General features: G+C 72.1%; 39 protein-coding genes, 1 tRNA gene and 2 pseudogenes (2 of these 42 only partly in view). 29 read left to right on the forward strand and 13 right to left on the reverse strand.

Annotated features, from left to right (window positions below; genetic code table 11):
* A protein-coding gene (locus ACIRP7_RS23980; RefSeq protein ID WP_403663012.1) for a Glu/Leu/Phe/Val dehydrogenase dimerization domain-containing protein crosses the window boundary here: on the reverse strand, nt 1-237 show its 5' portion. 942 nt of this gene lie to the left of the window's left edge; 237 of the gene's 1,179 nt are visible here — the first part of the coding sequence; the start codon lies at nt 235-237; its stop codon lies beyond the left edge, outside the window.
* Nucleotides 238-413: 176 nt separating this feature from the next.
* Between ACIRP7_RS23980 and ACIRP7_RS23985 the strand changes: the two genes are divergently transcribed.
* From ACIRP7_RS23985 to ACIRP7_RS24015, 7 genes are all read left to right on the forward strand, one after another.
* Nucleotides 414-1,601, forward strand: coding sequence for an MBL fold metallo-hydrolase (locus ACIRP7_RS23985; protein ID WP_403663014.1), 1,188 nt, complete (start codon nt 414-416; stop codon nt 1,599-1,601).
* 979 nt (nt 1,602-2,580) lie between these two features.
* Nucleotides 2,581-5,295, forward strand: a complete 2,715-nt coding sequence (locus ACIRP7_RS23990; protein ID WP_403663017.1) for an ATP-binding protein — start codon at nt 2,581-2,583, stop codon at nt 5,293-5,295.
* A 68-nt stretch (nt 5,296-5,363) separates the two neighbouring features.
* Nucleotides 5,364-5,798 (forward strand): roadblock/LC7 domain-containing protein, encoded by a 435-nt coding sequence (locus ACIRP7_RS23995; protein WP_403663019.1) that lies wholly within the window; start codon nt 5,364-5,366, stop codon nt 5,796-5,798.
* A gap of 2 nt (nt 5,799-5,800) precedes the next feature.
* Complete coding sequence (locus ACIRP7_RS24000) at nt 5,801-6,172, forward strand: DUF742 domain-containing protein (protein WP_037716095.1); 372 nt, start codon at nt 5,801-5,803, stop codon at nt 6,170-6,172.
* A complete protein-coding gene (locus ACIRP7_RS24005; protein WP_007386183.1) occupies nt 6,150-6,749 on the forward strand; it encodes an ATP/GTP-binding protein in 600 nt (199 codons plus the stop codon). The genes ACIRP7_RS24000 and ACIRP7_RS24005 overlap by 23 nt, the downstream gene beginning before the upstream one ends.
* A gap of 58 nt (nt 6,750-6,807) precedes the next feature.
* Complete coding sequence (locus tag ACIRP7_RS24010) at nt 6,808-7,386, forward strand: GAF domain-containing protein (RefSeq protein WP_403663022.1); 579 nt, start codon at nt 6,808-6,810, stop codon at nt 7,384-7,386.
* Nucleotides 7,387-7,443: 57 nt separating this feature from the next.
* Nucleotides 7,444-8,043 (forward strand): TetR/AcrR family transcriptional regulator, encoded by a 600-nt coding sequence (locus ACIRP7_RS24015; RefSeq protein ID WP_403663025.1) that lies wholly within the window; start codon nt 7,444-7,446, stop codon nt 8,041-8,043.
* Here ACIRP7_RS24015 and ACIRP7_RS24020 read toward each other — a convergent pair.
* Entirely contained in the window at nt 8,040-8,633 is a 594-nt protein-coding gene (locus ACIRP7_RS24020) for a GPP34 family phosphoprotein (protein ID WP_403663028.1), read from the reverse strand. The two genes, ACIRP7_RS24015 and ACIRP7_RS24020, sit on opposite strands and share 4 nt — an antisense overlap.
* Before the next feature lie 13 nt (nt 8,634-8,646).
* A pseudogene (locus tag ACIRP7_RS24025) lies at nt 8,647-9,585 on the reverse strand (YbfB/YjiJ family MFS transporter); the annotation flags it as partial.
* 2 nt (nt 9,586-9,587) lie between these two features.
* On the opposite strand from ACIRP7_RS24025, the pseudogene ACIRP7_RS24030 reads away from it, so the two are divergent.
* The 10 genes and pseudogenes from ACIRP7_RS24030 to ACIRP7_RS24075 form a co-directional block, all read left to right on the forward strand.
* Nucleotides 9,588-10,076 (forward strand): annotated as a pseudogene (locus ACIRP7_RS24030) (LysR family transcriptional regulator); the annotation flags it as partial.
* Between the two features lie 126 nt (nt 10,077-10,202).
* On the forward strand, nt 10,203-10,916 hold the full coding sequence (locus tag ACIRP7_RS24035) for an SDR family NAD(P)-dependent oxidoreductase (protein WP_403663031.1): 714 nt from the start codon (nt 10,203-10,205) through the stop codon (nt 10,914-10,916).
* A gap of 32 nt (nt 10,917-10,948) precedes the next feature.
* Nucleotides 10,949-11,338 carry a YybH family protein gene (locus ACIRP7_RS24040; RefSeq protein WP_403663034.1) on the forward strand — a complete coding sequence of 130 codons (390 nt, stop codon included), beginning with the start codon at nt 10,949-10,951 and terminating at the stop codon, nt 11,336-11,338.
* Between the two features lie 103 nt (nt 11,339-11,441).
* Nucleotides 11,442-12,470, forward strand: a complete 1,029-nt coding sequence (gene tdh / locus ACIRP7_RS24045; RefSeq protein ID WP_403663037.1) for an L-threonine 3-dehydrogenase — start codon at nt 11,442-11,444, stop codon at nt 12,468-12,470.
* 32 nt (nt 12,471-12,502) lie between these two features.
* On the forward strand, nt 12,503-13,711 hold the full coding sequence (locus ACIRP7_RS24050; RefSeq protein ID WP_403663040.1) for a glycine C-acetyltransferase: 1,209 nt from the start codon (nt 12,503-12,505) through the stop codon (nt 13,709-13,711).
* Nucleotides 13,712-13,738: 27 nt separating this feature from the next.
* On the forward strand, nt 13,739-14,641 hold the full coding sequence (locus tag ACIRP7_RS24055; RefSeq protein ID WP_403663043.1) for a LysR family transcriptional regulator: 903 nt from the start codon (nt 13,739-13,741) through the stop codon (nt 14,639-14,641).
* 20 nt (nt 14,642-14,661) lie between these two features.
* Nucleotides 14,662-15,267: a helix-turn-helix domain-containing protein gene (locus ACIRP7_RS24060; RefSeq protein ID WP_403663046.1), complete on the forward strand. Its 606-nt coding sequence runs from the start codon at nt 14,662-14,664 to the stop codon at nt 15,265-15,267.
* Nucleotides 15,264-15,797 carry a GNAT family N-acetyltransferase gene (locus ACIRP7_RS24065; RefSeq protein WP_403663049.1) on the forward strand — a complete coding sequence of 178 codons (534 nt, stop codon included), beginning with the start codon at nt 15,264-15,266 and terminating at the stop codon, nt 15,795-15,797. Before ACIRP7_RS24060 ends, ACIRP7_RS24065 begins: the two co-directional genes overlap by 4 nt.
* Nucleotides 15,798-15,827: 30 nt before the next feature.
* A complete protein-coding gene (locus ACIRP7_RS24070) occupies nt 15,828-16,193 on the forward strand; it encodes an MmcQ/YjbR family DNA-binding protein (RefSeq protein ID WP_403663052.1) in 366 nt (121 codons plus the stop codon).
* 91 nt (nt 16,194-16,284) lie between these two features.
* A tRNA-Pro gene (locus ACIRP7_RS24075) sits at nt 16,285-16,358 on the forward strand.
* A 178-nt stretch (nt 16,359-16,536) separates the two neighbouring features.
* Here the strand turns inward: ACIRP7_RS24075 and ACIRP7_RS24080 are convergent.
* Nucleotides 16,537-17,712 carry a hydroxymethylglutaryl-CoA synthase gene (locus tag ACIRP7_RS24080; protein WP_403663055.1) on the reverse strand — a complete coding sequence of 392 codons (1,176 nt, stop codon included), beginning with the start codon at nt 17,710-17,712 and terminating at the stop codon, nt 16,537-16,539.
* A 185-nt stretch (nt 17,713-17,897) separates the two neighbouring features.
* Complete coding sequence (locus ACIRP7_RS24085; protein WP_403663058.1) at nt 17,898-18,671, reverse strand: thioesterase II family protein; 774 nt, start codon at nt 18,669-18,671, stop codon at nt 17,898-17,900.
* A gap of 267 nt (nt 18,672-18,938) precedes the next feature.
* Here ACIRP7_RS24085 and ACIRP7_RS24090 point away from each other — a divergent pair, with 267 nt between their 5' ends.
* Nucleotides 18,939-34,925 carry a type I polyketide synthase gene (locus ACIRP7_RS24090; RefSeq protein ID WP_403663061.1) on the forward strand — a complete coding sequence of 5,329 codons (15,987 nt, stop codon included), beginning with the start codon at nt 18,939-18,941 and terminating at the stop codon, nt 34,923-34,925.
* A gap of 53 nt (nt 34,926-34,978) precedes the next feature.
* Nucleotides 34,979-36,028, forward strand: coding sequence for a 3-dehydroquinate synthase family protein (locus ACIRP7_RS24095; protein WP_403663064.1), 1,050 nt, complete (start codon nt 34,979-34,981; stop codon nt 36,026-36,028).
* 72 nt (nt 36,029-36,100) lie between these two features.
* On the opposite strand, the gene ACIRP7_RS24100 is transcribed toward ACIRP7_RS24095, so the two are convergent.
* The gene (locus ACIRP7_RS24100; RefSeq protein ID WP_403663067.1) at nt 36,101-36,721 is read right to left on the reverse strand and encodes an NADPH-dependent FMN reductase; all 621 of its coding nucleotides are present in this window, start codon (nt 36,719-36,721) and stop codon (nt 36,101-36,103) included.
* A gap of 206 nt (nt 36,722-36,927) precedes the next feature.
* Here ACIRP7_RS24100 and ACIRP7_RS24105 point away from each other — a divergent pair, with 206 nt between their 5' ends.
* On the forward strand, nt 36,928-37,929 hold the full coding sequence (locus tag ACIRP7_RS24105; protein ID WP_403663070.1) for an acetamidase/formamidase family protein: 1,002 nt from the start codon (nt 36,928-36,930) through the stop codon (nt 37,927-37,929).
* Between the two features lie 52 nt (nt 37,930-37,981).
* Here the strand turns inward: ACIRP7_RS24105 and ACIRP7_RS24110 are convergent, their stop codons facing one another.
* Nucleotides 37,982-39,004, reverse strand: a complete 1,023-nt coding sequence (locus ACIRP7_RS24110) for an NADPH:quinone reductase (protein WP_403663073.1) — start codon at nt 39,002-39,004, stop codon at nt 37,982-37,984.
* 187 nt (nt 39,005-39,191) lie between these two features.
* On the opposite strand from ACIRP7_RS24110, the gene ACIRP7_RS24115 reads away from it, so the two are divergent.
* Complete coding sequence (locus ACIRP7_RS24115) at nt 39,192-40,388, forward strand: cytochrome P450 (RefSeq protein ID WP_403663075.1); 1,197 nt, start codon at nt 39,192-39,194, stop codon at nt 40,386-40,388.
* 154 nt (nt 40,389-40,542) lie between these two features.
* Here the strand turns inward: ACIRP7_RS24115 and ACIRP7_RS24120 are convergent, their stop codons facing one another.
* Complete coding sequence (locus tag ACIRP7_RS24120; RefSeq protein WP_403663078.1) at nt 40,543-42,150, reverse strand: bifunctional 3-(3-hydroxy-phenyl)propionate/3-hydroxycinnamic acid hydroxylase; 1,608 nt, start codon at nt 42,148-42,150, stop codon at nt 40,543-40,545.
* A gap of 788 nt (nt 42,151-42,938) precedes the next feature.
* Between ACIRP7_RS24120 and ACIRP7_RS24125 the strand changes: the two genes are divergently transcribed.
* Complete coding sequence (locus ACIRP7_RS24125) at nt 42,939-44,045, forward strand: LuxR C-terminal-related transcriptional regulator (RefSeq protein ID WP_403663081.1); 1,107 nt, start codon at nt 42,939-42,941, stop codon at nt 44,043-44,045.
* 35 nt (nt 44,046-44,080) lie between these two features.
* Here ACIRP7_RS24125 and ACIRP7_RS24130 read toward each other — a convergent pair whose 3' ends face one another.
* The 4 genes from ACIRP7_RS24130 to ACIRP7_RS24145 are packed head-to-tail and all read right to left on the reverse strand — an operon-like array spanning nt 44,081 to nt 47,956.
* Complete coding sequence (locus tag ACIRP7_RS24130; protein WP_403663083.1) at nt 44,081-45,052, reverse strand: ROK family protein; 972 nt, start codon at nt 45,050-45,052, stop codon at nt 44,081-44,083.
* Nucleotides 45,049-45,714 (reverse strand): HAD-IA family hydrolase, encoded by a 666-nt coding sequence (locus ACIRP7_RS24135; protein WP_403663086.1) that lies wholly within the window; start codon nt 45,712-45,714, stop codon nt 45,049-45,051. The genes ACIRP7_RS24130 and ACIRP7_RS24135 overlap by 4 nt, the downstream gene beginning before the upstream one ends.
* A complete protein-coding gene (locus ACIRP7_RS24140; RefSeq protein WP_403663089.1) occupies nt 45,711-46,799 on the reverse strand; it encodes a Gfo/Idh/MocA family protein in 1,089 nt (362 codons plus the stop codon). The genes ACIRP7_RS24135 and ACIRP7_RS24140 overlap by 4 nt, the downstream gene beginning before the upstream one ends.
* A complete protein-coding gene (locus ACIRP7_RS24145) occupies nt 46,796-47,956 on the reverse strand; it encodes a DegT/DnrJ/EryC1/StrS family aminotransferase (protein ID WP_403663092.1) in 1,161 nt (386 codons plus the stop codon). Before ACIRP7_RS24145 ends, ACIRP7_RS24140 begins: the two co-directional genes overlap by 4 nt.
* Nucleotides 47,957-48,372: 416 nt before the next feature.
* On the opposite strand from ACIRP7_RS24145, the gene ACIRP7_RS24150 reads away from it, so the two are divergent.
* Together ACIRP7_RS24150 and ACIRP7_RS24155 are read left to right on the forward strand one after the other, a co-directional pair.
* The gene (locus ACIRP7_RS24150; RefSeq protein WP_403663094.1) at nt 48,373-49,602 is read left to right on the forward strand and encodes a cytochrome P450; all 1,230 of its coding nucleotides are present in this window, start codon (nt 48,373-48,375) and stop codon (nt 49,600-49,602) included.
* Between the two features lie 6 nt (nt 49,603-49,608).
* Entirely contained in the window at nt 49,609-50,844 is a 1,236-nt protein-coding gene (locus ACIRP7_RS24155) for a CaiB/BaiF CoA transferase family protein (RefSeq protein WP_403663097.1), read from the forward strand.
* A gap of 111 nt (nt 50,845-50,955) precedes the next feature.
* On the opposite strand, the gene ACIRP7_RS24160 is transcribed toward ACIRP7_RS24155, so the two are convergent.
* Nucleotides 50,956-52,305 (reverse strand): LuxR C-terminal-related transcriptional regulator, encoded by a 1,350-nt coding sequence (locus ACIRP7_RS24160; RefSeq protein WP_403663100.1) that lies wholly within the window; start codon nt 52,303-52,305, stop codon nt 50,956-50,958.
* A 381-nt stretch (nt 52,306-52,686) separates the two neighbouring features.
* Between ACIRP7_RS24160 and ACIRP7_RS24165 the strand changes: the two genes are divergently transcribed.
* From ACIRP7_RS24165 to ACIRP7_RS24185, 5 genes are all read left to right on the forward strand, one after another.
* Nucleotides 52,687-53,139: a type II 3-dehydroquinate dehydratase gene (locus ACIRP7_RS24165; protein WP_403663103.1), complete on the forward strand. Its 453-nt coding sequence runs from the start codon at nt 52,687-52,689 to the stop codon at nt 53,137-53,139.
* 168 nt (nt 53,140-53,307) lie between these two features.
* Nucleotides 53,308-54,573 (forward strand): 3-deoxy-7-phosphoheptulonate synthase, encoded by a 1,266-nt coding sequence (locus ACIRP7_RS24170; RefSeq protein WP_403663106.1) that lies wholly within the window; start codon nt 53,308-53,310, stop codon nt 54,571-54,573.
* Nucleotides 54,558-55,580: an LLM class flavin-dependent oxidoreductase gene (locus ACIRP7_RS24175; protein WP_403663109.1), complete on the forward strand. Its 1,023-nt coding sequence runs from the start codon at nt 54,558-54,560 to the stop codon at nt 55,578-55,580. The genes ACIRP7_RS24170 and ACIRP7_RS24175 overlap by 16 nt, the downstream gene beginning before the upstream one ends.
* Nucleotides 55,581-55,684: 104 nt before the next feature.
* A complete protein-coding gene (locus ACIRP7_RS24180; RefSeq protein ID WP_403663112.1) occupies nt 55,685-56,362 on the forward strand; it encodes an SDR family NAD(P)-dependent oxidoreductase in 678 nt (225 codons plus the stop codon).
* A 205-nt stretch (nt 56,363-56,567) separates the two neighbouring features.
* On the forward strand, nt 56,568-57,671 hold the 5' portion of the coding sequence (locus ACIRP7_RS24185; protein ID WP_403663115.1) for a class I adenylate-forming enzyme family protein. It continues 462 nt past the right edge of the window; 1,104 of the gene's 1,566 nt are visible here — the first part of the coding sequence; it begins with the start codon at nt 56,568-56,570; its stop codon lies beyond the right edge, outside the window.

The following is a 57,671-nucleotide window of genomic DNA, read 5'->3' on the forward strand; positions in this document are numbered from 1 at the left end:
GCAGTCGATGCCGCCCTTCGCCCCGCCCAACGGGACGTACCGGGCCGCGGGGTCGTAGTGCAGGGCCTCCTTCATGGTCATGCCGCGGGCGAGCCCGGTGACCTCGTCCAGCGTGCAGCCCGGGCGCATCCGCAGGCCGCCGCTGGCGACACCCCGCACCAGCCGGTCGACGACCAGGAAGCCCTGGCGGCCGGTGACGTGGTCGGTCCAGGTGAGCGACAGCAAGGGGGTGGTCACGCGGGCTCCGGGGTGGGCGAACGGCTACTGAACGGGCAGTCAGTATTGGCATCCGGGTACGCCCTGTCAACGTGATCCGCTTCCGCGGCGTCCTTGTCCATGTGACCGGGCAGACCCCGGCGCTGTCAGAGGGGCGGACCATAATGGGTGCCTCAGCGACTCCACATGGAGGTACCGTGACCGGCTTCCGTCCCCTGAGCTCCGGGCTCCGCGCGCTGCAGCCCGCGGCCTTCGGCGCGGACCCGAGCGGTGAGCGCATGGCGCGCATCCGCAGATCCCCCCACTTCGTGAACGGTGTCTTCCAGAACCCCGGCGGTACGGCCCGGACCCGTCCCGACGGTTCGGCGATCGACCTCGCCAAGGTCTTCTTCGACAGCGAGGGCCGCCGGCAGCGGGCTCCCGAAGGCCGGATCCCGGTACACGCCACGACGCTCGCCGACCTCTCCAAGCCCCCGGCCACCGGGCTGCGGCTCACCTGGATGGGGCACTCCAGCGTGCTCGCCGAGATCGACGGGCGGCGGGTGCTGTTCGACCCCGTGTGGGGTGAGCGCTGCTCCCCGCTCCCCTTCGCCGGGCCCAAGCGGCTCCACCCCGTGCCGCTGCCGCTGGCCGCGCTCGGGCCGGTCGACGTGGTCGTCATCTCCCACGACCACTACGACCACCTGGACATGCCCACGATCAAGCAACTGGCCGGTACGGACACCGTCTTCGCCGTGCCGCTCGGGGTGGGGGCCCACCTCGAGCACTGGGGAGTGTCCGCGGACCGGCTGCGTGAGCTGGACTGGCACGAGTCGACCCAGGTCGCCGGACTGACGCTGACGGCCACCCCGGCCCGGCACTTCTGTGGACGGGGACTGCGCAACACCCAGCACACGCTGTGGGCGTCCTGGGTCGTCTCCAGTGGGGAGCACCGGGTCTACCACAGCGGTGACACCGGGTACTTCGACGGATTCAAGGACATCGGCGCGGCCTTCGGGCCCTTCGACGCCACGATGATCCAGCTCGGCGCCTACTCGGAGTTCTGGCCGGACATCCACATGACACCCGACGAGGCGGTGCGGTCCCATGTGGATCTGCAGGGCGGGGACGCGGCGGAAGGGGTGCTGCTGCCGATCCACTGGGGCACGTTCAACCTCGCGACGCATCCCTGGGCGGAGCCGGCGGAGCGGACCATGCTGCTGTCCCACAAGGCCGGGGTCGCCATGGCCACGCCTCGGCCGGGGGAGCCGTTCGAGCCGGGGGCGGTACCGGTGGCCGACCCTTGGTGGCGGCGGGTGGCAAGGGCGCCGGCCGGGGGGTGGGCCGAGCTGCCTGCGGCTTTGGGGAAGCGGGAGCCGGAGCGGGAGCCGGTGGCTGAGCGGTGATGTGAGGTTGGGGCGGGGCGGAAGCCGGTGCGGGTCTTGTCTGCCCGCGTGGGTGGGTGCCGCTGACCCTGGTGTCGCAACGGTGGTCCGGGCAGGTGTCCCCGACTTCGCGGCGCGGCGCGGTGCGATGAACATCTCTGGCGGTGCACGCAGTACGGCCCGGACCTCGGCGCCGAGGTCCTGTGTCGGGGTGGCAGGGTGCCGGCCTGCCTCGGCGGACCCGGCGAGAACGCGGTAACTGGAGTCGCGCGTGCTTGCGGCCGGCACGGGTCGGGTCAGCCGGCCCCGAAGTCGGAGTGAGCGGACTGAGCACCCCGTCCGCCTGTCACTCCGGGGTAGTCGGCGCCGAACACCCTCGGCAGGACCAACGCCCAGCGCGGGGAGTGCCCGCGCCGTGGCTCGGGGAATGAAGCGGCCCGGTGGTGCGGCAGACCGACACAGTCAGTGACGGTCCGGAAGGTTTGGGCCAAGGGTCCGGGAGGGTGTCGGTGGGGTCGTCGTGCCCGAGGAACGGGCCGGGGTGACGACCGAGGCGCGCCTACGGCTGGAGTCCTCGCCGGTCATGTGTGAACGGTTCTGACCAGGGCTGATCGGTATTCACTCGTTCGAGAGTGCCCGGCCGATCTGCTTGTCGGTCTGCCGTGCGAAACCTCATACCAGAGCGGGATGCTCCCCGGGGCAGTTTGTCAAGTGCCGCTCGCACATGATGCTTTGGCGACTACTGTGAGTGTCCACCGGGCAGCGAGGGGTTGCAGTCTTCGGTTCTCTCGACCGGTACGCCATGACGCATGCCCACGGCGCTCAGCCGAGGTGCGGGGAGGAGGGAGGCGACGCGCCGGTGACCGACGACCATGCCGCGCAAGCCGCCCGGCGACCCGTCCCGACGCCCGCGGGGGCACGCGCCGCAGGCCGCCGATCCGGGCCGGCCGGCCCGGATCCCTCCGGCCAACAGGACCGACGGACCAGTACAAGGACACCGATGTCTCACCTCCGTGCACCTGCCGCACGCGCAGACCGCCGCGAGAGCGGGCGGCACGGGCGGCCGGTCACCCGCCCCACCCCCTCGCTGCCTGAGACGCACATACGGCCACAACTGCTGCGGCTTGCCGTGCTCCCGCCGATCGCGGTCGCCCTCAGCGGCTGCGCGGCCGTCCTGTTCACCGTCCGTTCCACCGGGGCGCATCCCAACCTCATCCTGTGGGCTGTCCTGGCCGGCACGGTCTCGGTGGCCCTCGCGGGTATCCTCATCGCCGCCGTCGCGGCCGACCGCGCCGCAAAGACGGTGGGCGACCGCGTCGGCGCGTTGCGCCGCAGCAGCGCGCGCCGCGAAGCCGACCTGCGGGCCCTGGTCGAGGGGCTGCGGCGCGGCGAGATTCCGCCGGGCCTCAGCCCGCGCAACGGTCCGCCCGACGACGCCGACGACCTCGAACTGCTCGCCGCCGACCTGGACCGCGCCCACGACGGCGCGGTCACCGCCGTCGTCCAGGCCGCCCAGCTCTCCAGCCAGGCCGGCAGCGAACAGAAGCTGGAGGTCTTCGTCAACCTCGCGCGGCGGCTTCAGTCGCTGGTGCACCGCGAGATCTCGATCCTCGACGAGCTGGAGAACGAGATCGAGGACCCCGACCTGCTCAAGGGGCTCTTCCACGTCGATCACCTGGCCACCCGGATCCGCCGGCACGCCGAGAACCTCGCCGTCCTCGGCGGTGCCGTCTCGCGTCGGCAGTGGAGCAACCCCGTCTCCATGACCGAGGTGCTGCGCTCCGCCATCGCCGAGGTCGAGCAGTACTCGCGGGTGAAACTCGTGCCGCCGATCGACGGCACACTGCGCGGGCATGTTGTCGCCGACGTCATTCATCTGCTGGCCGAACTGGTCGAGAACGCAACGGTGTTCTCGGCGCCGCACACCCAAGTGCTGCTGCGCGCCAACCTCGTGACCTCTGGGCTCGCCGTCGAGGTGGAGGACCGCGGGCTCGGCATGCCGGTCGCCGAACAGCACCGGATGAACGCCCTGTTGGCGGACCCGGACCAGGTCAATGTCGCAAGCCTGCTGGCGGACGGGCGCATCGGGCTGTTCGTCGTCTCGCAGCTCGCGAAGCGGCACGGGATCCATGTCCGGCTCCAGACCAATATCTACGGCGGCGTCCAGGCCGTCCTCGTCGTGCCGCAGGCGTTGCTGGGTTCGGCGCCGGGGGCGATCGGTGCGCAGCAGCCGGAAGCGGCGGGGACGGGCGGGGGTGCGGGGGCGGTCGTATCGCGGCTGGGTCCGGGTCATCCGCGCGCCGGGCACGAGCCACGGCACCGGGGAGCGCCCGCGGAGCCGCGTCCCGGTCTCAACGGTGGTGCGACACCGACGGCGGAGAGCGGCGTGGCGGTTCCGCAGGGCGTCGGGCCTGCGGGGAACGGCCGTGGGCCCGGACTGAACGGGAGTGGTCGCGCGCCAGGTGGCGGCGGAGGCGTACCGGTCGGCGAAGGGGCTGCGCCGGATCGCGGCGGGGCCGTGTCGAGCGGTGGGGTGCGTGGGCCTGGCGGCAGCGATCCCCTGCCGAGTGGCAGCGGGCCGTTCTTGAACGGCTCAGGGACACCGGGCAGCGGGGGAAGCGTCCCGCATGAGGGCGGGCGCTTGTCGGGCGGCGGTGGACAGGTGCCCGGCGGCGACGCCCTGACGGGCGGCGCCGGAGCGTTTCTGGACGGTGCCTCGGGGGTTCCGGTCGGCGGTGGGCAAACGTCCGGTGCCGACGCCCTGGCGAGTGGGGGCGGAGCCTTCTCGGACGGTGCCTCGCGAGTCCCGGGTGACGGTGGGCAAGTGCCTGTTGGCGACTCCCTGGTGCGTGGCAGTGGGTCCTCTCTGAGTGGTGGCTCGGCTGTACCCAGTGGTGGCGGGGGTGTTCCGGGCGACGGCGGGCAAGGGCATCGCGCGGGCGGGGCCGTGTCCGGCGGGGGCGGGTCCCCGGCCCGTGGCAACGGAGCGGTGGCCGATCGGCAACCCGGTCGTGGGAGCGGGCCGGAGGGAGCGCGCTCCGGGCGTCCCGGGCCGCTGCCCGTGCGTGGGGCCCGCGGTGCGCGGCCCACCCCCGCCGAGGCCGTGCCCGGGATCAGGCCCGACGACCGGCGGCTGGTCGCGGAGCACATCGCCGCGCCGCCCACCCCGCGTACCGGGACCGTGCGCGGCACCATGGGCAAGCCCCAACTGCCCCGCCGCCGCGCCCAGGAGCACATCGCACCCCAACTGCGCGGCGGACCGGCACCACGGCAGGACGCCGAGTACATCGCCGGCCACGACCCGGGGCTGATGGCTGCCTTCCAACGTGGGATCAACCTCGCCGAGGCCCAGCAACACGTGGAGCCGGAGCGCGGTGAACCGACCACGCCCTTGCCCTTGACGTCGCCGCGTATGGAGGCGGGCCACATGGACTCGGCACACACCATGGGCCGCCCCAGTGCGGTGTCCGCCGCGCCCATGTCCCGCCCCGCTCCGTCACCCGACCCTTCCGCCTCCTTCAACTTCGACAGCACCAGCGACAGCACGATCGACAGCGACATCGACTTGGATGCGAGCCACACGGACGCCACACACACGACCGACGCCGCCCCCCTCGAGGTAACCCCCATGGAGCGGCCCCACATAGCCGAGGCGCACGGCCTCGATCCCGACCCCACCACCCACCGGCACGACGGGAGCGCACCCGCCGGATGACCACCCCCGCGTTCACCCCACCCCCCAGCGCTCCCGCAGACCTTCGTACCTCAAGGAGTCGATCCACCATGGCGAGCGAAGCGCCGACCGGCCATGTATCCGATCTCGACTGGCTGATGAGCGGCCTCGTGCAGCGCGTGCCGCACACCAGCAGCGCGGTCCTGCTGTCCTGCGACGGGCTCGTGAAGTCGGTCCACGGCCTCGACGTGGACAGCGCCGACCACATGGCGGCCCTGGCCTCCGGCCTCTACTCCCTCGGCCGCAGCGCGGGCGTCCGCTTCGGTGACGGCGGAGACGTCCGCCAGGTCGTCGTCGAACTCGACTCGACGCTGCTGTTCGTGACCACCGCCGGCTCCGGCACCTGTCTCGCCGTCCTGGCGGGACGCGAGGCCGACGCCGCCGTGCTCGGCTACGAGATGGCGATGCTCGTCAAGAGCGTGCGCCCCTACCTGGTGACCGCGCCCCGGCGGCACGCCGTCGAATCCCCGGCGATGAGGCCTTGAGCGTGGCGGCGGCCGGCGACGGGCCCTGGCTCGACGACGCGGCCGGGCGGCTGGTGCGGCCCTTCACGGTCAGCAACGGCCGCACCCGGCCGTCCATCGCGTTCGATCTCCTTTCGCATGTGATGGCCACCGGTGCCACCCCCATCGGCTACCTCGGCCCCGAGCACGCGCAGGCGCTCGACCTGTGCCGCGCGCCCGTCTCGGTCGCCGAGGTCGCCGCCCATCTCAAGCTGCCGGCGGTGGTCACCAAGGTGCTGCTGTCCGACCTCGTCGACTGCGGGGCGCTGACCACCAAGCCCCCCGAGTTCACCCACAACCCGACTGACCGGGCTCTTCTGGAGGCAGTGCTCGATGGACTACGACGACAGCTCTGACCCCTTTCCCACCGCACTGAAGATCCTGGTGGCGGGAGGGTTCGGGGTAGGCAAGACGACCTTCGTGGGCGCGGTCAGCGAGATCGCTCCCCTCAGCACGGAGGAACTGCTCACCACGGTCAGCGCCGCGACCGACAGTCTCGACGGCATCGAGAACAAGGTCGAGACGACGGTGGCCATGGACTTCGGAAGGATCACCCTCGACCCGGAACACGTCCTCTACCTGTTCGGCACGCCCGGCCAGGAGCGGTTCTGGTTCATGTGGGACGAACTCTCCGAGGGCGCGCTGGGCGCGGTGATCCTCGCCGACACCCGCAGACTGGAGGACTGCTTCGCGGCCGTGGACTTCTTCGAGCAGCGCGGCCTCGGATTCATCGTCGCGATCAACGAGTTCGACGGGGGGTACCGCTACGACCCCGAGGAGGTCCGTGCCGCCATCGACCTCCCGCCGGAGATCCCGATCGTGCGCTGCGACGCCCGGATCTCCAGTTCCGGCGTGCAGACCCTGCTCACCCTCGTACGGCATCTCATCGCCCACAGCCCGGCACCCGCGCCGAGCCATGGCGCCCACATGTGACCCCCGCACACACCGCTACGGAGCCGCATATGACCGACGTCCACAGCGACGGCCGCCCATGAGCTACGACCCACCGCGCCCGGCCGGTCGACTGCTGCTCACACCGGAGGACAAGGAGGCCCCGGACCGGACGCGCCGGCTGCGCCTGCTCGGGCTCGGGCTGCATCCGGAGCCGGTGCTCGACGCCTTCGCCGAGCGGCTCGCCGAGTGCACGGGGGCGCCGTACGCGATGGTCAACTTCCTTGGCGAGAACCGGCAGTTCTTCGCCGGTCTGAGAATTCCCGCGGCCCGGCCGCCGGCGGCCGGCGAGGAGGCCAAGCCGGAAGTGGGCCGCTATATGGCGCGCGACCATGGGTTCTGCCCCCATGTGGTCGCCCGCCGCAAGGCGCTGGTGCTGGAGGACGTCCGTGACTACCCGCGGTTCGCGGGCAACCCGGTGGTCGACGAGTTCGGCATCCGTTCCTATCTGGGCGCTCCGCTCATCGACTCCACGGGGATGGTCCTCGGCACGGTGTGCGCGGCGGACGTGCAGCCGCGGACCTGGGGGAGGTCCGGCCTGGACACCATCAAGTCGTCCGCGGCGGAACTGGTCGCGCGGCTGGAACGACGGGAGGCCGACGGGCTCCCGGTGCTGTGACGGGCGGGACGGTCACAGCACCAGCCGACCGGTCCACTACCCACGTAGACTCGGAGTGTGGGACGTATCAGTGACGCCAGGCAGAAGATCCTCGGTGCCGCGGGCTCGCTCATCGAGGGGCGCGGCTATTCGGCGCTGGGCGTGGCCGAGATCTGCAAGGCGGCCGGGGTGCCGAAGGGCAGTTTCTACTACTTCTTCGAGTCGAAGGAGGCCCTCGCGCTCGCCGTCGTCGACGAGCACTGGGCGGCCCAACGGCGGGAGTGGGAAACCGTGTTGGGCACGGACGTGGACCCCCTGCAGCGGCTGCGCGGGCTCTTCGAGCAGACCGAGGCCGGTCAGCGTGCCGTCCAGGAGGGCTGTGGCACGGTCTCGGGCTGTCTGTTCGGGAACCTGACTCTGGAGCTGAGCAACCACGCCGAGCCGGTGCGCGGACGGCTGCAGGAGATCTTCGACGCGCAGGTCGACATGGTCGAGGCGGTCGTTGCCGAGGCCCGGGACCGCGGCGACGTCACCGTCTCGGATCCACGGGAGGCGGCGCGGGCGGTGGTGGCCCAACTGGAGGGCCAGGTGATGTTCGCCAAGCTCTACAACAGCCCCCAGCGCCTGAGCCCCCTGTGGGACAACTGCCGAGCCCTGCTCGGGGCCGCGGGCTCCTAGTAACCGCGCCAGACGTTGTCGAACGCGGCGTCCTCGATGACCCTCCGCTGGCGTACGGCCTCCAGTTCCATCACCGCGTCCCCGACCGCGGCCAGCACGGTGGCCGCTTCGTCGGTGAGCTCCCCGGCCGGTTCATCACCGATGCCGGCGGCGGACACCAGAGCGGCGAGGACGGGTTCGCCCGCCGTCCGGCGATCCTCGGCCTGCCGCCTGGCAGCCGAGTCCACCAGTTCCGCCCGCCCGGTCCGCAGCGGGATCCGGCGGCCCCGTGAGCGGGCCGTCAGCCCGGCCCGCTCCAGGTCGTCGACGTAGGCCGCGGACAGCCCGCGGCCCCGGCGCCACAGCCAGTCCTCGACCGACTCGTACGGCTCCTGCCGTACGAGCGCCTCGGCGGCCTCGTCCAGCAGACGGTCGCCCGTGGGGGACGGGGCCTGGGGCAGGATGCGGTCGCCGTCCAGGGCGAGGGCGCGGGCGTCGAGGAGGTCGAGCACCTCGGCTCCCGCGAGAACGAGCGAGAGATCTCCCTGCTCCACCGGCTTGTCGGCGGCCACATCGAGGACGACGATCGCGAGGTCCCGTGCGGTGGTCATCAGCGGCTCCGTGTCAGTTGGCCGGGTGCGGCGGTGAGTGCTCAGGGGCCGGCCTCGGCGGGCCGGCGTCCTCGGTCGATTCTCGCTGCTGCTCGGGCGCTGCGTGTCCTCTTACGACCATGTGGTGCGGGAAACCGATCCGCAGCATGGCGGCCGCAGCGGCCGCGACCAGGACCACGAGGGCGGCGAGCAGGAGGGCCCGGTGGTAGCCGTCGTGGAGCAGCGGGGCGACGACCAGCGGGCCCAGGATCTGTCCGACCGAGTACCCGGCGGTCAGCAGGGCGACCGAGCGGGGGAACCGCAGGTGCGCTCCGACGGCCAGGGCGAGCGAGCTGACGCCGAGGAACGTGGCGCCGAACAGCACCGCCGAGCCGAGAGCCGCGGCCGTACCGCCGACCAGGGCGGGCAGCGCGATGCCGGCCGCCTGGATCACGAGCGCCGTGAGCAGCAGTCCGGGGCGTGACCACCGGCGGCCCAGCCGGCCCCACAGCGCCGAGGAGGGCACGGCGGCCAGGCCCACGAGCACCCAGGCGCCGCTGCCCACCCGGCCGGGCGACTCCTGTCCGATGGCGGCGACCAGGAAGGTCCCGGCGACGATGTAGCCGACGCCCTCCAACGTGTAGCTGACGAACAGCGCAGCGAACCAGCGGTGCGTGCGGGGCCTCGCGCCGCTCCGGCCCGGGGCGCCGACGGGCGACTCCTGCGGCCGTAGATTCCACGAGGCGGCCGCGAGCAGCGTGGCCAGTACCGCGGCGGCCCACCAGGCGGTGCGCCAGTCGGCGACGGACCGCAGCACCAGGACCAGCAGGCCGGACAGCGCGATGCCGCCGCCCACCCCGCCGAACGCCCAGCCGGCCAGCTGCGGCGGGTGGTCCCACAGGTGGTGCAGGAGGGATCCGGCCGCGACGACGAACACCAGGGCGCTCGCCATGCCGGCCAGCAGCCGCAGCAGACAGGCAAGGGCTGCGGGCCCGGCTGATCGGCGCCGACCGGCTCTACGCCGTCGCCAGGGGCGGCGACAGCAGCGACGCTCCCGACGTGGCGGCCCGGGACGTCCACGTGCTCGTCGACGACGATCTCACCGCCTGGGCCGCCTGGAACGTGTACGCCGAAGAGCTCGCGCAGGCGACCGGGGCCCGTCCCGTACGCATCTCCGACGGCGCGATCACCGGCCCCGCGTTCTTCGACCACGTGCGCCGCTGCACCCGCCCCGTCCTCAACTCGCCCAAGGGGCAGACCAGTCCGCTCCCGCCCGACCTCGTCCGCCGCGAGATCACCGGACCGAAGGTCTACTGGACCTGGTCCCTGGTGTGGCGCGAGAAGGAGGAGCGCGCCGGTGTCCTGGCCGTCGTCGACGCGCTGTGCGAGGGTGTCGGCGACCTCGGCATCCACGCCCCGGACGCCTGGCTGCCCGCCGACGATCCGTACGCGATTCCCGGCTGACCTGCGCTGGGAGGCAGTGCCTTCCAGACCGGAGGAAGCCGATCCTTCCGTCACCTCGTGGACGGACCTACCTTCCAAATAGTCGACCGGTCGGCTAGTACCGGTCACGACTCGAAGAAGGTCACCATGAGCACGCAGAGCCAGAAAGTCGCGATCATCACCGGCGCCTCGCAAGGCATCGGCGCGGCCCTCGTCGAGGGTTACCGCAAGCTCGGCCACGCAGTCGTCGCCACCTCTCGCACCATCGCACCCGTCGACGACGCGGACGTCCTCACCGTCCAGGGCGACATCGCCGACCCGGCCACCGCGGGGCGCGTCGTCGAGGCCGCCGTGGAGCGGTTCGGCCGCATCGACACCGTGGTCAACAACGCGGGCGTCTTCGTCGCCAAGCCGTTCACCGAGTACACCGCCGAGGACTACGCCACCGTGACCGGCATCAACCTCGCCGGCGTCTTCCACCTCACCCAGCGGGCCGTACCGCACCTGCTGGCTCAGGGCGGGGGCCACATCGTCAACATCACCACCAGCCTGGTCGACAACGCGGACTCCAGGGTCCCGTCCGTGCTGGCCTCGTTGACCAAGGGCGGTGTGCAGTCCGCCACCAAGTCCCTCGCCATCGAGTACGCCACCCGTGGCATCCGCGTCAACGCCGTGTCGCCCGGCACCATCAAGACCCCCATGCACGCGGAGGAGACCCACGAGTTCCTCGCCGCCCTGCACCCGGTCGGACGGATGGGCGAGATGAGCGACATCGTGGACGCTGTGCTCTTCCTGGAGGCGGCGCCGTTCGTCACCGGCGAGACCTTGCACGTCGACGGCGGCATGAGCGCCGGTCACTGACGCACCGTCAATTCAACGACCCAGGAGTGGACATGGTCAGCTCGACGGACGACAAGGCGATCCTGAACGACGTCCTCGACCGGTGGAAGGCCGGTGTCGACGCCCACCTACCGGAGCGCGTGGCCGCCCTCTTCACCGAGGACGCGGTGTTCCAGGGACTGCACCCCTACAGCGTCGGACGGCAGGGTGTCGCCGAGTACTACGACTCCCAGCCGCTCGGCCTGAAGGCGGAGTACCGCATCCTCGAGATGCGGCGCCCCGCCGACGACCTCGTCATGGGCTACCTGGACGTCGACTTCACGTTCACCGACCGACCGCCGCTCGCGGTCAAGCTCGCGGTGCTCGTGACCCGGGTGGAGGACGACTGGTACATCAGCCACTACCAGGTCTCCCGCCTCGACCAGGGCCCGCAGCGGGTGTGAAGCGGAGCTGTGGCACCGCTTAAGAAATCCTCGATGGACCGGGACGGTGCCGTACGGCAGATTGCTGGGCGTTTCCACCCCTCGCACCCACAGGAGCCGTACCGTGAAGGCGCTGGTCAAGGAGAAGGCCGAGCCCGGGCTGTGGCTCGCGGACGTCCCGGAGCCGGCCGTCGGCCCCGGTGACGTACTGATCAAGGTGCTGCGCACCGGCATCTGCGGCACCGATCTGCACATCCGGTCCTGGGACGGCTGGGCCCAGCAGGCGATCCGGACCCCGCTCGTGCTCGGACACGAGTTCGTCGGCGAGGTCGTGGAGACCGGGCGCGACGTCCCGGAGATCCGGGTCGGGGACCGGGTGAGCGGTGAGGGGCACCTCGTCTGCGGCAAGTGCCGCAACTGCCTCGCCGGGCGACGGCACCTGTGCCGGGCCACGGTCGGACTCGGCGTCGGCCGGGACGGGGCCTTCGCGGAGTACGTCGTGCTGCCCGCGGCCAATGTGTGGGTGCACCGCGTCCCCGTGGACCTCGATGTGGCGGCGATCTTCGACCCGTTCGGCAACGCCGTGCACACCGCGCTGTCCTTCCCGCTGGTCGGCGAGGACGTGCTGATCACCGGTGCCGGGCCGATCGGGCTGATGGCGGCGGCGGTGGCCCGGCACGCGGGTGCCCGCAACGTCGTCGTCACCGACGTCAGCGAGGAGCGGCTGGAACTGGCCCGCAAGATCGGGGTGAGCCTCGCGCTGAACGTGTCGCAGGCCCGGATCGCCGACGGCCAGCGGGAGTTGGGACTGCGTGAGGGCTTCGACATCGGCCTGGAGATGTCCGGTCGTCCGGAGGCCCTGCGCGACATGATCGCCAACATGACGCACGGCGGCCGGATCGCCATGCTGGGACTGCCGGCCGCGGAGTTCCCGGTCGACTGGGCCCGGATCGTCACCTCGATGATCACCATCAAGGGCATCTACGGGCGCGAGATGTTCGAGACCTGGTACGCGATGTCGGTCCTCCTGGAGGGCGGCCTCGACCTCGCCCCCGTGATCACCGGCCGGTACGGCTACCGCGACTTCGAGGCGGCGTTCGCCGACGCGGCGAGCGGCCGCGGCGGCAAGGTCATCCTCGACTGGACCAACTGACTCGACCGGACCAACCGACTTAGGGATTGACGATGTTCGACTCCGTGCGCGACGACCTGCGCGCCACCCTCGACGAGATCCGCGCCGCCGGACTGCACAAGCCCGAGCGCGTGATCGACACCCCGCAGTCCCGGGCCGTGAACGTCTCCGCGGGCGGCCGCCCCGGCGAGGTCCTCAACTTCTGCGCCAATAACTACCTCGGCCTCGCCGACCACCCCGAGGTGATCGCCGCCGCGCACGAGGCCCTGGACCGCTGGGGCTACGGCATGGCCTCGGTCCGCTTCATCTGCGGTACGCAGGAGGTCCACAAGGAGCTGGAGGCGCGGCTGTCGGCCTTCCTCGGCCAGGAGGACACGATCCTGTACTCCTCCTGCTTCGACGCCAACGGCGGTGTCTTCGAGACCCTGCTGGGCCCCGAGGACGCGGTGATCTCGGACGCCCTGAACCACGCGTCCATCATCGACGGCATCCGGCTGTCGAAGGCCCGCCGCTTCCGCTACGCCAACCGTGATCTCGCTGATCTGGAGCGGCAGTTGAAGGAGGCGTCGGGGGCCCGCCGGAAGCTGGTCGTCACCGACGGCGTCTTCTCCATGGACGGTTACCTCGCGCCCTTGAAGGACATCTGCGACCTCGCCGACCGCTACGACGCCATGGTCATGGTCGACGACTCGCACGCCGTCGGCTTCGTGGGCCCCGGTGGCCGCGGCACCCCCGAACTGCACGGCGTCATGGACCGTGTCGACATCATCACGGGCACGCTCGGCAAGGCGCTCGGCGGTGCCTCCGGCGGATACGTGGCCGCCCGCGCCGAGATCGTCGCGCTCCTGCGCCAGCGCTCACGGCCGTATCTCTTCTCCAACACGCTCGCCCCGGTGATCGCCGCGGCCTCCCTGAAGGTCCTCGACCTGCTGGAGTCGGCGGACGACCTGCGGGTGCGGCTGCGGGAGAACACCGCGCTGTTCCGGCGCCGGATGACGGAGGAGGGCTTCGACGTCCTGCCCGGCGATCACGCCATCGCGCCCGTGATGATCGGGGACGCCGCGAAGGCGGGGCGCCTCGCGGAGCTGCTCCTGGAGCGGGGCGTGTACGTGATCGGCTTCTCGTACCCGGTGGTTCCCCAGGGGCAGGCGCGCATCAGGGTGCAACTCTCGGCGGCCCACTCCACCGAGGACGTGAACCGCGCGGTCGACGCCTTCGTCGCGGCCAGGGCCGAGCTGACCGGCTTCTCGGGCGCTCCGTAGTCCGGACGTATTGCGATAATCGATCCCATGATCGAAGCACGGCGGCTCCACATCCTCCGTGCGGTGGCCGACCACCGCACGGTCACGGCGGCTGCCGCCGCGCTGTATCTCACCCCCTCCGCGGTCTCTCAGCAGCTCACGGCCCTGGAGCAGGAGACCGGCCACCGGCTCGTCGAGCGCGGCGCGAAGGGTGTGCGGCTGACTCCGGCCGGCGAGATCCTGCTCAGCCACACCAACGCCGTCCTGGCCCAGCTGGAGCGGGCGGAGGCCGAGCTGGCCGCCTACAGCTCGGGTGCGGCCGGCACGGTCACCGTCGCCTCCTTCGCGACCGGGATCGCCCTGGTCGTGGCGCCCGCGGTGGCCCGCCTCGCCTCGACGGCCCCGGGCATCCACCTCCGCGTCCAGGACGCCGAGGGCGACGCCAGCCTCCCGATGGTCCTGGACCGGCAGGTCGACGTGGCGGTCGCGGTGGAGTACCGCGGGGCGCCGCCCGCCGACGACCCCCGCCTGGCGCACGTGCCGCTGTACGCCGAGCCCTTCGACGCGGTCGTGCCGGTGAGCCACCGGCTGGCCGACGCGGGCGAGGTGCCGCTGGCCGAGCTGGCCAAGGACCCGTGGATCGGCCCCTACCCGGGCAACCCCTGCCACGACGTCGTGGTCCTGGCGTGTGAGAACGCCGGATTCCAGCCGCGCCTGGAGCACTCCTCGGACGACTTCCGCGCCGTGGTCGCATTGGCGTCGGCGGACGCGGGAGTGGCGTTGGTGCCGCGTTCGGCCCTGATCGGGATGGACCTGACCGGAGTGGTCGTGCGGCCGGTCGACGGGGTCGCCCCGACGCGCAGGGTCTTCGCGGCCGTACGGCGGGGAGCGGAGGAACATCCCCTGATCCGTCCGGTGCTGGACGCGCTCGGAGCCATTGCCGGGGCATAGGGACTGGCGCGGTTTCTCGTATGTGGGATAGCTTCCCGAATGTGAGACGCGATGAACCCGAGCCCGACCCCGTCGACACCCGCCTGGGCGTCCGGCTCGCCGAGCTGCGTGCCGAACACGGCTGGTCCCTGGGCGAGTTGGCCGAGCGCAGCGGAGTCAGCAGGTCCACACTCTCCCGCGCCGAGCGGGCCGAGATCAGCCCCACCGCCTCGCTCCTGAACCGGTTGTGCGGGGTGTACGGGCGGACCATGTCCCAGCTGCTCAGTGAGGTCGAGGCCGAGGCGGAGCCCCCACCGCTGGTGCGCGGCGCCGAGCAGCCGGTGTGGGAGGACCGCGCCTCCGGGTTCGTACGGCGGTCCGTGTCGCCGCCGCACCCAGGGCTGCGCGGCGAACTCGTCGAGGGGAGGCTCGCCGCCGGTGCCGACATCGCCTACGACCGGCCGCCCGTACCCGGCCTGGAGCAGCACATCTGGGTCCTGGAGGGCGCGCTCGACGTCACCGCCCAGGACGTCGGCCACCACCTCGGCACCGGGGACTGTCTGCGCCTGCGGGTGTGGGGACCGACACGGTTCCGGTGCGCGGGCCCCGACGCGGCGCGGTATGTGCTGGCGGTGGTCCTGCCGTGATCGTCACCCGCCTGGACGAGGCCCGACTGTCGTCCTCCGTGGAGGAGTTGGCCGGCCTTCTGGTCGGCACCGTGGAGGGTGGCGCCTCCATCGGGTTCCTCGCACCGATGGACCGTGCGGCGGCCGTCGCCTGGTGGAAGGAGCGTGTGGCCGCGGTGGCCGCGGGACACCTGGCGGTGTGGGCGGCGTACGACGGTCACCGCGTCGTCGGCACCGTCAGCCTCGCCTTCCCCGACAAACCCAACTCCCGCCACCGCGCGGAGCTGGTCAAGCTGATGGTGCACCGGGACGCGCGCGGTCAGGGCCTCGGGCGGCGGCTCCTCGACACCGCGGAGCAGGCCGCCCGCGCGGCCGGTATCACCCTGCTCCACCTGGACACCGAGACGGACAGCCCCGCCGAGCGTCTGTACGGCTCGGCCGGCTGGACCCGGGCAGGCATCATCCCCGACTACGCGGCCGATCCCGCCGGGGTGCTGCGGCCGACGACCCTGTACTACAAGCGGCTCGGACCGACCACTTTGACCAGGTGATTGTCAGTGCCGACCGCTACGGTGCCTGTCATGCCGGACGCCGAAGACGTACGCCGTATCGCCCTGTCCCTGCCGGACACCACGGAGAAGATCGCCTGGAGCATGCCCACGTTCCGGGTCGCGGGCAAGATGTTCGCCACGCTGCCCGAGGACGAGACGTCCATCGCCGTGCGCTGCCCCAAGGAGGAGCGCGACGAGCTGGTGCTGGCCGAGCCGGGGAAGTTCTGGATCGCCGACCACGAGGCACAGTTCGCGTGGGTGCGCGCCCGCCTCGCCGCGATCGAGGACGAGGGCGAACTGCGGGACATCCTCGCCGACTCCTGGCGGCAGGCGGCGCCGTCCGGGCTGCTCGACGCGTACCCCGAGCTGGGGCTGCCCGATCCGCCCAGGGGGTGAGGAGCGGGAAAGGGGTGCGCGATCACCGACGCGAGTGCGGTATGGTTTCTCTGCACGTTCGGCCAGGGGAAACCCCAGGTCAGACGGGCACCGGGACGTGGCGCAGCTTGGTAGCGCACTTGACTGGGGGTCAAGGGGTCGCAGGTTCAAATCCTGTCGTCCCGACTGGAGACAGTCGCAGGTGAGGGCCGGTTTCGGAGGTATCCGAAACCGGCCCTTGTCCATTCTTGGAGACCAGTTGGGGACCGGCGTCCTTGACCGGGGTCAGCGGGTGACGACGAACGGGCTCGGCAGCGAGCGTGGTGTGCGGAGAGCGCGGCCCCGGCGGCCGTGATCAACCCTCCTAGCGCCTCTCGTAGATGCGCTTGTGGCCGCGGAGTGCTGCCAGCCGGAAGGGCCCGGTGGTCTGTGACGGAGTGGGGTGGTCGCCGCCGTCGGCCGGGAAGGACCGCCCGTGCAGCTCGCGGTAGGCGGCGTAGTCGAGCGGCCGGCGCCGGTCTATCGCCTCGTGGTGCGCCCTGGTCCGCAGGTGCTCCCGGTAGCCGGAGACGGTGGTCCCGGCGAAGAACTCGGCGACACTGCCGGACCCGTAGCTGAGAAAACCGATGGACCGGCCGGCCAGGTCGTCCGTCTGGTCGAGCAGTGCGGCGAGGCCAAGGTACGCGGACGCGGTGTAACTGTTGCCGATGACGCTGTTGTAGGCCGTGGTTCGCCCGATGGCTCGCTTGAGCCGAGTCTCGTCGGTGTCGTACCCGCAGGTGTTCAGCAGGTGACGGTGGGCCTTGTAGGCCATCTTCGTGAACGGCTGGTGATAGCAGAACGCGGCGAACTCGTCGAGCGAACGGCCGCCCTGCTCCGTGTAGTCCTTCCAGGTGCTTTCCACCGCCTGCAGATATGCGGTGATGGACTCCTGCCCGTCGACCAGCGCGGCGTCACGGTAGTTCGGCCGCCAGAAGTCCATGACGTCCGCGGTGAACAGACCCGACGGTTCCTCGATGCGGACCAGCGACGGATCCGAGCCGACCAGCATGGCCACCGCCGCCGCGCCCTGGGTCGGCTCGCCCGGGCTGTCCAGGTCGTACTTGGAGATGTCGCTCGCGATCACGAGGATCCGCTGTACGGGGTCACGCAGCACGAGGCCGATGGCGAACTGCAGGGCCGCCGTCGCCCCGTAGCAGGCTTGCTTCAGTTCGACGACCCTGGTGGCCGAGGGCAGTCCGAGCAGCGAATGGACGTACACACCGGCCGACTTCGCCTGGTCGATCGACGACTCCGTCGCGAACACGACCGTACGGATCCGATCGGTGCCATGCCGGGCGATGATCGGTGCGGCGGCGGCCGCGCCCATGGTCACGATGTCCTCGTCGGCGGCGGGCACGCTCATCGACTGCTGACCGATGCCCAGATGGTATTTGCCGATCTCGGTGCCGTTGTGATCGGCGAGTGCCGTGTGCGGCAGGACGAACTCGGTTGTTGCAAATGACAGATCGTGGATTCCTATGGCGCAATCGATGGCCATGCTCTACGCACCGACCTTTACTTGTCGTCGTGATCCAGCAGGAAGCGTCGTACGTCGCAGCCGACCTGATCCGCCGGACAGGCCCTGGTCGTCCGTGCCGAGGAGCCGCACCTGCGCGCGGTGCGGCCGGAACTCCGGAAACCTGTCGGCGGCCGACTCGTCGCCCTCCGGCTTCTCGCGTCGGGTCAGGGCCTCAGTGACTCGGTGAGCCGGGACAGCCGCTCGGTGAGCGCGGTCGTCACCTCTTCGTGCCGGTCCACGAGATAGAAGTGGCCGCCAGGGAAGGTGAGAGAGTCGAATGAGGCCGTCGTGTGGTCGCGCCAGGCATCGACGCCCGAGGGCGAGACCTTGGGGTCGGTCAGGCCGTTGAGTGCGGTCACGGGGCATCCCAGGGGCGGGCCCGGCACGTAGTGATAGTCCTCCACCATCTGGTAGTCCGCGCGCATGACCGGCAGGGCGAGCCGCATCAGCTCCTCGTCGGCGAGGACGCGCGGGTCTGTGCCGCCCAGCCTGCGCATCTGCTGGAGCAGGGTGGCATCGTCCAGCCGTGGGCCGAACTCCCGCCTGTGTCGGGACGGCGCACCGCGTCCCGACACGAACAGGGCGACCGGGGGACGGCCCATGGCTTCCAGCCGGCGGCCCGTCTCGAAGGCCACCATCGCGCCCAGGCTGTGCCCGAAGAGGGCGAAGGTACGGCCCGTCCAGGGTGTCAGCTCGGTGACGAGCGCTTCGGCGAGTGCGGCCAAGTCCTTCATCGGGGGATCCGCCCGGCGCTCCAGGCGTCCGGGATACTGGACGGCGAGGACGTCGATGTCCGGGGCCAGCCTCCGGGCCAGACCGCTGTAGAAGGTCGCCGAGCCGCCCGCGTGCGGCAGGCACACCAGCCGGACCGGCGCCTCGGGCGCGGGCGCGTACCGCCGTATCCACGGTGAGGCGAGGGGGGGTTCACGCGTGGACATTCCGCTCCTTGGGTCGTCGTCGCCGCCCACCGTAGAGACCGCCGGATCCGGCGCACATCCCTCGCCCTGGTAGCGGGCGGTTCGGGCCCGGCGATCTCCTACCAGGCTGAGGGATGTTCGGTGGCGGGGGCCGTCCTAGCCTCCAGGAGGATGGAGCCGAAGGGCCGCGCCTGCGCATCTCCTTCGTGCGCCGCGACAACTCGTGAAGGCCGGTGGCGCCGCCGCGCCGCCGGCGGACGAGCCGCTCCGCGAAAGGACGTGCGACCCGTGCGTGCTGACCTGATCGAAGTCCTGCCCGTCATCCTCAGGAGGAACGCGGCCCGCTTCGCGGGCAAGGTCGCCTTCTCGGACGGCCAACGGGCGGTCACCTACGATCAGTTGGAGGAGCGGACTCGTCGGCTGGCCGGCCAGCTGTCCGGACTCGGCGTGCGGCGCGGCGATCGGGTGGCGATCTGCCTGCGCAACTGCGTCTCCATGGTGGAGAGTTACCTGGCCATCGTCCGGGCCGGGGGCGTGGGCGTTCCGGTCAACCCGGCCTCCACCGCGGCCGAGCTGGACTGGCTGCTGGCGGACAGCGGCGCCGCCGTGGTCGTCACCGACGCCGTGCACGCGCCGGAGTTCCTCCACCTGTCCGCGCCGGCATCCGGCGTCACGGTGCTGGTGACGGGCGCGAACCCGGTGCCGGAGGGCACCCGTTCCTTCGACGAACTGGCGGTCACCGAACCCGCGACGCTCGCGCCGGACGATCTCGGCCTGGATGACCCGGCGTGGATGTTCTACACCTCGGGGACGACCGGAAAGCCGAAGGGTGTGCTCTCCACCCAGCGCAACTGCCTCTGGTCCGTCGCCTCTTCCTACGTCCCGATACCGGGACTCTCGGAGGAGGACCGGGTGCTGTGGCCGCTGCCGTTGTTCCACAGCCTCTCCCATATCGCGTGCGTGCTGTCGGTGACCGTGGTCGGGGCGAGCGCCCACCTCATGGACGGCGCGTCCGCGGAGGATGTCCTGACGGCCCTGCGCGCCCATCGGTCGACCTTCCTGGCCGGCGTTCCCACCACCTACCACTACCTGGTCGAGGCGATCCGCCGGCAGCCGTTCTCGCTGCCCGACCTGCGGATCGGCCTGGTGGGCGGCGCGGTCGCCGACTCCGGGCTGTGCCGCGCGTTCCGCGAGAGCTTCGGCACGCCCCTGGTGGACGCCTACGGCAGCACGGAGACGTGCGGGGCGATCACCATGAACCCGCCCGACGGCATGAGGGTCGACGGTTCCTGCGGGCTGCCGGTACCCGGAGTCGAGGTCCGTCTCGTCGATCCCGACACCGGCACGGACGTCCCCACCGGGTGTGAGGGCGAGGTCTGGGTCAGTGGCCCGAACGTCATGCTCGGCTACCACGGCCGGCCCGAGGAGACAGCCGCGGCGACGAGGGACGGCTGGTACCGCACCGGCGACCTGGCCCGGCGCGACGAGCACGGTTACTTCACCGTCTGCGGCCGCATGTCGGACCTCGTGATCAGGGGCGGCGAGAACCTCCACCCCGAGGAGGTCGAGACGGTGCTGCGCGCGGCCCCGGGTGTGGCCGACGCGGGTGTGACCGGAAGGCCGCACGACACCCTCGGAGAAGTACCGGTCGCCTACGTCGTCCCGGCCTCCGACGAACTGGACGTCCCGGCGCTGGTCGAGCTGTGCCGCGCGCGGCTGGCGGCCTTCAAGGTGCCCGAGGAGGTCTACGAGGTCGCCGCGATCCCGCGTACCGCCTCCGGCAAGATCACGCGGCGCAGGCTCGCCGAGCAGCCCGCCGTATTGCGGTATGCCGCGAGCGGTCACCACGAGGACCTGTTCGAGGTCGACTGGGTGCGGACTTCCGCTCCGGTGTCCGGTGCCGGCGCCGCGTCCTGGGCGATGGTCGGCCCCGCGGCCGCCGCACTGGCCGCCGCCTGGCCGGGTGGCGCCACCCACCACACCGACCTGGCCGACGCCGACGGCACCGCGGAGGTGACCGTGGTCCTGCCGGCCGAGGACACCGGGCAGGATTCCGTGACGGCGGCCCGCACCGGCGCCCGGCACTTCGCCGAGCAGCTGGCCGACCGGCTCGCCCGGCCGGAGCATGGCCGGGGCCGTCTGCTCGTCCTCACCCGCGGCGCTGTGCGGGCGCGCCCCGAGGACAGCGCGCCGGATCCGGCCCAGGCCGCGCTCCGGGCCGCCGCGCTCGCTCTGCGGACGCGGTACCCGAACCGGCTGGTCGTCGCCGATCTGGATGCGGACAGCGCGCTGGATCCGGCCGGGCTGACGTCGGCGCTCGGGGCGGACGAGCCGGAGACGGCGCTGCGGTCCGGTGTGCCGTACGCGCCGAGGCTGGTCCGGGTGCCGGTGGCCGATCGACCGCGGCGGCCCTGGGCCGGCGCGAAGGGCACCGTCGTGGTGACCGGCGCCGGTACGGTGCGCGGGGCGATGGTCGTCCGCCACTTGGCCTCGGTCCACCAGGTCCGGCACCTGCTGTTGGTGGGCGAGGAGGGCACAGGCGATCCGGACGTCACCGGGGCGGACGTGCGGTGGTCCTCCGGCGAAGAGCGGTCCTTGCGAGCCGCGATCGGCGAGGTGGCCGTTCCGGTGACCGCGGTGATCCACGCGGGCGGTGATCTGGCTCCGGCAGCCTTCCTGGCCGCCGCCACGACCGGGCAGCCGCATCCGCGGACCTTCCTGGTGATCGCCGATCCGGCCGATCCGGTGGGCGCGCTCGGCGGCACCGGCGCGCCGGACCGGACCGGTGAGACGGAGGATCCGGACGCGCTCGTCTCCGCCGTCCTCGCCGAAGCCGTGGCCCGCCGCCACGGTGGGGCCTTCCTCGCCTGGCCGCAGGACGAGGCCGCCGATCCGCGCAGGGTCCTCGGCGGGCTGTCCGCCGTGGACACCCTGCTCGCCGGGGACCGTTCGTCCCTGCTCCGCCTCCACCTGCGCCGGCCGGACTCCGGCGCCGCGGTGCCGCCACTGCTGCGGGCGGTGTTCCCCGAAGCCTCTGCGCAGAGCCGTCCCGACGACGCCGTCACCGCCGCCCTCCACGACGAACTGGCCCGCCTCGACGAGCGGGCCCGGTGCGCCCGGTTGGAACAGCTGGTCATGGAGCAGACCGCGGCCGTGCTGCCCGGGGCCGCTCCACAGGCCCCCACGGCCGACCGCGCCTTCCGCGACCTCGGCCTCACCTCCGTCGCGGTGGTGGAACTGCGCAACCGGCTCACCGAGCGCACCGGACTGGGGCTGCCCACCACCGTCACCTTCGACCACCCCACCCCGCGTGCGTTGGCCGAGCACCTGCGTGCCGAGGTGTTCGGCGGCCCCCGGCAGGTCGCGGAGGCCGTATTGGCCGTCGAGGCGGATGACCCGGTGGTGATCATCGGCATGGCCTGCCGCCTGCCCGGTGGCGTCGACAGCCCCGACGAGCTGTGGCGCCTGGTCTGCGAGGGACGCGACGCGCTGTCTCCGTTCCCCACCGACCGCGGCTGGAACACCGAAGGCCTCTTCGACGCGGACCCCGGCCGCTTCGGCACCTCGTATGTCGACCGGGGCGGATTCCTGCCCGACGCCGGGGAGTTCGACGCCGGCTTCTTCGGGATCTCGCCACGGGAGGCGCTGGCCATGGATCCCCAGCAGCGACTGCTGCTGGAGACCTCGTGGGAGGCGCTGGAGCACTCCGGCATCGACGCGTCGACCCTGAAGGGTGCCGACGTGGGAGTCTTCTCCGGGGTGATGGAGCAGGAGTACGCCTCCGGTGCCGTACCGGAGGAGGCCGAGGCGTTCGCCACCGCGGGCCGGGCGGCCAGCGTGGCGTCCGGGCGCGTCAGCTACGTTCTGGGGTTCACCGGGCCCGCGGTCACGGTGGACACGGCGTGCTCCTCCTCCTTGGTCGCCCTCCATCTGGCAGCCCAGGCCCTGCGTGCGGGGGAGTGCTCCATGGCGCTGGCCGGCGGTGCCACGGTCATGGCCACCCCCCGGACCTTCGTCGAGTTCTCCCGGCAACGGGCGCTGGCGAGCGACGGCCGCTGCAAGTCGTTCGCCTCGGCCGCGGACGGCACCGGATGGGCGGAAGGCGCCGGCGTGCTGGTGCTGGAACGCCTCTCCGAGGCCCGGCGCCACGGACACCGCGTGCTCGCGGTGGTGCGCGGCTCCGCGGTGAACCAGGACGGCGCCTCCAACGGCCTGACCGCGCCGAACGGTCTCGCCCAGCAGCGGGTCATCAACCGGGCCCTGGCCGCGGCCGGCCTGTCCGCCGCCGACGTCGACGCCGTCGAGGGACATGGCACGGGAACGGTGCTGGGGGACCCCATCGAAGCCGGGGCGCTGCTGGCCGCGTACGGCCAGGCGCGTGACCCGGAACGTCCGCTGTGGCTGGCGTCGTTGAAGTCGAACATCGGGCACACTCAGGCCGCGGCCGGTGTCGCCGGTGTGATCAAGATGGTGCAGGCGCTGCGGCACGCGGTGCTGCCGGCCACCCGCCATGTCGACTGGCCGACGACGAAGGTCGACTGGTCGGCGGGCGCGGTGTCCCTGCTGACCGAGAACCGGGCCTGGCCGGACACCGGACGGCCGCGCCGTGCCGGTGTCTCCAGCTTCGGGCTCAGCGGCACCAACGCCCACGTGATCCTGGAGGAAGCACCGGCCGTCCGTGAGGAGGCTTTGGCAGCCGGTGCGGAGGAGCAGGTGGCAAGCGAGGAGACGTCGGCGGCGCCAGTCGTGGTGCCGCTGGTGCTTTCCGCCCGCAGCGAGGGCGCGCTGCGCGGCCAGGCCCGGCGGCTGGCGTCCCTCCTGGAACGCTCTGGCGACTCCTGGGCGGACGTGGCCTCGGCTCTCGTGTCCCGCAGGGCCGTCCTGGAGGAGCGGGCCGTCGTCCTGGCCGGCAGCCGGGCGAAGGCGCTGGCCGCGCTGGCGGCGCTGGCCGCGGGGGAGAGCAGCCCCGCCGTGGTGCGCGGGACCGTCGCCGCGCCCGGCGAGCATCGCCGGGTCGTCATGGTGTTTCCCGGCCAGGGCTCGCAGTGGACCGGCATGGGGCGGGAACTGCTCGCCCACTCACCGGTGTTCGCCGAGCGGGTCGGTGCCTGCGCGCGACTGCTCGCACGGTGGGCCGACTGGTCGCTGCTCGACGTCCTCCGCGGCGATGCCGATCCGGCACTGCTGCAGCGGGTGGACGTCGTACAGCCCGCCAGTTTCGCCGTCATGGTCGGGCTGGCGGCGGTGTGGGAGTCGGTAGGAGTGCGCCCGGATGTGGTCGTCGGGCACTCGCAGGGTGAGATAGCCGCGGCCTGTGTGGCCGGCGCCCTGTCGCTGGAGGACGCCCTGCGGGTGGTCGCGCTGCGCAGCCAGGCTATCGCCGTGCGGCTGTCCGGCCGTGGCGGGATGGCCTGGGTCGCGCTGGACGCCGACGCCGCGACGGAACGCATCCGGCCCTGGAGCGGCCGGCTGGCGGTCGCGGCGGTGAACGGGACCGCCTCCGTCGTCGTGTCCGGTGCGGCCGACGCGCTGGACGAGATGCTGGCGGAGCTGGCCGACGAGGGCATACGGGTGCGCCGGGTCGCGGTGGACTACGCCTCGCACAGCGAGCAGGTGGAGGACATCCGAGATGCGCTGGAGGAGGCGCTGGGAGGGCTCGACGCCAAGGCTCCGGTGGTGCCCTTCCACTCGACCGTCACCGGTGAGCCGGTCGTCGACGCGGGCGTTCTCAATGGCGAGTACTGGTGGCGGAACCTGCGTCGGCAGGTCCGGTTCGGGCCCGTCGTCGGTCAGTTGCTGGACCAGGGCCACGACATCTTCCTGGAGGTCAGCGCCCATCCGGTGCTGGTGCAGGCGATCACGGAGATCCTGGACGAGGCCGCCGTGCCCGCGGTGGTCACCGGGTCGCTTCGCCGGGACGACGGCGGCCCGCTCAGGCTGGCGGCCTCGATGGCCGAACTGTTCGTGCGCGGGGCAGCCGTGGACTGGACCGGCCTGCTGCCCGCCCCGGGCGCGGACTGGGTGGAGCTGCCGACGTACGCCTTCGACCGGCGGCACTACTGGCTTCGGGCGGCACCCGAAGGAGACCTGGCGTCGCTGGGGCTCGGCGACGCCGGGCACCCGCTGCTGGGCGCGGTGGTACGGACGCCCCACCCGGGCGGTGCGGTTGCCACCGCCCGGTGGTCGGCTGCGCCCCACCCCTGGCTGTCCGCGACCGGCGACCCGGTCGCCGTGCCCGACGCCGCCCTCGTGGAACTGGTCGTACGCCTCGGTGACGAGACCGGCACACCCGTCGCCGACGAGGTGACCGTCGACCGTCCGGTGACCCTGCCGCGCCACGGCGGCCGCGTCGTCCAGGTCGTCGTCGGAGAGGCCGGTGCGGACGGGCGCAGGTCCGTCGAAGTGCACTCCCGTGTCGAGGCCTCCACGCCGGACGGGCCGTGGACACGGCACGCGCACGGCATCCTGGCCCCCGCCTCCGAGGCCGCGGACCTCCCCGGACTCGGTGCTCCCTCCGAGGCTGCGCTGCCCGAATCCGCGCTGGGCGACGTTCCCCGCTACGGCATCCACCCCGCGTTGCTGGATGCCGCGGTCCGCACCGCTCTGCCCGCGAACACCCGGGTCACGCGGTGGACCGGGGTGCGGCTGCTGGCCTCCGGCGCGTCCGCGCTGCGCGTGCGGTCGGGCATCACGACGCCGGCCGGAGACGGCCATCGGGTGGCGGGCATGGAACTCGTCACTGCGGCGGGCCAGTCGGTCATGACCATCGACGGCCTCGAAGCGGAGCCGGTCACCGAGGACCACGGCGGACCGGCGGACCATCTCTTCGCCGTCGAGTGGGGAGGATGGAGCTCCGGGGAGCCGACCGCCGTCGGCGTCCGGTACGTCGTGACGGCTGCCGACGTCACCGCGGCGACCGGCGCGGATCTGCTGGTGTACGAGGCGGAATCCGGGGAGCCGCGGGCGGCGCTCGCCTCGGCGCTGGCCGTGCTCCAGGCGTTCGTCGCGGCTCCAGGCGCCGAGACGACCCGGCTTGCCGTCGTGGTCCCCGAGGGCACCGATCTCGGCGCGGCCGCCGTCGGCGGCCTGGTGCGCTCGGCCCAGTCGGAACATCCGGGCCGGATCGTGTTGGTCGAGGCCGACGAGGCGAGCCGGACACAGGTGGCCGCCGTCGCGACGGGCGGCGAACCCTGGCTGCGGATCAGGGGCGGGCGCACCGAGGCGCCCCGGCTGGCCAGGTCGGCCCCCGCGGGTGCCGCTCGCCCGCTGGACCCGGCGGGCACGGTGCTGATCACCGGAGGCACCGGCACCCTCGGCGCCCTGACCGCGCGGCACCTGGTCACCCGCCACGGTGTACGGCACCTGGTACTCGCCGGGCGGCGAGGTCCCGCGGCCGAGGGCGCCGGCGAACTGGCGGCCGAACTGACCGCGCTCGGCGCGAACGTCACGGTTACCGCCGTCGACGTCGCCGACCGTACCGAACTGGCCGCACTCATCGACGCGGTCCCGGCGGAGCACCCGCTCACCGCGGTCGTGCACAGCGCCGGCGTCCTCGACGACGGCGTGCTCACCGCGCTGACCCCGAGCCGCCTCGACGCGGTGCTCCGTCCCAAGCTGGACGCGGCGCTGCACCTCGACGAACTGACGCGGGATCTGGACCTCGCCGCCTTCGTGCTCTTCTCGTCCGCCGCCGGGGTGCTCGGCAACCCCGGGCAGGGCAACTACGCCGCCGCCAACGCCGCGCTGGACGCGCTGGCCGCGCGGCGGCACGACCTCGGACTGCCTGCGGTGTCCGTCGCCTGGGGTTACTGGAGCCGGTCCAGCGGACTGACCCGGCACCTGGGCAGCGCCGACCTGCGGCGCAACGAGTCCATCGGCATGGCCGGTCTCTCCGACGCCGAGGGCATGGCCCAGTTCGACGCCGCGCTGCGGACCGGGCCGCAGCGCGTCGCGGCCAAGCTCGACCCGGCGGCCCTCGCGGCCGCCGACGCCCCGGTCCCCGCCCTGCTGCGCGGCCTGGTCCCGCAGCGCCGCCCGGTCGCCCGCGCCGCGGTCACGGACGTACGGCCGACCGCGGCCGAGCGACTCACCGGGCTGCCGCCCGCCGAGCAGACCGCCGCGCTCCTTGAGTCGGTACGCCGGCACGCCGCGGCGGTCCTCGGCCACGCCGGGCCCGGTTCCGTCGGTGCCGACCGGACGTTCAAGGACGCCGGGTTCGACTCGCTGACCGCGCTGGAACTCCGCAACCGGCTGGCCTCGGATACCGGCCTCACACTCTCCCCGGCGATGATCTTCGACTACCCGAGGCCCGCCGCACTCGCCGAGTACCTGCGGGCCAGGCTCCTGGGCGAGCCGGCAAGCCCTCCGGCCCCGGCGCAGCGGAAGACGCCGCCCGCGGAGGATGCGATCGCCGTCGTGTCGATGGCGTGCCGCTTTCCGGCCGGGGTGCGGAGTCCGGAGGATCTGTGGCGGGTGGTGTCCGAGGGAACCGACGCGGTCGGCGCATTCCCCGAGGACCGTGGCTGGGACACCGACGGACTCTTCCACCCCGACCCCGACCACCACGGCACCACCTACGTCCGCCACGGCGCCTTCCTGGACGACGCCGCCGGGTTCGACGCGGCCTTCTTCGACATCTCGCCGAACGAGGCGCGGGCGATGGACCCGCAGCAGCGGCTGCTCCTCGAGACGGCGTGGGAGACGTTCGAGCGGGCCGGCATCGATCCCACCGGACTGGCCGGCCAGGACATCGGGGTGTTCGCGGGCATCAACAGCCACGACTGGTCGGTACGGCTGCACCGGGCCGCCGAGGCCGAAGGGTTCCGCCTGACCGGCAGCTCGGGCGGTGTCCTCTCCGGCCGGATCGCTTACCACCTCGGCCTTGTCGGCCCCGCCCTCACCGTGGACACCGCGTGCTCCTCCTCGCTCGTGGCCCTGCACCTGGCGACGCAGGCGATGCGGCTCGGCGAGTGCTCCATGGCACTCGTCGGCGGTGTGATGGTGATGGGCAGCGTCGAGACCTTCGTGGAGTTCTCCCGACAGCGTGGCCTCGCACCCGACGGGCGCTGCAAGGCGTTCGCCGACGCCGCCGACGGCACCGGCTGGTCCGAGGGCGCCGGGCTCCTGCTCCTCGAACCCCTCTCCCAGGCCCGGCGACGCGGGCATCCGGTGCTCGCTGTCATTCGTGGCAGTGCGGTGAATTCGGATGGTGCTTCGAATGGGTTGACGGCGCCGAACGGTCCTTCGCAGCAGCGTGTGATCCGGCAGGCGTTGGCTGTCTCGGGTCTGGAGCCGGCGGATGTGGATGTGGTGGAGGCGCATGGGACGGGGACGACTCTCGGGGATCCCATTGAGGCGCAGGCGTTGCTGGCGACGTACGGGCAGGGGCGGGAACGGCCGTTGTGGCTGGGTTCGGTGAAGTCGAACATCGGGCACACTCAGGCCGCGGCCGGTGTCGCCGGTGTGATCAAGATGGTGCAGGCGCTGCGGCACGGTGTACTGCCGCCCACCCTGCACGTCGACCGTCCCTCGACCCACGTCGACTGGGAGTCGGGCAAGGTCCGGCTGCTGACGGAGGCCCGTGACTGGCCGGAGACCGGACGCCCGCGCCGGGCCGGTGTGTCGTCCTTCGGTATCGGCGGCACCAACGCACACGTCATCCTCGAACAGGCCCCTGAAGAACAGGCCCCTGAACCGGACGCACCAGCACCCGATCCCGGCCCCGTGTCCGCCGTGTCCGCCCCCGAAGCGCCGGACCCCGCCTGGGTGCCCGTGCCGGTGTCGGCGCGTACCCCTGCCGCGCTGCGTGGTCAGGCGGCCCTGCTCGCCGACTTCCTGGCCGGCCGCCCGGACGTGTCCCTCCCGGACACCGCTCTGGCCCTTGCCACCGGCCGCGCCCAACTCGACCGCCGCGCCGTGCTGCTGGCCCGCGACCGGGACCAACTGCTCGTCGGCCTGCGCGCGCTGGCGGACGGCTCGGCCGCGGACGTCATGGGCAGCCCGGCCGACGGCAAGCTGGCCTTCCTCTTCACCGGCCAGGGCAGCCAATGGGCCGGCATGGGCCGGGCCCTGGCCGAGTCGTTCCCGGTGTTCGCCGAGGCGTTCACCGACGCCTGTGCGGCTGTGGAACGCCATCTGGGCGATCACGGCGCGCGTCCTCTGGCCGAGGTGGCGTTCGGTGGGCCCGGCTCCGCGGAGAGCGAACTGCTCGACCGGACCATGTACACCCAGGCGTGCGTGTTCGCGCTGGAGACCGCGCTGTTCCGTCTGTTCGCCTCCTGGGGAGTGCACCCCGATCTCGTCGCCGGACACTCCATCGGGGAGATCACCGCGGCCCACGTCAGCGGCGTGCTCGACCTGGCCGAGGCCGGTGAACTGGTGGCGGCACGCGGGCGGCTCATGCAGGGACTGCCCCAGGGGGGCGCCATGGCCGCCGTCCAGGCCACCGAGGCCGAGACGGCCCCTCTGCTGGAGCACGCACCGGGCACGGTGGTCGTCGCGGCCGTCAACAGCCCCGGCTCGCTGGTGCTGTCCGGCGAGGAGGACGCCGTGCTCGCCGTCGTACGCGAGCTGGCCGCACGCGGGCGCAAGACCCGTCGGCTCCCGGTCAGCCACGCCTTCCACTCGCCGCTGATGGCGCCGATACGCGAAGAGTTCCGCGCGGTCGTCGAACGGCTGACGTACCGGCCGGGCGAGCTGCCGATCGTGTCCACCGTCACCGGCGCCCTTGTCACGGACGACCGGCTCGCCACCCCGGACCACTGGGTCGAACAGGTCGAGGCCCCGGTGCGGTTCGGTGACGCCGTCACCGCTCTGTGCGCGCAGGGCGCGGTCACCTTCGCCGAACTCGGCCCGGGCGGCGCCCTGGTCGCCATGGCTCTGGAATCTCCCGACGTGCCCGCCGAGGGCTGCTTCCCGACCGTGCGCGAGAACGGCGCGGCGCCGGACGTACTGACCGCGCTGGCCGGACTGCACACGCGGGGCGTCCCCGTCGACTGGCCGGCGGTCCTCGGCCGCCCGGCCACCGGTGCGCTCGCCGCCGAGCTGCCCACCTACGCCTTCCAGCACCAGCGCTACTGGCTCGACGAGCTCGCGTCGGGCGAGAGCGGTGCGGTGCCGGCCCTTCCGGCGGCCGAGCCTGCCGGTGACGCGGTGATCGCCACCGGTCGTGCCGACGCCGACCGGCGCCGGACGTTCCTGGAGGTGATCCGGGAGAGCACCGCCGTCGTCCTCGGGTACCGCGGCGACGAGGCGTTCGACGAGGACCAGCCGTTCAAGAGCCTCGGCTTCGACTCCCTCACCGGGGTCCGGCTCAGCCGGCGGCTCCGCGATCTCACCGGCGTGCAGGTCCCCGCGACCGCGGTGTTCGACCACCCGACCCCGGCGGCGCTGGCCGCGTATCTGCTGGGGGAGAAGCCCTCGTCCGCCGTCGTCGTACCGTCGTACGCGAACGAGCCGATCGCGATCGTCGGAATGAGCACGCGGCTGCCGGGCGACGTGAACAGCCCGGAGGAACTGTGGCGCCTGGTCGCCGACGGACGCGACGCCGTCTCCGGGTTCCCGATCGACCGCGACTGGGATCTCGAAGGGCTCTACCACCCGGACCCGGCCCACCCCGGAACCAGCTACACCCGCGCGGGCGGATTCCTGCACGACGCCGCGCAGTTCGACGCCGGACTGTTCGGGATCTCCCCGCGAGAGGCCCTGGCCATGGACCCGCAGCAGCGGCTGCTGCTGGAGACCTCCTGGGAGGCGCTGGAGCACGCGGGCATCGACCCGCTCTCGGCCCGTGGCCGGGACGTCGGTGTCTTCACCGGGATCGTCCACCACGACTACGTCACCCGTCTGCGCAGCGTGCCCGAAGAAGCCCAGGGCTACGTGATGACCGGCACCTCCTCCAGCGTGGCCTCGGGCCGGGTCTCCTACGTGTTCGGCTTCGAGGGCCCGGCCGTCACCGTCGACACCGCCTGCTCCTCGTCGCTCGTGGCGATCCATCTGGCCGCGCAGGCCCTGCGACAGGGCGAATGCTCCCTGGCGCTCGCCGGCGGCGCGACCGTGATGGCGAGCCCGGACGCGTTCCTGGAGTTCTCCCGGCAGCGCGGGCTGTCCGCGGACGGCAGGTGCAAGGCCTTCTCGTCCACGGCCGACGGCACCGGCTGGTCCGAGGGTGTGGGTGTGGTGGTCCTGGAACGGCTGTCCGTCGCCCGGGAGAAGGGCCACCGTGTGCTCGCTGTCATTCGTGGCAGTGCGGTGAATTCGGATGGTGCTTCGAATGGGTTGACGGCGCCGAACGGTCCTTCGCAGCAGCGTGTGATCCGGCAGGCGTTGGCTGTCTCGGGTCTGGAGCCGGCGGATGTGGATGTGGTGGAGGCGCATGGGACGGGGACGACTCTCGGGGATCCCATTGAGGCGCAGGCGTTGCTGGCGACGTACGGGCAGGGGCGGGAACGGCCGTTGTGGCTGGGTTCGGTGAAGTCGAACATCGGGCACACTCAGGCCGCGGCCGGTGTCGCCGGTGTGATCAAGATGGTGCAGGCGCTGCGGCACGGTGTACTGCCGCCCACCCTGCACGTCGAAGAGCCCACCCGGCAGGTGGACTGGTCGGCCGGTGCGGTGCGGCTCCTCACCGAGGCGCAGGAGTGGCGCCGCGGCGACCGGCCGCGCCGCGCCGCCGTCTCCGCCTTCGGAGCCAGTGGTACGAACGCGCACCTGGTCCTCGAGGAGGCCGACCCGGCTCCCGAGGAGGCCCGGCCCGCCACCCTTGAGCTCCCGGCCGACGCGGACACCCCGCCCCCCGCACTTCCGCTGGTGCTGTCGGCCAGGACGCCCGGCTCGCTGGCCGCGCAGGCCGGCCGGATGGCCGCGTTCCTGGGGGAACCGGCCGGTCCGTCGCTCCCCGCGGTCGCCTCGACGCTGGTGACCGCGCGGGCGACTCTCACCGAGCGGGCCGTCGTCGTGGCCGGGACGCGTATGGAGGCCCTGGCCGGTCTGGGGGCCCTGGCCCGGGGCGACAGCGCGCCCCACGTGGTCACCGGCAGCGCCGCGGTCGCACCCGGCAAGGTCGTCCTGGTCTTCCCGGGCCAGGGGGCCCAGTGGGCCGGCATGGGGCGGGACCTGCTGGACGCCTCGCCGGTGTTCGCGCAGCGGATCACCGAGTGCGCACGCGCCCTCGACCCCTGGATCGACTGGTCCCTGATCGACGTCCTGCGCGGCGACGCCGACGCCGGGATGCTGGAGCGCGTCGACGTCGTCCAGCCGGCGAGCTTTGCGATGATGCTCGGCCTGGCGGCGGTGTGGGCCGCGGCCGGCGTGCTGCCCGATGCCGTCGTGGGACATTCGCAGGGCGAGATCGCGGCGGCCTGCGTGGCCGGGGCGCTGTCGCTGGAGACCGCCGCCCGGATCGTCGCGGTCCGCAGCCAGGCCATCGCGGCCACCCTGTCCGGGCGCGGCGGGATGGCCTCGGTGGCCCTGGACGCGGAAGAGGTGCGCCGCCGCCTTCTGCCCTGGGACGGGCGGGTGGAGGTCGCCGCCGTGAACGGCCCGGCGTCGGCGGTGATCGCGGGAGACACGGAGGCGCTCGGCGAGGCCCTCGACGCGCTGGCCGCGCAGGGGGTCCGGGTCCGACGGGTGCCGGTGGACTACGCCTCGCACACCCGGCACGTCGAAGACCTGCAGGAGGTGCTGGCGCAGGCGCTCGCGGGCGTCGAGGCGAGCGCACCGCAGGTGCCGTTCTACTCCACGGTGACCGGCGACTGGGTCACCGACGACTCGGTCCTGGACGGCGCGTACTGGTACCGCAACCTGCGCCGACCGGTCGCGTTCGGGTCGGCCGTCGCGGAGCTGCTGCGGCTGCGGCACGGCGTCTTCGTCGAGGTCAGCGCCCATCCGGTGCTGGTCCAGCCGGTCACCGACCTGGCGGACGACAACACGGCCGGGCCCTCCCGTCCGGTCGTCTCCGGCACCCTCAGGCGCGACGACGGCGGCCTCGGACGCCTGCTCGCCTCGGCTGCCCAGCTCTTCACCTGCGGTGTGGCGGTCGACTGGGCCGCTGTCCTGCCGACCGGCGTCACCCCCGCGCCCGACCTGCCGACGTACGCCTTCGAGCGTCGGCACTACTGGCTGGGCGAAGGCATGGCGCCCGACCACGACGCAGGGGCGGCCGCAGGCGCGGACGACGACTTCTGGACGGCGGTCGAACACACGGACATCGGCTCTCTCGGCGAGCTGTTGGCCCTTTCCACCGACCAGCGCGAAGCGCTGAACACCCTCGTGCCCGCCCTCACCGACTGGCGCAAGGGCAGGCGTGAGCGCTCGACCGCGGAGAAACTGCGCTACACCGTCACCTGGAAGCCGCTGGAGCGGGAGTCCGTGGGCGTCCCCGGCGGCCGGTGGCTCGTCGTCGTACCGGACGGTGCGCGGCCGGACGACCTGCTGAAAGAGCTGGCCGGGCTCGGGTTCGACCACATGCTGCTGACGGCCGGGGAGACGGACCGGTCCGCGCTCGCCGAGCGGCTCACCGGCGTCCTCGCCGAGTGCGAGGTGTCCGGTGTGCTGTCCCTGCTGGCCCTGGGCCGGCGCCCGGGCACCGGCCCGCAGGACCCGACCGAGCTCACGATGTCGACCCTCGCACTCGTCCAGGCGCTCGGCGACGCGGGCGTCACCGTGCCCCTGTGGTGTGCGACCCGGGGCGCGGTGAACATCGGCATCCGCGACACCCTCGACGCGCCCGCCCAGGCGGCGTTGTGGGGACTCGGCCGAGTCGTCGCGCTGGAACGCCCCGACCGGTGGGGCGGTCTGATCGACCTGCCGCCGAGCATGGGGCCGCGGACGGCGCAGCACCTGCTGGGCGTGCTCAGCGGAACCTCGGACGAGGATCAGCTGGCGATCCGGCGTTCCGGCGTCTACGTCCGCCGGCTCGTCCGCAAGTCCGTGCCCAGGTCCGCCGCAGCCGGCTGGCGACCGCGCGGCACGGTCCTGGTCACCGGCGGCGCGGAAGGGCTCGGACGGCATGCCTCGCTGTGGCTGGCGCGGGCCGGGGCCGCCAGGCTGGTCGTCACCACGACCGCTGGTGCGCCCGAGGACTGTGTGGACCGTCTGCGCGCCGAACTCGGCGAGTGGGGAACAGGGTTGGAGTTCTGCGCCCAGGGGGACACGGAGCGGCTCGCCGATCTGCTGTCCGCCGATCCGCAGCGGCCGCTCACCGCCGTGGTGCACGCCGCCGACATCACGCAGAGCAGTCTTCTCGACGACACCGGAGCAGCGGCCCTCGCGGCGGTCTTCGGGACCAAGGTGGAACCGGCGGTCTGGCTGGCCGAGCGGTTCGCCGGCACACCGCTCGACGCGTTCGTGGTGTTCTCCTCCATCGCCGGGGTCTGGGGCGGTGGAGGCCAGAGCTCCTCCGGCGCGGCCAATGCCGTTCTCGACGCCCTCGTGGAGTGGCGCCAGGGACAGGGCCTCGCGGCGACCTCCATCGCCTGGGGTGCGCTGGACGAGATCGGGGTGGGCATGGACGAGGAGGCCCTGGCGCAGTTGCGGCGCCGAGGTGTCCTGCCGATCGCCCCGGCGCCGGCGGTCACCGCGTTGGCGCAGGCGGTGGAGGCGGGTGAAAAGTCCGTCACCCTCGTCGACATGGACTGGGCCGCCTTCGTCCCGGCGTTCACCTCGGTACGGCCCAGTCCGCTGTTCGCGGATCTGCCGGAAGCGGCCGACGTGCTGCGTGCGGCGGCGGCCGACGACGGCGGCGAGACCACCTCCTCCCTGGTGGACGCCTTGCGTGCGGTCGCGGAGTCCGAACAGGACCGCGTCCTGCTGCGGCTCGTGCGCGGTCAGGCAGCGGCGGTCCTCGGGCACAGCGGCGCCGACGCCATCGGCCCCGCCCAGGCATTCCAGGAGGTCGGTTTCGACTCACTGGCCGCGGTCAACTTCCGCAACGGCCTGCACACCGCGACCGGGCTCAAGCTGCCGTCCACGCTGGTCTTCGACTATCCGACCCCGGAGGCGCTGGTCGGCTACCTGCGGGAGGAACTGCTGCGCGACCCCGGGGACGACCTCGGTGTCCGGGAGGAGGACCTCAGGCGCGTGCTGGCCACCGTCGCGCTGGAGCGGTTCCAGGAGGCCGGGGTGCTGGAGGCACTGCTCGCTCTCGCCGACGACGGCGGGGCGGCCGGCGAGGAGGCCGGGGCGGCCGCGTCGTCCGGGGACGACGACGAGGAAGACATCATCGACGCGATGGACGTCAGCAGCCTGGTGCAGCGGGTCCTGGGTACCTCGGGCTGAGACGCCGTCGGTGCCGCCGCGGACGAGCCACGACGAATCGGAGGTGGAACGGAATGGTCGAGCGGGTTCCGGTGCGCTTCGGCGCCCGGTCGTACGACGTGCTCATCGGCCCCGGCGTGCGTACCGAGCTGGCGTCCGTGCTGCACGGACTGGGCGTGACCCGGACCGTGGTGGTCTCGGCCCGGCCGCGCGAGTGGGTGCCCGAGACGGGGGTCGAGACGCTGGTGCTCCCGGCCCGGGACGGGGAGCCGGACAAGAATCTGGCCACCGTGGAGATGCTCTGCCGGGAGTTCACCGCCTTCGGGCTGACCCGGCAGGACGCGGTCGTCTCGTGCGGCGGGGGCACCACCACGGACGTGGTGGGGCTTGCCGCGGCGCTCTACCACCGGGGTGTGCCGGTGGTACACCTGCCGACGTCCCTGCTCGCCCAGGTCGATGCGAGTGTCGGGGGGAAGACCGCGGTGAACCTGCCCGGGGGCAAGAATCTCGTGGGTGCCTACTGGCAGCCCAGCGCCGTGCTGTGCGACACCGACTACCTCACCACGCTGCCCCGGCGGGAGCTGAGGAACGGGCTCGGCGAGATCGCCCGGTGCCACTTCATCGGCGCCGACGACCTGCGCGGCCTGCCGCTCGCCGCGCAGATCGCCGCGAGCGTGACCCTGAAGGCGAGGGTCGTCGAGCAGGACGAGCGCGACACTGGTCTTCGGCACATCCTCAACTACGGCCACACCCTGGGGCATGCGCTGGAAGTGACCACCGGTTTCGCCATGCGGCACGGTGAGGCCGTGGCCGTCGGCACGGTGTTCGCGGGCCTGCTCGCCGGAGAACTGGGCCGGATCACCCCGGGCCGGGTGGCCGAGCACCAGGTCGTGGTGGCGCACTACGGCCTGCCCACGGCCCTGCCGACCGGGCTCGCCACCGAGGAGCTGATCCGGGTGATGCGCCGGGACAAGAAGGCGGTGAACGGGCTGTCCTTCGTCCTGGACGGCCCGGTGGGAGCAGAGCGGGTCACCGATGTCGCCGAGGACGTCGTGGCGCGGGTCCTGGAGCGTATGCCGCGGCGGCCGCTCTCAGAGCTGCTGCGCGAGACCGCGCGGGCGTGACACACCGCAGGGGGCTCCCGGCACACCGGGAACCCCCTGCGGGCGGGTACGGCGGTCAGCCGTGGGGACCGCTCACTGCCGGGGCTGGATGAACGACATCAACGGGACGACCGCGTGCCGTCCGGCCTCCTCCTTGATGGCATGCTGGAGGGAGGTGAGCTGGATGTCCACGAGTCGCCGGGTCCTCGGATCCGTGAGGACGGTCGTGAGCTCACCGCCCTCGGCCTGGACGTCCTCCATCTTGGCCGGAGCCTCGCTGAGGTGCACCCATGGGCCGCTGACCACGAACGCGTGGCAGTCGTGCAGCACGCGGCCCAGATCGCTCAGGGCGTTGCGGCCGAGGCCGTGGCCGGGCGTGGCCACCATGGTGACGACGCATTTGGCCAGCAGAGAGGACCTGGTCATCGGACGAGAGGCCCAGTCGATGGCGTTCTTGAGCACACCCGGGATGGAACCGTTGTACTCCGGAGTCGCGATGACCAGGCCGTCCGCCTCGGCGATCGCCGTGCGCAGCCGCTGTACCGGCTGCGGGCAGTCCGCGACGTCGAGGTCCTGGTTGTAGAGGGGCACCTCACCCAGGCCGTCGAAGAGTTCGATCTCCATTCCCTCGGGTGCCAGCTGGGGCAGCGCACGCAGTAGCCGCGTGTTGAACGAGTCCTGACGCAGTGACCCGGAAATGGCGAGAATACGCAACGAAAAAACTCCCTGTTGTGTTTTTCAAAACGCCTCACCGTAACAGCACGTCCGGCCGGTCATGGGTCTTTTTCGGCCTTATTGGTGAGCCGTTTACATGCTCCGTCCGGTCCCCTCGCGGGGCCATCCGTCAGATTGGTAGTTCTCGGCTCCATGGTCCACGAGACCTTGCTGGGGCGGCAGTTCGCTGTCTACCTTCAGTCGGCATGACAACGTATACGGTGGAATCCACGCACAAAACGGTGCGTTCCGGAGTACTCGACCCAAAGGTGCCACCCGCCGTCACGATCAAATCCGGGGACGAGGTCGACTACCCGAATACGTGGACGAATTGGCAGAACGAGATGAAATTCGGCATGTCGTTCGCCGAGCGCGCACGCCTGCGGGAGCAGTATCCGGGTTGCCCCTTCCAGCTAATCGGGCCGGTGGAAATGGCCGGTTCCCAGCCCGGAGACGTCATCGAATGCCGACTCGTGCGGCTGCGGCTCGCGGACTGGGGGTGCAACGTCTTCCCGACCGGTGCGGGGGCGCTTCCGCACGATTTCGACGAGCCGTACACGCACTACTTCCGCTTCGACGAGACCCGGACCCGCGCCGACTACGTGCACGGGATCTCGTTCGCCCTGGCACCGTTCCTCGGCATCGTCGCGGTCGAGCCGGCCGGTGACGACCTGGTCAGCGCGCTTCCGGCCGGCGCCTACGGCGGCAACCTGGCGCTGCGCGAACTCACCGTCGGCTCGTCGCTGTTCCTACCCGTGGCCAAGCCCGGCGGACGGATCTGGGTGGGCGACGTACACGCACTGCAGGGGGACGGCCTCGTGGACCAGACGGCGATCAAATCCACTGCGGAGGAACTGCGGATGCGCTACGACCTGCACCGGGGCGTCGGACTGGACCGACCGTTGGCCGAGACCGACACCCACTGGATCGGCTTCGGCTTCGCCGACAACCTCGACGACGCCCTGATCGACTGCCTCCGCGGCATGATCAGCTGGTTGAGCGTCGCCACCGGCGTCGGCGCCGCCGAGGCGTACGCGCTGTGCAGCATCTCGGCGAGCTTCCGCGTCACCCAGTACGCCGACCAGCGCGGCGCCCCGCACGTCGGCCTCGCCGGACCGCCGAAGGGCGTGCACGGCCTGCTGCCGAAGGACATCTTCCCGGCGGACCTGCGGGCGCGCGTCGACCGGTGGCTGCGTCCGGACAGCTGACGGGCCCGTCGGGCTGCCGGACGGCACCCGTCCGGGCGATGAACGCCGACTCTCAGCCGAGGTCGATCAGAACTTTGCCGGTCACCCCGCCCTCGACCGCGTCGTGGGCGTCGCCGGTGCGGTCGAGCGGGTAGCGGTGGAGCGGCAGCCCCGCGCCCTCACCCACGTTCAGGGCGCCGTCCGCGACCGCCGCGGTGACGTCCGCCGCGGCGGCGTCCTTCTCCTCGGGTGACAGCGTCAGCGTCAGCACGAACTGGTAGCGCAGATTCCGGCCCATCAGAAGCCGGGTGGGCAGCCGGACTTCGCCGTCGCCCTCCGTCCCGTAGGCGGCGACCGTGCCGCCCGGGGCGAGCACCTCGAGATCGAGGCCGAGGTTCGCGGACGGCGCCACCTCGGTGATCAGGCTCACCCCCGCGGGCGCGATCGCGCGGATGTCCGCCGCGGCGCTGTCCGACCGGTGGTGCACCACATGCCCGGCGCCCGCGGCGCGCGCCAGTTTCTCCTTCTCCGGGCTGCCGACCGTCGCGATCACCGTCGCGCCGCTCCACGTCGCGAGCTGGACCGCCGCGTGGCCGACACCCCCCGCGCCGCCCGCCACCAGCACGGTGTGCCCGACCAGCGTGTCCGGACCGAGGCGGGCCGGTGCCTGCTGCGCCGAGGTCAGACACCGGTGCGCCACCAGCGCGGGCAGCCCGATGCTCGCACCCAGTTCCAGCGAGGCGCCCGGCGGCAGTTGTACCGCCTGGCGGGACGGCAGCACCACGAACTCGGCGGCGGTGCCCTGTGGCCGCCGCCACGCCGACTCCCACATCCACACCCGCTGCCCTACGCGCTCCGCGGCGACGCCGGGGCCGACGGCCTCGATCACGCCGCTGCCGTCGTGATGGGGGATCACCTCGGGGTACATCAGGCGTCCTTCGGCATGACCGAACCGGCGGCACTTCCAGTCGGTGGCGTTCACCCCCGAGATCGCCACCCGGACCAGGACCTCGCCGGCGCCCGGCTCCGGTACCGGCCGGTCGACCAGTCGGAGGACATCCTGTTTTCCCACCGACGAATAGACGATCGCCTTCACTGGCACTCCTTCGACAGGGAGCCGCTGTGGAACCGGAAGCCGTCCCACGGCCGCGAGGCTAACCGCCGCGGCTCCGGCGGCACAGCGCTTCCGGTGATGCCTGTCAAGGTGAGGGATGGCGGGACGTCCGGGGATCACTAACGTCGCTTCGGTCCGCCGGTTCTGCCCGGCCTGAGGAGGATGTCGTATGGCAGCGCCCATCACCCACCAGCAACTCGTGGACCGGACCGACCACTTCGCCCCGCCGACGGTTCTGACCGAGGCGGCGCCGTTGTCCCGCATGCTCTACCCGGACGGGCACGTCGGCTGGCTGGCCACCGGGCTCGAGGTGGCCAAGGAGGTGCTGAGCAGCCCCGCGTTCAGCCACAACTTCCATTCGGCGCACTTCCCGATGCTGAAGAAGGGGGAGCCGTTCTCCCCCATGCCGATCATCCCGGGCATGTTCATTCACATGGACCCGCCCGAGCACACGCGCTACCGCGGCATGCTCACCGCCGAGTTCGGCACGCGCCGTATGGCCGAACTCGCCCCGCGCATCAAGGAGATCGCGGCCGGACAACTGGACGCCCTGCGCGCCCAGGGCTCGCCCGCCGACCTGCTGCCCGCCTACATCCGGCCGCTGGTGCTGCGGGTGCTCTCCGAGGTCGTCGGAGTGCCCTACGAGGACACCCCCACGCTGGCCGCGCTGGCGGACACCGCCAATGACGACGACGTCCCGCTGGAGGACGAGTTCGCCGCCGAGAAGCGGGCGTTCTTCCTCACCCGTGACCTGGTCGAGCGGGCCAGGACCTCGCCCGGGGACGACGTCCTGGGACGGCTGACGGCGGTCGAGGGACTCTCCGACCGTGAGATCACCAACATGCTGCTGGTGGTGTTCGTCGCCGGTTTCGCCACGTGTGAGGGAGCGGTGGCGGCCGCGGCACTTGCCCTGCTCCATCACGGCGAGCAGTTCGAGGCCTTCCGCGCCGCGGCGGAATCGGGCGAGGGGACCGAGTCGGAGGTCGAAGAAGTGCTGCGCTACACCACCGTGAACCAGTATCAGATCTTCCGCACGGCGCTGGAGGACACGAGCCTGCACGGCGAACTGGTCCGCAAGGGAGAAACGGTGACCGTCTCGCTGCCGGCGGCGAACCGCGACCCTGCTCAGTTCGGCTGCCCCGCGCACCTGGACCTGGGCAGGGAGGACGCCTCCGGCCACATCGCGTTCGGCTACGGCGCCCACGCGTGCGTCGGTCAGCGCCTCGGGCGCGCCGTGCTGGGCACCGCGCTGGAGACGCTCGTACAGGGACTGCCGGGGCTGGCTCTGGAGGAGCCGCTGGAGGACATCCCGCTGCGGGCCCGTACACCCGTGCTGAGTGTGCAGAGGCTGCCCGTGCGCTGGTAGGCCGGCGTCCGACCCGTGACAACGCCCGGCCGGTGGACCCGGCCGGGCGTTCGGCGTGCCTGGTTCACCAGGGTGATGTCACCGGGCCGTGCACATGGCCCTCACGACTCTCGGGCAGGGACCCCGCCCGTCCTCTGCCGGTGGCCCGGCCCGGTCAGTGAGCTCGCGCGACCGGGGCGCCCCGCACCTGTGCGCGCAGTTCGTCGACGAGCGCCGAGGCGCCGCCCGGCGCGGCGGTGCCGAACACGTGGTAGTCGGGGCGGACGAGGACAGTCGCCGCGCCGAGTCGTTCGAGACAGGCGTGGTAGACGCCCTCGACGTCCCGCACCCTGCCCGGCCCGGCCGGTGAGCCGGGCGGCGCCAGACGTACCACGCGAGTCCCGAGACCGGCCAGGAACGCCCCGTGGGCGTCGCTCAGTTCGGCCGGGTCCTCCGTGGTGATCAGGACGAAGCCGGTGCCGATGACCTGATCGAAACGGCCACGCACGCCGTCGGCCTCCACCGTGCCGGCCATCATGACCTCGCCCGCACCACCGCACCCGTCCCCGGCCGGCCGCAGCAGTCCCTTCGTCAGCGGCTCGGCGGGGGGCGGGCCCTGTGGCCCGCGGCCACCGCCGTTGGCCAGGATCGCCGAGTCCCGGTCGGCCGCCGCGGCCGGGTCGGTCACACAGATCACCCGGCCCAGCTTGACCGACGCGGTGATCGACGCCTTGGCCTGCAGACGGCGTTCGAGTGTGTAGGTGTCGAGCAGCCGGTCCGGCGCCCGGTCCGTCAGCACCAGGTCGAGCTTCCAGGCGAGGTTGACGACGTCCCGGATGCCGGCGCACATGCCCTGTCCGGCGAACGGAGGCATCAGGTGGGCGGCGTCCCCGGCGAGGAAGACCCGGCCCGAACGCCACTGGTCCGCCCACATGGCGCGGAACTGGTACGTGGCGTTGCGCAGCAGCGTGGCCGTGGCCGGGGTGACCCCGTGCGGGGCGAGCAGGCGCCAGGCGGCCTCGGTGGTGTCCAGCTCCGCGGCGCTCTCGCCCGGCAGGCGCATGAACTCCCAGCGGCGGCGCCCCGGCCCGCTGCCGACCATCGTCGTGGGGCGTGCCGGGTCGCACAGCTGCACATTCGTCGGGAGGAATTCGCGGGGGGTGTCGAGCCGGACGTCACAGAGCAGCCACTCGTAGGAGAAGCCGAGGTCCGTGACGGACACGCCGATGTGTTCGCGCACGAAGCTGTTGGCGCCGTCGCAGCCCACCAGGTACCGGGCGGTGAACGTGCGCGTCGCGCCGCCCTCGGTGACCGCGGTCGCCGTGACACCCGTGGGCGTGCGGGCGATGTCCACCACGCGGTGGCCCACATGCGTCTTGACGCCCGGGAGCATCGCCATCCGTTTCGCGAGCAGCTCTTCGAGCGCCGGCTGGTGCATCGTGTTGGCGTCCGGCCAGCCGTACCGGCCGACGCGGCTGAACGCGATGTCGAGCAGGGGCCGGTGACTGGCGCTACGCCATTGGTAGCCGGTCGCCGGCTCGGAGATCCCGGCCAGGTCGTCGCCGATACCGGTGGCCGCGAGCAGGCGTGCGGTCTCCCCGTCGAAACTCGTCGCGCGGGGCAGCGGATATGGCTCGGGCCGGCGCTCGAGGACGCACACCCGATGGCCTCGGTCGGCAAGGAGGATGGCGAGTACGGCGCCCACCGGGCCCCGGCCGACGATGATGACGTCCGTGTCGGGGGTGTCCGGGCAGGGTTCGGGCGGATGTGGTGTGCCGGGCATGTCCAGAGGCCTCCGTACCGCGACAGGTGATGCGGCGGGCAACGGCTTCGGAACGCTACCGGCGGCCTGCGTGGCGTTGTCAAGGCCCGACCAGGGAGATAATCGTATGACTGTCAGGCTGAGGGATGCTGGGGCTGCTGAGGTCGGCGTAGCCTGACGGCGGCGCACGAAGTTGGTGCGCGCACCGACAACGGGGGGATGACGTCGAGATGCCATGGAAGCCGCTCCTGTCCCCGACGCGGTCCGAAGTGAAGCCGTTCGCGGCCTGCCGCCGTGAGCGATGACGTAGCCGGGGCGGTCGCCGAGTCCTGACCGGGCGTGGCGGTACGGGGAAACGTCCCCGGCTGCTGTCCCGCTCCGGCGCACGGGCCGGAGCAACGCGGGCGGTCGGCCGAATCGATTCACCACACCTATGTGTGTGCATGCGACGGCGCACAGCACCTCACCGGTGGCACCGCAGGGTCTTCCCACGGGGAACCGATCGCGGTCCGGCCGGTTTTGACACGGCGTCGAGAGCGGACGCCGGTCTCACCGCACAGTTCGTCGAATTGGGGGATTCAATGGTCGGGCAAGCACGCGAACTGGATGCCTGTGAAGAATCGCCACTGCCAGCCTGCGTCGCGCCCGACTGCGTCACCGCTGGAATCCTGACCCGGGCCCACGAGCGCTGGCAGGAAGGCGGCCTCCGGGATGCCATAGCCCTCGCCGAAGAGGCGGTCACGGTGGACTGCGACCGCTGCGACAGGTGCTGTTCCGCTTACGCGGGTCTGCTGCTGACACTGTTCCTCGTGGGCATCCGCCACGTGGAGGAGGCGGCAGACCTGCAGAGCCGGCTCATCGCGTCGCCCGAGGTGCGGGACGACCCCCAACTCGTCGCGGGCACCACGCTCGTGGGGGCGAAGGTGGCACTCGCCGCCGGTGACCACGCGAACGCGGCCGGGCTCGCCGAACAAGGCCTGCGCCTCGCGGCCGAGACCGGCCAGACCGCCTGGACCCCGATCGGGAACCTGGTGCTGGCCACGACGACTCTGCGCCGGGGCGACATCTCGGCCGCGCTGCACTACAGCGGCAAGCTCGAGGAGGACGCGGTGTTCGCCCGGGAGATGTTCCCGATCGGACAGTCCGCGTGGGCCGTCGTGCAGCTCAGCGAAGCGGGCAAGGGGCGGGACAAGGCCGCGGCCCTCGCCCGGGAACTGCTCGAGTCCGAGACGTTCACCCGCCGCCTGCTGGTGGCGGATCCCGCGGCGGTGCCCTGGCTGGTCCGGCTGCTGCTCCGGGTCGGCGAGCGCGGCCCTGCCCGCACGGGAGTCCGTTTCGCCGAGCGGCTCGCCGCCGAGAACCCGGACATCGACTCGGTCGGCGCCGCCGTCCTGCACGCCGCCGCACTGCTGGATGGCGACCTCGACAAGCTGCGGCGTGCCGCGGAGTCCCACACCGATCCATGGGCACGCGCCTCGGTACTGGAGGACATCGGCGTCCGGCTCTGCGAAGGGCGGGAGGAATCCCCGGAGGCGGCGAGGCATTTCGAGCGCGCGATGAACGCCTACACCCGGATGGGTTCGCTGCGCGACTCGTCGCGGGTCATGAGCCGGTTGCGGAGCATCAACGCCAGCCCGCGCTCCCGTGAGCGGTGCCGGCCGCGCAGCGGCGTCCGGGGACTGACCGACACGGAGTACGCCGTGGCGAAGCTGGTCTCCCAAGGGCTGACCAACGGCGAGACGGCGGAACAACTGTTCCTGTCCCGGCACACCGTCGCCTTCCACCTGCGCAAGGTGTTCCAGAAGGTCGGGGTCAAGTCCCGGCTCGAACTGGCCGTCATCTGGCACGAACTCGACACCGGCCCCGTCGGCCCGGCCGTCGACGTCGCGTCCTTACCGAGCTACAGCCGGATCTGACGGGCCGTCGCTCCGCGCTCGCGTGCCCGCCCTGCTCAGCCCGGTGGAACACGGCTCGCCAGGGTGGCGGTACGTGCCGGGCCCCGCCCCAGGACGCGGGCGAGGGCCACGGCCCCGTGCAGCGACGTGAGCCCGCCCCGGCAGGACGCCCGTACCGGTGGTGCGGGTACGCCGGGCCGGGCCAGCGCGTGCAGATGGTGCGCCACCATGTCGACGAAGCCGGGCAGCCCGGTGGCGAATCCGCCGCCCACGACCACGAGTCCGGGGTGCATCAGCTCCCGGACGCCGGTGACCGCGAGCGCGATCCGGTGACAGGTGCGGTCCACGGCCTGTACGGCCCACGACTCCTGGTGTGCGAGGCCCTCCCGCAACCGCCGGTACGTCACGTCGGCGCCGTGCAGCAGGCTCGCCCGGGCCAGTGTGGCCGGGCCGGAAGCGATGGACTGCAGACAGCCCCGCCGGCCGCACCGGCAGGGCGGACCGTCCGGGTCGGTCACCACATGACCGAGTTCGAACGAGCCGCGGCCGAGGCCGGGGAGCGGGCCGGTGCCAGAGGTGAGGCCACCTCCGACGCCGGTCCCGACCCCGACATACAGCACGTCGGCGCAGCCGGTCGCCTCCGCCTCCGCCAGCGCGGCCAGGTCTCCGTCGTCGGCCCAGCCGACGAGCGTGTCCGGGAACAGCTCCGCCATGGCGCAACGGACGTCCAGGCCGATCCACTCGGGTCGGCTCGGCCAGACCACCACGCGGTCGTCCGGGCCGACGGTGGCGGGCAGCGCGATGCCCACAGCGGCGAACCCGCCCGGAACCTCCCGGTGCAACAGGTCGACCTCGGTGGCGAGCCGGGCCATGTCGGCGGCGACACCGCGGCCGTGCCAGCGCGCGACGCGCTCACGGACCTCCCCGCCCGGGGTCTCCGCACGCAGGGCCACCTTGGTGCCGCCGATGTCCATGCCGAGCCAGGCCGCCGGCTCCCGGGAGCCGGCGGCCGCGTAAGGCGGGTTCATCCCAGGCCGCCGACCGGAACCGGGGGACACCAGGCCAGCAGATCCGCGGGAGCCTTCAGGACCAGGTCGGGTCCGGCATTCAGCAGACCGTCCTCGTCGACCGTCGCCCATGTCGCCCCGGCGGAGGTGACGCCCGCGCCCCGGGCGCTGTGGATGTCCGCGGGAGCGTCCCCCACCATGATCGTCTCCTCGGCCCGGGCATCGAGCAGCCGCAGGGCCCGGAACACGATGTCCGGCGCCGGTTTGGGGCGCGCGACCTCGTCGGATCCGATCACATGGTCGAAGAATTCGACGATGCGCAGGGTCTCCAGCAGTGAGCGGGCCCGCACCCCGGCCTTCCCGGTGGCCACGGCGAGCCCCAGCCCGCGGGCCCGCAGGGTCTCCAGCAGGTCCACGATGCCGTCGATCACCGGGACCTGGTCGGCGAGCCGGTAGCTCTCGCGGACGAACGGCTCCTCCATCTCCAGCGGGAGGCCCATGATGCGCATGATCTCCGGAAAGTACAGGCCCTGGTACCGCTGGTACTCCGCGAACGGGGCGGGGCCGTCACCGACCACCTCGGCGTACGCGGCGGTGAAGGCCCTGCCCATGACCTCGTGGCTGTCGACCAGGACGCCGTCGAGGTCGAAGATCACCGCGCCGCGTGGCGTGACGGTCGTCATCTCTCACCTGCCTTGAACTCGGCCGGTCCGGCCGGCACCAGGGACGTGGCCGCGGCAGCGTAGATCGCTTCGATGGCCATGACGATTCGGTGGGCGCCCTCGATCGCCCGGCCCCGGGACGAGGGCAGCGTGCTCAGTGTGGAGAGCTGACGGTCGTACTCGGCGCCGACCGGTTGCGCGGGCACCCGGATGTCGCTGATCTCTCCCGCCCGGACATGGGTGAGCCCGGGCCGCGGTACGCGGTGGGGGCTGAACCCGAAGGTGCAGCGCAAGGTCGCGGTCCCGGCGGTGCCCTCGACCCGGATCGTGGTGACGTCGTGCGTCGCGCCGTGCGAGGCCCAGCTGGCCTGCAGTCCGACGGAGAGGCCGCCCTCGGCGACCAGGAAGGCGCGCACGGTGTCCTCGACATCGGCGGTGGTGCTCGGAGCCGGCTGGTCGTGGCGCCAGGCCGCTGTCCAGTCGGCGTCGTTCACATGGTCGTCCGTGGTGACCGCCGCCACCTGATCGAACGTCAACGGACCGACGATCGCGTCGAGCACGTCGAGAAGGTGCCAGCCCAGGTCGAACAGGACGCCGCCGCCCGCCTGCGAGCGGTTGGTGAACCAGCCCTTGGCCTGTGGCACCCCGCGGGCCCGGATCCAGGACAGGTCGACATTGCGGACACGGCCCAGCGCCGGGACCAGCCGGGCCAGTTCGACGACGTCGGCCCGGTGCCGGAAGGCGCTGCCCGCCAACAGGGGTGCACCGCCCCGCAGTTCCGCGTCGGCGAGGAGTTCGGCCTCACCGACGGAGAGACACACCGGCTTCTCCACGAACGTGGCCAGCCCGCGCAGCAGGAGATCCCGGGCCACCGGGGCATGGGCGTGGTTGGGGACGGCGACGACGGCGAGGTCGGCCTGCCGGGTGTCGAAGGCACCGGGATCCGCGAACGCCGGGCGTCCGGTCGCGGCGGTGAACGCGGCGCGGCGCGCCGGATCGGGGTCGGCCCCGGCCACGACGTCGTAGCCGTCGTGGGCCCGCAGCCGGGGAAGCCAGATCTCCTGGCCGGACCAGCCGAGTCCGACCAGGAACGTGCGTACGGTCATCCGGCGCGCACCAGCTCGGCCACGATGGCGGCGGCGTCCGTCAGCGCCGGTACGGAGCCGAGCAGCGTCCGGTGGTGCAGCCAGACGCAGTCCGCGCTGATGGCCTCGGCGTTCGGGCACCGCGCGGCCACCTCGTCCACCGTCCCGTCCGGGGCGTTGACCTCCCAGAAGGCGTCGGTCCGGTAGATCGCGCGGAACGCCGCGAACGCGGGGAGCCCCGCCTCCACCAGCCGGTCCACCAGGGCGTTGCGCCGCTCCTCGGACCAGCCGGGCAGCCGGAACATGGCCATGTAGTGGGGGTTGCGGTCGGTGCGGCCGTCGTCGGCCTGCGGCTCGACGCCGGGGATGTCGGCCAGCAGTGCGGACAGCACCGGCCACCGCTCCTCACGGACCGTGATCTGTCCGTCCAGCCGGACGAGTTGAGCGCGCAGCACCGCGGCCGAGAACTCGTTGAGCCGCATGTTGGTGCCGGCCACCTGGTGCAGGTAGTGACGGTCGGTGCGGGGGCGGCCGCAGGAGTGCCGCAGGAACGCCCTTTCGTACATCTCCTCGTCGGGGAAGACGAGGGCGCCGCCTTCGCCGGCGGTCATCAGCTTGCCGTTCTGGAAGCTGAACGCGGCGATCGAGCCCAGTTCGCCGACCCGTCGGCCACGCCACCGCGCCCCGTGGGCGTGCGCCGCGTCCTGGAGCAGCGCCACGCCGGCGTCGGCGGCGAGCTTCTCCAGCCCGTCCATGTCCGCCATCAGCCCGGCCATGTGTACGGGCATGATCACCTTGGTGCGCGGGGTGATGGCCGCCGCCACCGCGGCGACGTCGATGCAGTACGTTCCGGGGTCCACGTCCACGGGCACGCTGACCGCGCCGAGCCGCTGTACCGCCTGCGAGGACGAGATGAAGGTGAACGCGGGCACGATCACCTCGTCGCCCGGGCCGACGCCCATGGTCTGCAGGGCCAGCTCCAGCGCGTGCGTTCCGTTGGTGACGGCCAGCGCGTACCGGGCACCGTGGTACTCGGCGAACTCCTCCTCGAAGGCGGTCACTTCGCCGCCTCCCATGCGCCACCACTGGCCCTGCGCCAGCGCACGCTCGAGAGCCTCGCGTTCGGTGTCGTCGAACTGGGGCCAGGCCGGGAAGATCGGTGCGGGCCGGGGATTCATGCTGGCTACTCTCCTCTTGTCTCCCGCCCGCAACGGTGGGTTCCCTCCGAGCAGCCTCGGCCGTCCACCGTGGAGAGGGTCCATGTCCTGCGCCGTCTCGCGGACCGCCCCGGAGAATTCGGCAGGGCAGCCGTCGGCGAGGTGATCGAGTGTCGCTTCACCGTAGGCAGCCGGTCACGGCCGTCGCATCGCACGACCTGGTAGTACCCGGCCGGGGGACCGTAGCGGCGGGGCGCGGACCACTCGTACGGCGGCTTCGCGGGGGAGCGCGCACTACCTGTGTGAAGGATGCCGGGGCGTCCGCCGCGAGCCTACGGTGGCGAGCGGGCAGCGCAACCCGCCCCGGGACGGGCCACCGGCCCGCCGGCGCGCCGAGGCTGCCGCTCTCTCACCCCCGTCGCGGAAGGGCCCGGATCATGACCCGCCCCGTCGTCAGCCCCGATGAGCTCGACTCCCTGGACTTCGCCGACCCTCGGCTGCATGCCGAGCGGGACCTCACCGAGGTGTGGCGTCATCTGCGTGCGCAGCGGCCGTTCTACTGGCAGCCCCCGCGAGAGGACCGTCCAGGCTTCTGGGTGCTCAGTCGTTACGCCGACGCGATGGCCGTCTACCGTGACAAGGAGCACTTCACCACCGAGCACGGGAACGCCCTGGAGAACCTCCTCATCGGAGGGGACCCGGCGGCCGGCTCCATGCTCGCGGTCACCGACGGCCCGAAGCACACCCGGTTGCGCAACGTCCTCAACTCCGCGTTCGCGCCGAAGACGCTCGCACGGATCCGCCACAGCCTGCGCCGCAGCATCGACGACCTCCTCGCCGTCGCCCTGGAGAAGGGCGAGTGCGACTTCGTCCGCGAGGTGTCGGCGAGCATCCCCCTGGGCGCCATCTGCGACCTCCTGGGTGTGCCGGAGGCCGACCACCGGTACCTGCTGGACCGCACCTCGCACGCCTGGAGCTCCGACGAGGCCGACGCCTCCCCGGAGGCGACCTGGCAGGCGAAGAGCGAACTCCTGCTGTACTTCTCCGACGTGGCCTCGACGCGGCGCGGCCACGACGCCGACGACGTGATCAGCCTGCTGGCCAACTGCCGTATCGACGGTGAGCCGATCAGCGACCGCGACCTGATGGCCAACTGCTACGGGTTGATCATCGGCGGCGACGAGACCGGGCGGCACGCGATCTCCAGCGGCCTGAAGGCACTGATCGAGCACCCGGAGCAGTGGCGGGCGCTCAAGGACGGCACGGCCGATCTCACGACCGCCGCCGACGAGATACTGCGCTGGACCGTGCCGTCGCTGCACAGCGGCCGGACGGCCACCGCCGACACCGAGGTGAACGGCCGGCTGATCAAGGAGGGCGACATCGTCACCGTGTGGACCTCCTCGGCCAACCGCGACGCCGAGGTGTTCCCCGACCCGGACCGCTTCACCCTGGAACGCTCCCCGAACAAGCATCTGACGTTTGCCTTCGGCTCGCACATCTGCCTGGGGCACAACCTGGCGCGGATCGAGGTGGAGGAGGTGCTCGGCGCCCTGCGCAGCCAGGTCTCCTCGGCCGAGCAGACCGGGCCCGAGGAGTGGATCTACTCGAGCATCCTGCACGGCATGAGTTCCCTGCCGGTGGCGCTCACTCCCGAGGGGCGGTGACGCGGGATGCCCCGGACACAACCGCCCGCGGGCACCGGCCTGCCGCTCGCGGGTATCACCGTGGTCGCCGTCGAGCAGGCGGTGGCGGCGCCGCTGGCCACCCGTCACATGGCCGACCTCGGCGCCCGCGTGATCAAGGTGGAACGCCCGGACGGCGGGGACTTCGCGCGGAGTTACGACACCAGCATGGGCGGACTGGCCAGTCACTTCGTCTGGCTCAACCGGGGCAAGGAATCCGTCACTCTCGACCTGAAGTCGCCCGGCGGGCGCCAGGTCCTGGCCGAGCTCGCCGCCACCGCCGACGTGTTCGTGCAGAACCTCGCCCCGGGCGCGGCCGTGCGCCTCGGCTTCGGGGCCACCGAGCTGAGAGCCCGGCACCCGCGACTGGTGACCGTCGACATGTCGGGGTACGGAAGCACCGGCCCCTACCGGGACAAGCGGGCCTACGACATGCTCATCCAGTGCGAGGCGGCCCTGGTCTCGGTGACCGGGGCGGCCGACCGCCCGGCGAAGGCGGGCATCCCCGCCGCCGACATCGCGGCGGGCATGTACGCCCTGTCCGCGACCCTCGCCGCCCTGGTGGGACGGGGGGTGGGCGGTGAGGGCGCCGCGCTGGAGATCTCGATGCTGGAGGCGACCAGCGAATGGATGGGTTACCAGATCTATCACGCCCAGGGGACCGGACGTTCGCCCGGTCGCATGGGCCTGTCGCATCCCAGCGTGGCGCCCTACGACGCGTTTCCCACGGCCGACGGCGCGGACGTGGTCATCGGAGTGCAGAACGACCGGGAGTGGGCGAGGTTCGCCGCGGAGTTCCTGGGCCGGCCCGACCTTGCGACCGACCCGGCCTGGGCGACGAACGTGGCCCGGGTGCGGCACCGCGAGGAGGTGGACGCGCTGGTAGCCGAGCACACCTCGGCGACGACCGCGGACCGGCTCGTGGCCTGCCTGGACGCCATCGGCATCGCGTCCGGCCGCGTCAACGGGGTCGGTGACCTGCTGGATCATCCGCAACTGGCCGCGCGCCGCCGCTGGCGTCCGGTGGAGACCCCCGGCGGTACCGTACGCGGACTGCTTCCGCCATTCACCGTCGACGGCGTCGAGTTGCCGATGGGGCCGGTCCCGGCACTCGGCGAGCACACCGCGCCGGTGCTGCGCGAGCTGGGCTACTCCGCCGCGGACATCGCCGCCCTGCGACGCCGCGGTGCCGTCTCCTGCGTGACGGAGAACTCCCTGGCCTGAGCCGGGGACGGGTCCGGGTGCGCACGGACGGCGCGGCGGAACCGCACCGTCGACGAGGCCGCCGCCCCACAGGGCGGCGGCGCTGTCCGTTCCCGTCGCAGGACGCTTCTGCTACGAGCACAGCCGGGGCCGGCCCGCCGCGACGACGCTCGTCGTGTGCTCGCGTATCCCCGTATGCCGGACGGCCAGGTCGTTCCACGCGCTCGCCAGTTGCACGCGGGACTCCACGCCCAGCTTGCGGAAGATCTTCCGCAGGTGGAATGCGATGGTGTGCGGCGACAGGAAGAGCTGGCCCGCGGTCTGCCCGTTGGTGAAGCCCTGGGCGACCAGATGCGCTACGGCGTACTCGGTGTCGGTCAGTTCCGGGATCTCCCGCCTTCGCTGATGCCGGCCCACCACGCCGGCGTCCGCGGTGCTGTGGTGCAGCTGGGACTCGATGCGTGAGGCGTCCCGCCACGCTCCGGTCTGCGTGTAGGTGTCCAGCGCCTGCTGCAGGTCACGCGCCGGGGCGGTCCGGTCGTCGGCACCGCGGGCGAGCATGACAGCGATGTCCTCGTTGGCCGACGCCTTCGCCCAGGGATCGACGTGCGACTCGGCGGCGAGCCGGAGCTTGCCGAGGTCTTCGTCGTGCAGTCCGGCGGCGTGGGCCGCGGCTGCCTGCAACGAGCTGAAGTGCGGGTTCTCGGCGGCCAGTTGCTGACAGATCCGAACGCCGTGTGCCGCCAGCTGCTTGCGGTCGCAGTTCATCATGAGCCGGACGAGCCAGGGCAGTGCCGCGGGTTCGGCGATCGAGAGCTGGCGTACGGCCGCGTCCGCGGCGAGCAGCTCGGCGCCCAGCGGCACAGCGCTGCGTCGGCCCTTCTTGGCCTCGGCGATCTGGATCACCGCCCAGGCGGCCTGGCCGACATGGAGCATCTCCCGCTGGAAGACGGTGTCTTCCTTCAGCTTCTGCGCGTAGCGGACGGCCGTGGACAGATGACCCTGGCGCAGTGCGGACTGCGCCAGCACGAAGTGCCCGAGCGGTGTCCAGGCCCTGAGTCCGGACCGCTTGGCTTCGCCGAGTCCGGCGGTGGCGAATTTTGCCGCTTTCCCGAAGTCACCGGTGGCGAGGACGACTTCGGACCTGACGAGTGTCGCGGTTGCGGTCAACTGGTCGTCGCCGCGCGCCTGGACGAGTTCGTCGACGGTCTCCATCACGGCTTGTGCGTAGTCCGTTCTTCGCACCTGTGCGAGCAGGAGGCTCAGGACGAACGCGGCCTCCGCGCGGCAGGGACTGTCCGCCGTGCATCCGTCGTGCAGCGCCTGTTCGGCGGAGCCGATGCCGTCGTCCAGCCGGCCGTCGCGCCAGGAGCGCCGGGCCGCCGAGACGAAGGGGGCGGTACGGCACGACGATGCCGTGCATTCCAGTGGAGATACCGTCGTGTGGGGAGTGTCGCACTCGGCTACCATGCTGTTCTGCAAAGTAAACCCCCGCTTGCGAAATACGAACCGACATGCCTGAAGGAGCCTATGGGCGGCTTCTCGCGGTTGTCAACGGTGGCTATTTGGGGGCAGCAATTCGATTTTGAAAGGCGAGTTTACGCTAACGGAAAATTTGACTCATCTTTTGCTGGCTCTTGTTTGACTTGTGGTCCGCGAGGAGCCCGATGAGGTGTGCGATGTCGCATGTTTGCGTGAGGTGCGGCCTGGGCAAACCGTTGAGCTGGGCTGATTTGACGTTCGGTATGTCGGCGGTCAGGACTGTCAAGTCATGCGGTTGTGGTGCGAGTGGGGGTGGGTGAGTCTTGCGGCTGGGTCGTGATGGTGTCCGACGGCCGGATTCCGCCGCACGGAGAGGTGGGCATGAGCGCCATTCTTTTGTTGAACGGGCCGAATCTTGGAATTCTTGGCGAACGTGAGCCGGAATTGTATGGCCGGGAAACCCTCGGTGATATTGAGAAAATGGTTGCGATCGAAGTTGCGGAAGTGGGCTGGGAAGTGATTTCGGTCCAGCGGGAAGGGGAGGGTGAGCTGGTGCGGGCCGTGCACGAGCACCGTTCCACGACGGTCGGTGCCCTCGTGAACCCCGGTGCCCTGATGATCGCCGGCTGGAGCCTCAGGGATGCGCTGGCGGCCTACGGTCCCCCGTGGATTGAGGTGCACCTGACAAACGTGTGGGCCCGGGAACAGTTCCGGCACGAATCCGTTCTCGCGCCGCTCGCCTCCGGCGTGGTCGTCGGTCTCGGTGCTTTCGGCTACCGGCTGGCGGCACGGGCGCTCGTGCAGTTGTGCGAAGCCGGTGCTGGGCAGTCGTGAGCCTCAGGGCCGGCACGCCGACGTCGTGTTCCTGCCACCACACCGGGAGCGGACAGTGATGACCGCCGAACGGGCCGCGGCCGGCTTTCCGCCGCCGGGCACCCGGAACCCCCGCCACGGACGGCCGGGGACCGTGACGCCGCGCGACGCCGTGTCCCCGCCGCGCCGATGATGCACCTGGGTCTGTCGGGTGCCGGCCCGGCCCCGCTGCCGCTCGCGGCCGCGGTCACCCGGCCCACGGCGCAACAGCCCGACTGGCCGGATCCGGCCGGCGTGCGAGCCGTCCGCGAGGCGTTGCGTACGGCGTCACCGCTGGTACTGCCCGCCGAGGCCGACCGCCTCACGGCCCGGCTCGCGGAGGCGGCGCGCGGTGAGGCCTTCGTTCTGCAGGGCGGGGACTGCGCCGAGACCTTCGCCGGCAACACCGAGTCGCATCTGCGGGGGAACCTCGACCTGCTGGCCCGTATGGCCGCCGTGCTCACCAGCGCCGGCGGCCTGCCCGTGGTCCGGCTGGCCCGGATGGCCGGCCAGTACGCCAAGCCTCGCTCGGCCGCGGTGGACGCCCGCGGGCTGCCCGTCTACCGCGGTGACATGATCAACGGCCTCACCGCGACCTCGGCGGAGCGGGCGCCCGACCCCGACCGGATGCTCCGGGCCCATGCCGCCTCGGCGGTCGCGATGAACTTCGTGCGGGCCTGGACGGGCGGCGAGGTCTTCACCGGCCACGAGGCGCTGGTGCTCGACTACGAGTGCGCGCTGCTGCGGCAGGGGGCGCCCGGAGACCGCCGGCCGTACAGCGGTTCGGCACACTTCCTGTGGATCGGAGAGCGGACGCGCCGGCTCGACGGAGCCCACATCGGGTTCGCCGAACTGCTGGCCAACCCCGTCGGAGTGAAGCTGGGGCCCACGACCACTCCGGAGGAAGCCGTCGAATACGTACGGCGGCTGGACCCGGACGGAGTACCTGGCCGGCTGACGCTGGTGAGCCGGATGGGACACCGGAGGGTGCGCGACGTGCTGCCGCCGATCGTCGAGAAGGTGACCGCGCTGGGACACCAGGTGGTCTGGCAGTGCGACCCCATGCACGGCAACACCTTCGTCGCACCGACCGGCCACAAGACCCGGCGCGTCGACCACGTCCTCGACGAACTCGCCGGGTACTTCGAGGTGCACCGGCGGCTCGGCACCCACCCCGGCGGCGCCCATCTGGAGCTGACCGGGGACGACGTCACCGAGTGCCTGGGCGCGGGCGTCGGCGAGGCGGATCTGCCGCACCGTTACGAGACCGCGTGCGACCCCCGGCTGAACACCCGTCAGGCGATGGAAGTGGCCACGCTCCTGGCAGAACTGATCCGCTCCGCACCACGCGCCGACGGAGTGGCCTGCCACTGCCACGGGCGTCCTGACAGGATGTCCGCATGGAACTTGGACTGATCAGTCTCGCCGACCTGACCCCGGATCCGGCGACCGGCGACATCGCGCCCGGCGGCAGGCGGATCTCCGACATCGTGCGCGCCGCCGTGCTCGCCGACGAGGCGGGCCTGGACGTCTTCGCCGTCGGAGAACACCACCATCCGAACTACGCGGTGTCCTCACCCGCCGTCGTGCTCGCCGCGATCGCCCAGGCCACCACGCGCATCAAACTCACCAGCGCGACGACGCTGATCGGGGTCCTCGACCCGGTACGGGTGTACGAGGACTTCGCCACCGTGGACCTGATCTCCGGCGGCCGCACCGAGATCACCGTGGGCCGAGGCGCGTTCCCCGAGCCTTTCGAGCTGTTCGGATATGAATTCGACGACTACGACAGTCTGTTCACCGACCACTTCGAGCTGCTGCGCAAGATCGCCGCCCAGCCCTGGGTCAGCTGGTCGGGCCGCCACCGCGCGCCGCTCACCAGCGCCGGGGTCGTACCCCGCGCCAACCGCTACCCGCTGCCCGTCTGGGTCGGCGTCGGCGGAAACCGGGGGAGTGCGACGCGGGCCGGATCGCTCGGCGTACCCATCCTCGTCGGCGCCACCGGCGGTGCCCTCTCCCGCTTCGTCGAGACGTTCACCGCGTTCCGGGCGGCGGCGGAGAAGGCGGGGCACGACCCGGCGGAACTGCCGGTCGCCACCACGAACTACCTTCACGTCGCGAGCAACCCCGCCGAGGTGGACCGCTTCTACGCCCACTGGGCCGCGTACGCCGCGCATCACTCCCGGGGCCGGCTCCAGGGGCAGCGCGAGGTGTTCGACCTGCAGCGGGGCGAGGACGGCGCGCTGCTGCTCGGCAGCCCGCAGCAGATCGTGGATCGGATCGGGCGCCACCACGAACTGTTCGGGCACGACCGGTTGCTCGCCCAGATCGACCTCGGCGGGATGCCCTTCGCACGGGTCGCCGAGATCATCGAGATTCTCGGCGCCGAAGTGCTCCCCGCCGTACGCAAGTTGACCCGCTGACCCACGCGACGACTACCAACCCGACCGATGTCGGCCGGGCTCGGACCGCCCTACTCTCTGGCGCATGCGGGCGAATCGGCCCGTGCCGGACGGAAGGTGGGGAAATGTCGCAGGTGGCGATCATTGCCGGAGCCGGTACCGACACCGTGGCCGCCACGGCGCTCGCGCTGGCCGCGGACGGATTCGACGTGGCACTGCTCGACGCCGACGAATCCGCCTGCATGACCACGGCGGCCCAGGTCAAGGATCTGGGCCGCCGGGCGATGGCGGTGCGCACCGACTGGACCGACGGAGAGTCGGCCGACGCCGCGATCGAGCAGGTGTGCGCCGGCCTCGGCAATCCGTCGGTCCTGCTCACCGTCGTCCCGGTGGCCGGCCCCGGGCAACTGCACGCGCTCACCCAGGAGCAGTGGACCGATACGACCGCCGTACCGCTGCGCGCGGTCTTCCTGGCCTGCCAGGCCGTACTCGACCCCATGATCAAGAACGGCGGCGGCCGGATCATCACGGTCGCGGACGGTGCGGGCGCGGAGACCGAGAACGCCACCGTCCGTACCGCGCTCGAGGGCCTCACCCGGACCCTGGCGCTCGAACTGGCGCCGCTGGGCATCACGGCCCATCTCCTCACCACGCCCCGCCCCGTCGACCAACTCGGCACCCGGGCGGGCCGGACCCCCACCGCGGCGGAATTCTCCGCGCGGGCAGCCCGGACCGTCACGATGCTCACCGGGACCGCCGCCGACTCCCTCACCGGGCAGGCCCTGCGTGTGGGCACCCCCTGACAGCCGTCGACAGTGACCGCACGGTGGCCCTGCCGGGCTACCAGCCCGAGGGATGTGAGCCCGCCCGGCCGGAACCTACGGTGGTCGGCATCAGGGCGCAGGTCGATGCACCCCGCCGGAAGATCCCTGTACACCCGGCCCGGACATGCCGACACGCCATGCCCGAACGTGCCTGTTGACCACCGAGTCGCATTGGAGAACGTAGGTGCAAGGCCATGAGCACTACGTGCGCCAGATCCTCGCGAAGCTGAGCGCCGAACCCGGTGGCGTCCCGCTCGTTCACCGGGACACGCCGACCACCGCCCGCGAGCTGGCGGACTCCGTCGTCTCCGCCGCGGCCCGGATGCGCGAGCACGGTGTCGGCCCCGGCAGCGCGGTGGCCGTACTGACGAACCCGAACACGCCCGAGACTCTGATACTGCGCTACGCGGCAAACCTGGTGGGCGCCACCGCGGTGCACATCCGCGGTGTCAACGCGGTCGACCCCTCCGACGAACTGTCCGCCGAGGCGCAACTCGGCATCCTCATGGACGTGAAGCCGGCCATGCTCGCCATCGACCGGGACAACATCGCGCGGGCCCTGGAACTCTGCGGTTCCCTGCCCGAGCGTCCCCCGGTCGCGGTGCTCGGCGGCGGTGGCGTCCTCCCGACCGCGATCGACCTGTCCGTCCCCGGTGACATCGACCTCACCACCGCCGAGCAGGGCACGATCGCCGTCGTGACCTACACCAGCGGCTCCACGGGCAAGCCCAAAGGCGTCAGTTGGCCCTACACGGTCAAGAACGAGATGGTCGCGACATCCGCGGTCCGCGGCGACCGCGCCCGCTGCCTGGTCACCGCGCCCCTCACCCACTCGAGCGGCGCCACCGCGGACGACACGATCGTCGCCGGCGGCGTCGTCGTACTGCACCACGGCTTCGACGCCGCCGACGTGCTGCGGGCCGTCCCCCGCCACGGGATCACCCGCCTCGTGCTCGGCGCACCGCAGGTGAACGCGCTGGCCGAACACCCCGATACGGCAAACACCGACCTGACGAGCTTGCGCGAGCTGTTCTACACCGGCAGCCCCGCCGCGCCCGAGAGGCTCGCCCACGCGGTGAAGGCGCTCGGCCCCGTGCTCTTCCAGGTCTACGGCACCAGCGAGACCGGACTGGTCAGCCTGCTGACGCCGCAGGACCACCTGGATCCGGAGCTGCGCGCCACCGTCGGCCGCCCGCCGGAAGCCGTCCGGGTGAGCATCCGCTCCGTCGCCGACGGCCGGGAACTGCCCGTCGGCGAGGCCGGCGAGGTGTGTGTCATCGGCCGGTGG

Origin of the sequence: Streptomyces sp. NPDC102270 (genome assembly GCF_044766405.1) — a bacterium.
GTDB lineage: Bacteria > Actinomycetota > Actinomycetes > Streptomycetales > Streptomycetaceae > Streptomyces.

Coding starts and splice junctions, on each gene's coding strand:
- ACIRP7_RS23990 (WP_403663017.1), top strand. CDS start 2,581: ATGTCTCACCTCCGTGCACCTGCCGCACGCGCAGACCGCCGCGAGAGC.
- ACIRP7_RS23995 (WP_403663019.1), top strand. CDS start 5,364: ATGGCGAGCGAAGCGCCGACCGGCCATGTATCCGATCTCGACTGGCTG.
- ACIRP7_RS24005 (WP_007386183.1), top strand. CDS start 6,150: ATGGACTACGACGACAGCTCTGACCCCTTTCCCACCGCACTGAAGATC.
- ACIRP7_RS24010 (WP_403663022.1), top strand. CDS start 6,808: ATGAGCTACGACCCACCGCGCCCGGCCGGTCGACTGCTGCTCACACCG.
- ACIRP7_RS24020 (WP_403663028.1), bottom strand. CDS start 8,633: ATGACCACCGCACGGGACCTCGCGATCGTCGTCCTCGATGTGGCCGCC.
- ACIRP7_RS24035 (WP_403663031.1), top strand. CDS start 10,203: ATGAGCACGCAGAGCCAGAAAGTCGCGATCATCACCGGCGCCTCGCAA.
- ACIRP7_RS24040 (WP_403663034.1), top strand. CDS start 10,949: ATGGTCAGCTCGACGGACGACAAGGCGATCCTGAACGACGTCCTCGAC.
- ACIRP7_RS24050 (WP_403663040.1), top strand. CDS start 12,503: ATGTTCGACTCCGTGCGCGACGACCTGCGCGCCACCCTCGACGAGATC.
- ACIRP7_RS24055 (WP_403663043.1), top strand. CDS start 13,739: ATGATCGAAGCACGGCGGCTCCACATCCTCCGTGCGGTGGCCGACCAC.
- ACIRP7_RS24060 (WP_403663046.1), top strand. CDS start 14,662: ATGTGGGATAGCTTCCCGAATGTGAGACGCGATGAACCCGAGCCCGAC.
- ACIRP7_RS24070 (WP_403663052.1), top strand. CDS start 15,828: ATGCCGGACGCCGAAGACGTACGCCGTATCGCCCTGTCCCTGCCGGAC.
- ACIRP7_RS24080 (WP_403663055.1), bottom strand. CDS start 17,712: ATGGCCATCGATTGCGCCATAGGAATCCACGATCTGTCATTTGCAACA.
- ACIRP7_RS24085 (WP_403663058.1), bottom strand. CDS start 18,671: ATGTCCACGCGTGAACCCCCCCTCGCCTCACCGTGGATACGGCGGTAC.
- ACIRP7_RS24095 (WP_403663064.1), top strand. CDS start 34,979: ATGGTCGAGCGGGTTCCGGTGCGCTTCGGCGCCCGGTCGTACGACGTG.
- ACIRP7_RS24105 (WP_403663070.1), top strand. CDS start 36,928: ATGACAACGTATACGGTGGAATCCACGCACAAAACGGTGCGTTCCGGA.
- ACIRP7_RS24115 (WP_403663075.1), top strand. CDS start 39,192: ATGGCAGCGCCCATCACCCACCAGCAACTCGTGGACCGGACCGACCAC.
- ACIRP7_RS24120 (WP_403663078.1), bottom strand. CDS start 42,150: ATGCCCGGCACACCACATCCGCCCGAACCCTGCCCGGACACCCCCGAC.
- ACIRP7_RS24130 (WP_403663083.1), bottom strand. CDS start 45,052: ATGAACCCGCCTTACGCGGCCGCCGGCTCCCGGGAGCCGGCGGCCTGG.
- ACIRP7_RS24135 (WP_403663086.1), bottom strand. CDS start 45,714: ATGACGACCGTCACGCCACGCGGCGCGGTGATCTTCGACCTCGACGGC.
- ACIRP7_RS24140 (WP_403663089.1), bottom strand. CDS start 46,799: ATGACCGTACGCACGTTCCTGGTCGGACTCGGCTGGTCCGGCCAGGAG.
- ACIRP7_RS24145 (WP_403663092.1), bottom strand. CDS start 47,956: ATGAATCCCCGGCCCGCACCGATCTTCCCGGCCTGGCCCCAGTTCGAC.
- ACIRP7_RS24150 (WP_403663094.1), top strand. CDS start 48,373: ATGACCCGCCCCGTCGTCAGCCCCGATGAGCTCGACTCCCTGGACTTC.
- ACIRP7_RS24155 (WP_403663097.1), top strand. CDS start 49,609: ATGCCCCGGACACAACCGCCCGCGGGCACCGGCCTGCCGCTCGCGGGT.
- ACIRP7_RS24165 (WP_403663103.1), top strand. CDS start 52,687: ATGAGCGCCATTCTTTTGTTGAACGGGCCGAATCTTGGAATTCTTGGC.
- ACIRP7_RS24170 (WP_403663106.1), top strand. CDS start 53,308: ATGATGCACCTGGGTCTGTCGGGTGCCGGCCCGGCCCCGCTGCCGCTC.
- ACIRP7_RS24175 (WP_403663109.1), top strand. CDS start 54,558: ATGGAACTTGGACTGATCAGTCTCGCCGACCTGACCCCGGATCCGGCG.
- ACIRP7_RS24180 (WP_403663112.1), top strand. CDS start 55,685: ATGTCGCAGGTGGCGATCATTGCCGGAGCCGGTACCGACACCGTGGCC.